Source organism: Allobosea sp. (assembly GCF_036675845.1).
Classification (GTDB): Bacteria; Pseudomonadota; Alphaproteobacteria; order Rhizobiales; family Beijerinckiaceae; genus Allobosea.
Genome location: NZ_JAKFED010000088.1, coordinates 1 through 43,850, shown reverse-complemented (window position 1 = coordinate 43,850; position 43,850 = coordinate 1). Strand labels below are relative to the sequence as shown.

At 69.3% G+C, this 43,850-nt stretch carries 44 protein-coding genes; 19 read left to right on the top strand and 25 right to left on the bottom strand.

Annotated elements, in window-relative coordinates:
- Nucleotides 1–326 precede the first annotated feature (326 nt).
- Entirely contained in the window at nt 327–608 is a 282-nt protein-coding gene (locus tag V6M56_RS10295) for a hypothetical protein (protein ID WP_332683407.1), read from the top strand.
- Between the two features lie 122 nt (nt 609–730).
- On the opposite strand, the gene cueR is transcribed toward V6M56_RS10295, so the two are convergent.
- A complete protein-coding gene (gene cueR / locus V6M56_RS10290) occupies nt 731–1,117 on the bottom strand; it encodes a Cu(I)-responsive transcriptional regulator (RefSeq protein WP_332683405.1) in 387 nt (128 codons plus the stop codon).
- Between the two features lie 11 nt (nt 1,118–1,128).
- On the bottom strand, nt 1,129–3,654 hold the full coding sequence (locus tag V6M56_RS10285) for a heavy metal translocating P-type ATPase (RefSeq protein ID WP_442881126.1): 2,526 nt from the start codon (nt 3,652–3,654) through the stop codon (nt 1,129–1,131).
- A 181-nt stretch (nt 3,655–3,835) separates the two neighbouring features.
- On the opposite strand from V6M56_RS10285, the gene V6M56_RS10280 reads away from it, so the two are divergent.
- Nucleotides 3,836–4,582 (top strand): 2OG-Fe(II) oxygenase, encoded by a 747-nt coding sequence (locus V6M56_RS10280; protein ID WP_332683404.1) that lies wholly within the window; start codon nt 3,836–3,838, stop codon nt 4,580–4,582.
- A 26-nt stretch (nt 4,583–4,608) separates the two neighbouring features.
- On the opposite strand, the gene V6M56_RS10275 is transcribed toward V6M56_RS10280, so the two are convergent.
- The 5 genes from V6M56_RS10275 to V6M56_RS10255 all read right to left on the bottom strand — a co-directional run bounded on the left by V6M56_RS10275 (nt 4,609) and on the right by V6M56_RS10255 (nt 7,767).
- The gene (locus tag V6M56_RS10275; protein WP_332683403.1) at nt 4,609–5,055 is read right to left on the bottom strand and encodes an NUDIX hydrolase; all 447 of its coding nucleotides are present in this window, start codon (nt 5,053–5,055) and stop codon (nt 4,609–4,611) included.
- Between the two features lie 308 nt (nt 5,056–5,363).
- Complete coding sequence (locus tag V6M56_RS10270) at nt 5,364–5,759, bottom strand: c-type cytochrome (RefSeq protein ID WP_332683402.1); 396 nt, start codon at nt 5,757–5,759, stop codon at nt 5,364–5,366.
- A 431-nt stretch (nt 5,760–6,190) separates the two neighbouring features.
- Nucleotides 6,191–7,018, bottom strand: a complete 828-nt coding sequence (locus V6M56_RS10265; protein WP_332683401.1) for an alpha/beta fold hydrolase — start codon at nt 7,016–7,018, stop codon at nt 6,191–6,193.
- Between the two features lie 78 nt (nt 7,019–7,096).
- Nucleotides 7,097–7,603 (bottom strand): cupin domain-containing protein, encoded by a 507-nt coding sequence (locus V6M56_RS10260; RefSeq protein WP_332683399.1) that lies wholly within the window; start codon nt 7,601–7,603, stop codon nt 7,097–7,099.
- The gene (locus V6M56_RS10255) at nt 7,600–7,767 is read right to left on the bottom strand and encodes a hypothetical protein (protein WP_332683397.1); all 168 of its coding nucleotides are present in this window, start codon (nt 7,765–7,767) and stop codon (nt 7,600–7,602) included. The genes V6M56_RS10260 and V6M56_RS10255 overlap by 4 nt, the downstream gene beginning before the upstream one ends.
- 232 nt (nt 7,768–7,999) lie before the next feature.
- On the opposite strand from V6M56_RS10255, the gene V6M56_RS10250 reads away from it, so the two are divergent.
- From V6M56_RS10250 to V6M56_RS10205, 10 genes are all read left to right on the top strand, one after another.
- The gene (locus V6M56_RS10250; protein WP_332683395.1) at nt 8,000–9,523 is read left to right on the top strand and encodes a xylulokinase; all 1,524 of its coding nucleotides are present in this window, start codon (nt 8,000–8,002) and stop codon (nt 9,521–9,523) included.
- Nucleotides 9,524–9,639: 116 nt separating this feature from the next.
- Entirely contained in the window at nt 9,640–10,419 is a 780-nt protein-coding gene (locus tag V6M56_RS10245) for an SDR family NAD(P)-dependent oxidoreductase (RefSeq protein WP_332683394.1), read from the top strand.
- A complete protein-coding gene (locus tag V6M56_RS10240) occupies nt 10,416–11,375 on the top strand; it encodes an ABC transporter permease (RefSeq protein ID WP_332683393.1) in 960 nt (319 codons plus the stop codon). Before V6M56_RS10245 ends, V6M56_RS10240 begins: the two co-directional genes overlap by 4 nt.
- Nucleotides 11,376–11,558: 183 nt before the next feature.
- The gene (locus V6M56_RS10235; protein ID WP_332683392.1) at nt 11,559–12,500 is read left to right on the top strand and encodes a sugar ABC transporter substrate-binding protein; all 942 of its coding nucleotides are present in this window, start codon (nt 11,559–11,561) and stop codon (nt 12,498–12,500) included.
- A 165-nt stretch (nt 12,501–12,665) separates the two neighbouring features.
- Nucleotides 12,666–13,433, top strand: coding sequence for an ATP-binding cassette domain-containing protein (locus tag V6M56_RS10230; protein ID WP_332683390.1), 768 nt, complete (start codon nt 12,666–12,668; stop codon nt 13,431–13,433).
- Nucleotides 13,433–14,362 carry a nucleoside hydrolase gene (locus V6M56_RS10225; RefSeq protein ID WP_332683388.1) on the top strand — a complete coding sequence of 310 codons (930 nt, stop codon included), beginning with the start codon at nt 13,433–13,435 and terminating at the stop codon, nt 14,360–14,362. The genes V6M56_RS10230 and V6M56_RS10225 overlap by 1 nt, the downstream gene beginning before the upstream one ends.
- 12 nt (nt 14,363–14,374) lie before the next feature.
- The gene (locus tag V6M56_RS10220) at nt 14,375–14,896 is read left to right on the top strand and encodes a hypothetical protein (RefSeq protein WP_332683387.1); all 522 of its coding nucleotides are present in this window, start codon (nt 14,375–14,377) and stop codon (nt 14,894–14,896) included.
- Nucleotides 14,896–15,750 carry a GNAT family N-acetyltransferase gene (locus tag V6M56_RS10215; protein ID WP_332683385.1) on the top strand — a complete coding sequence of 285 codons (855 nt, stop codon included), beginning with the start codon at nt 14,896–14,898 and terminating at the stop codon, nt 15,748–15,750. The genes V6M56_RS10220 and V6M56_RS10215 overlap by 1 nt, the downstream gene beginning before the upstream one ends.
- A gap of 140 nt (nt 15,751–15,890) precedes the next feature.
- Entirely contained in the window at nt 15,891–16,655 is a 765-nt protein-coding gene (locus V6M56_RS10210; RefSeq protein WP_332683383.1) for an SDR family NAD(P)-dependent oxidoreductase, read from the top strand.
- An 80-nt stretch (nt 16,656–16,735) separates the two neighbouring features.
- Nucleotides 16,736–18,040 carry an alpha/beta hydrolase gene (locus V6M56_RS10205; RefSeq protein WP_332683382.1) on the top strand — a complete coding sequence of 435 codons (1,305 nt, stop codon included), beginning with the start codon at nt 16,736–16,738 and terminating at the stop codon, nt 18,038–18,040.
- A gap of 75 nt (nt 18,041–18,115) precedes the next feature.
- Here the strand turns inward: V6M56_RS10205 and V6M56_RS10200 are convergent, their stop codons facing one another.
- From V6M56_RS10200 to V6M56_RS10165, 8 genes are all read right to left on the bottom strand, one after another.
- Complete coding sequence (locus V6M56_RS10200) at nt 18,116–18,967, bottom strand: energy transducer TonB family protein (protein WP_332683381.1); 852 nt, start codon at nt 18,965–18,967, stop codon at nt 18,116–18,118.
- A complete protein-coding gene (exbD, locus tag V6M56_RS10195) occupies nt 18,964–19,407 on the bottom strand; it encodes a TonB system transport protein ExbD (protein ID WP_332683380.1) in 444 nt (147 codons plus the stop codon). The genes V6M56_RS10200 and exbD overlap by 4 nt, the downstream gene beginning before the upstream one ends.
- A 6-nt stretch (nt 19,408–19,413) precedes the next feature.
- On the bottom strand, nt 19,414–20,457 hold the full coding sequence (gene exbB / locus V6M56_RS10190; RefSeq protein WP_332683378.1) for a tonB-system energizer ExbB: 1,044 nt from the start codon (nt 20,455–20,457) through the stop codon (nt 19,414–19,416).
- A gap of 261 nt (nt 20,458–20,718) precedes the next feature.
- A complete protein-coding gene (locus tag V6M56_RS10185) occupies nt 20,719–21,480 on the bottom strand; it encodes an SDR family NAD(P)-dependent oxidoreductase (protein WP_332683377.1) in 762 nt (253 codons plus the stop codon).
- Nucleotides 21,481–21,633: 153 nt separating this feature from the next.
- Nucleotides 21,634–22,113, bottom strand: coding sequence for a copper chaperone PCu(A)C (locus V6M56_RS10180; protein WP_332683375.1), 480 nt, complete (start codon nt 22,111–22,113; stop codon nt 21,634–21,636).
- Nucleotides 22,114–22,157: 44 nt separating this feature from the next.
- The gene (locus V6M56_RS10175) at nt 22,158–23,759 is read right to left on the bottom strand and encodes a copper resistance CopC/CopD family protein (RefSeq protein ID WP_332683373.1); all 1,602 of its coding nucleotides are present in this window, start codon (nt 23,757–23,759) and stop codon (nt 22,158–22,160) included.
- 44 nt (nt 23,760–23,803) lie between these two features.
- A complete protein-coding gene (locus tag V6M56_RS10170) occupies nt 23,804–24,325 on the bottom strand; it encodes a YcnI family copper-binding membrane protein (RefSeq protein ID WP_332683371.1) in 522 nt (173 codons plus the stop codon).
- A gap of 231 nt (nt 24,326–24,556) precedes the next feature.
- A complete protein-coding gene (locus V6M56_RS10165; RefSeq protein ID WP_332683369.1) occupies nt 24,557–24,910 on the bottom strand; it encodes a DUF2946 family protein in 354 nt (117 codons plus the stop codon).
- A gap of 299 nt (nt 24,911–25,209) precedes the next feature.
- Here V6M56_RS10165 and V6M56_RS10160 point away from each other — a divergent pair, with 299 nt between their 5' ends.
- The 5 genes from V6M56_RS10160 to V6M56_RS10140 all read left to right on the top strand — a co-directional run bounded on the left by V6M56_RS10160 (nt 25,210) and on the right by V6M56_RS10140 (nt 30,831).
- Nucleotides 25,210–25,524 carry an NIPSNAP family protein gene (locus tag V6M56_RS10160; protein WP_332683367.1) on the top strand — a complete coding sequence of 105 codons (315 nt, stop codon included), beginning with the start codon at nt 25,210–25,212 and terminating at the stop codon, nt 25,522–25,524.
- A 4-nt stretch (nt 25,525–25,528) separates the two neighbouring features.
- The gene (locus tag V6M56_RS10155) at nt 25,529–27,394 is read left to right on the top strand and encodes a TRAP transporter large permease (protein WP_332683366.1); all 1,866 of its coding nucleotides are present in this window, start codon (nt 25,529–25,531) and stop codon (nt 27,392–27,394) included.
- Nucleotides 27,391–28,380: a TRAP transporter substrate-binding protein gene (locus V6M56_RS10150; RefSeq protein WP_442881127.1), complete on the top strand. Its 990-nt coding sequence runs from the start codon at nt 27,391–27,393 to the stop codon at nt 28,378–28,380. The genes V6M56_RS10155 and V6M56_RS10150 overlap by 4 nt, the downstream gene beginning before the upstream one ends.
- Nucleotides 28,381–28,619: 239 nt before the next feature.
- Nucleotides 28,620–30,509 carry a mechanosensitive ion channel domain-containing protein gene (locus V6M56_RS10145; RefSeq protein WP_332683363.1) on the top strand — a complete coding sequence of 630 codons (1,890 nt, stop codon included), beginning with the start codon at nt 28,620–28,622 and terminating at the stop codon, nt 30,507–30,509.
- A 94-nt stretch (nt 30,510–30,603) separates the two neighbouring features.
- Complete coding sequence (locus tag V6M56_RS10140) at nt 30,604–30,831, top strand: hypothetical protein (RefSeq protein ID WP_332683362.1); 228 nt, start codon at nt 30,604–30,606, stop codon at nt 30,829–30,831.
- A gap of 44 nt (nt 30,832–30,875) precedes the next feature.
- Here V6M56_RS10140 and V6M56_RS10135 read toward each other — a convergent pair whose 3' ends face one another.
- On the bottom strand, nt 30,876–32,204 hold the full coding sequence (locus tag V6M56_RS10135; RefSeq protein WP_332683361.1) for an ATP-binding protein: 1,329 nt from the start codon (nt 32,202–32,204) through the stop codon (nt 30,876–30,878).
- Nucleotides 32,201–32,863, bottom strand: a complete 663-nt coding sequence (locus V6M56_RS10130) for a response regulator transcription factor (protein WP_332683360.1) — start codon at nt 32,861–32,863, stop codon at nt 32,201–32,203. Before V6M56_RS10130 ends, V6M56_RS10135 begins: the two co-directional genes overlap by 4 nt.
- 149 nt (nt 32,864–33,012) lie before the next feature.
- Between V6M56_RS10130 and V6M56_RS10125 the strand changes: the two genes are divergently transcribed.
- The gene (locus tag V6M56_RS10125; protein ID WP_332683359.1) at nt 33,013–33,648 is read left to right on the top strand and encodes a DsbA family protein; all 636 of its coding nucleotides are present in this window, start codon (nt 33,013–33,015) and stop codon (nt 33,646–33,648) included.
- Between the two features lie 48 nt (nt 33,649–33,696).
- The gene (locus V6M56_RS10120) at nt 33,697–34,356 is read left to right on the top strand and encodes a L,D-transpeptidase (protein WP_332683358.1); all 660 of its coding nucleotides are present in this window, start codon (nt 33,697–33,699) and stop codon (nt 34,354–34,356) included.
- Nucleotides 34,357–34,366: 10 nt separating this feature from the next.
- Here the strand turns inward: V6M56_RS10120 and V6M56_RS10115 are convergent, their stop codons facing one another.
- The 8 genes from V6M56_RS10115 to V6M56_RS10080 all read right to left on the bottom strand — a co-directional run.
- Complete coding sequence (locus V6M56_RS10115) at nt 34,367–36,223, bottom strand: ABC transporter ATP-binding protein (RefSeq protein ID WP_332683356.1); 1,857 nt, start codon at nt 36,221–36,223, stop codon at nt 34,367–34,369.
- A gap of 89 nt (nt 36,224–36,312) precedes the next feature.
- A complete protein-coding gene (gene purU / locus V6M56_RS10110; protein ID WP_332683354.1) occupies nt 36,313–37,173 on the bottom strand; it encodes a formyltetrahydrofolate deformylase in 861 nt (286 codons plus the stop codon).
- A gap of 91 nt (nt 37,174–37,264) precedes the next feature.
- Nucleotides 37,265–38,902 carry a peptide ABC transporter substrate-binding protein gene (locus tag V6M56_RS10105; RefSeq protein ID WP_332683353.1) on the bottom strand — a complete coding sequence of 546 codons (1,638 nt, stop codon included), beginning with the start codon at nt 38,900–38,902 and terminating at the stop codon, nt 37,265–37,267.
- A gap of 33 nt (nt 38,903–38,935) precedes the next feature.
- Entirely contained in the window at nt 38,936–39,829 is an 894-nt protein-coding gene (locus V6M56_RS10100; RefSeq protein WP_332683351.1) for an ABC transporter permease, read from the bottom strand.
- A 10-nt stretch (nt 39,830–39,839) separates the two neighbouring features.
- Nucleotides 39,840–40,805, bottom strand: a complete 966-nt coding sequence (locus V6M56_RS10095; RefSeq protein WP_332683349.1) for an ABC transporter permease — start codon at nt 40,803–40,805, stop codon at nt 39,840–39,842.
- A gap of 2 nt (nt 40,806–40,807) precedes the next feature.
- Entirely contained in the window at nt 40,808–42,013 is a 1,206-nt protein-coding gene (locus V6M56_RS10090; protein ID WP_332683347.1) for a trans-sulfuration enzyme family protein, read from the bottom strand.
- Nucleotides 42,014–42,047: 34 nt separating this feature from the next.
- Entirely contained in the window at nt 42,048–42,662 is a 615-nt protein-coding gene (locus tag V6M56_RS10085) for a sarcosine oxidase subunit gamma (protein WP_332683345.1), read from the bottom strand.
- Nucleotides 42,649–43,850 (bottom strand): glycine cleavage T C-terminal barrel domain-containing protein (locus V6M56_RS10080; protein ID WP_332683343.1); only part of this gene is annotated, 1,202 nt, incomplete at its 5' end. The genes V6M56_RS10080 and V6M56_RS10085, both read right to left, overlap by 14 nt.

Genomic DNA, 43,850 nt, shown 5'->3' with positions numbered 1-43,850 from the left:
GGCGGAACGCGGTCTTGCGGGCGTTCGGAAGGCTTGTGTTCGGAAGGCTTGCATCGCTCATCGGCAGCGTTCCTCGCATGGACGCCGGTGCAGCTTGTCGCGGCTTTCCGGCTGCAAGAAGGCGATGCAGCAAGAAGGCGATGTAGCAGGACGGCATGCAGCAGAAGGCCGCGGCAAGACGGTGCGATCGCGGGCAGGGGGCGGCTCTTCGCCGCCGTCATGCACTCCATGCAGGGCAGAATCGTTTGCTGCGCCGCAGCCAAACTCCGACATAATCTTGTGCGATGCACAATAAATGCTAATCTTCGCCCCTAAGGAGCGACCCTATGCCCGTCTACAAGAACCCCCCGCCGCGTGTCCTGCGGCCCCGCGTCGAGCTGCCGACCCTGGACGAGGCCGTCACGGCCGCGCAGGGCCTGAGCGATTCGCCCGAGGAGCAGGCCGAGATCGCCGCCAATCTGATGGGCGTGCCGGTCGCCGAAGTCGCGCCGCTGGTGCGCAAGGCGGCCAACCGCAGCATGGTGACGACGCCGAACCGCGCCGTCGTCGTCGTCCGCCGGCCTGTCCGCACCTTCTCGCCGCGCCTGGCGGAGGCGATGCGGCGCTGAGGCTTAAGAGCCTCTAACAAGATTTGAGGGGGGCTCGACGCCGGCAATTCGGCTGCGCGCTTCTCCTGGCATTCGACTCCTCCAAAGCCCATCGAGACCCCCTCAGGTCTTGTTAGAGGCTCTTAGGCGCCGATCTCGTCCAGGATCGGGCAGTCCGGCCGGGCGTCGCCATGACAATGGCTGGCGAGGTGGCGCAAGGTCTTCGCCATCGCCTTGAGCGCCGCAGCCTTCTCCTCCAGCTCCGCTACATGCTTCAGCGCCATCGCCTTGACGTCGGCGCTCGCCCGCGAGCGATCGCGCCAGAGCGCCAGCAGCGCCCCGGTCTCCTCGATCGAGAAGCCGAGGCTGCGGGCGCGGCGAACGAAGTGCAGCGTGTGCACGTCCTCGGCGCCGTAGACGCGGTAGCCCGATTGCGACCGCGCTGGCGGCTTGATCAGCGCGATCTCCTCGTAATAGCGGATCATCTTGGCGCTGACGCCCGAGGCTTCGGCTGCTTGTCCGATATTCATCCCGTCCTCCTTCAGGCCGCTGCCGGAACGGTTGTGGGCTCGGGCGCCTCCGCCCGCCGATGCGGGGCGAAGCGCTTGAGCCGCAAGGCGTTGGCAAGCACGCTGACGCTGGAAAAGGCCATCGCGAAGCTGGCGAAGACCGGCGACATCAGGACGCCCCAGAGCGGATAGAGAACGCCGGCGGCCACCGGAATCAGCAGCACATTATAGCCGAACGCCCAGCCGAGATTCTGCCGGATATTGGCCATCGTCGCCTTCGACAGCGTGATCGCTTCGGGAACATGGCGCAGATCGCCCGAGATCAGCACGACATCGGCGCTCTCGATGGCGATGTCGGTGCCGGCGCCCATGGCGATGCCGATATCGGCCTGGGCCAGCGCGGGGGCGTCGTTGATGCCGTCGCCGACGAAGGCGACGCTGCCGCCGCCATCCTGCAGCTCGGCGACGATCTTCGCCTTGTCGGTCGGCAGCACCTCGGCCCGGACCTCGTCGATGCCGAGCCGGCGGCCGATGGCTTCGGCTGTGCCGCGATTGTCGCCGGTGACCATGACGATGCGCAGACCCAGCCGGCGCAGGCTCTCGATCGCCGCCGGCGTGCCGGGCTTGATCTGGTCGGCGACAGCGATCAGGGCGGCGAGCCTGCCGTCGAGCGCGGCATAGAGCGGCGTCTGGCCTTCGCGCGCCAGGGCATCGGCCCGCTCGGCGAAAACGGCGGGATCGAGCCCGAGCCGCCGCATCAGCCGCTGCGAGCCGACCGCGACGCGCCGGCCCTCGACCTCGGCCTCGATGCCCATGCCGGGCTCGGCCTGGAACTCGCCGGCCGTGGCAAGCGCGAGACCCCGGCGGCGCGCTTCCGCGACGATCGCCTCGGCCGAGGGGTGTTCGGAAGCGCTTTCGGCCGAGGCGGCCAGGCGCAGCGCTTCGGCTTCGTCGAAGCCTTCGGCGGCGATGACCCGCGTCACCTCGGGCGTGCCCTTGGTCAGCGTGCCGGTCTTGTCGAAGGCGACGGTCGCAACGCCGCTCAGGCTCTGCAGCGCCGCGCCCTGGCGGAACAGGATGCCGAGCTCGGCCGCCTTGCCGGTGCCGACCATGATCGAGGTCGGCGTCGCCAGCCCCATGGCGCAGGGGCAGGCGACGATCAGCACCGCGACCGCATTGACCAGCGCATAGGTCAGGGCCGGCGACGGGCCGAAGGCCAGCCAGGCCGCGAAGGTCAGCACGGAAACGGCGATCACCGCCGGCACGAACCAGTTGGTGACGCGGTCGACCAGCGCCTGGATCGGCAGCTTGGCGCCTTGCGCCGCCTCGACCATGCGCAGGATCTGGGCCAGCAGCGTATCGGCGCCGACCTTTTCGGCCCGGAAGCGCAGCGCGCCATTGCGGTTGATCGTGCCGCCGATCACGCTGGCCCCGACACCCTTATGAGCGGGCGCCGGTTCGCCGGTGACCATCGCTTCGTCGACATAGGACGAGCCCTCGACGACCTCGCCGTCGACCGGGATCTTCTCCCCCGGCCTGACCAGCACGAGATCGCCGACGCGCACCTCCTCGACCGGAAGCTCGCGCTCGACGCCGTCGCGCAACACGCGGGCGGTGCGGGCCTGCAGGGTCACGAGCCGGCTGATGGCGGCGCTGGTGCGGCCCTTGGCGCGCGCCTCGAACCAGCGCCCGAGCAGGATCAGCGTCACGATGACGGCGCCGGTCTCGAAATAGGTATGCGCCGTACCCTCCGGCAGCCAGCCGGGCCGGAAGGTCGCGACCACAGAGTAGAGATAGGCCGCACCGGCGCCGAGCATGACGAGGGCGTTCATGTCGGGTGCGCCGCGCCATAGCGCCGGCCAGCCCTTCTGGAAGAAGCGCCGCCCCGGCCCGAGCAGGACGAGGCTCGCCAGCGCGAAGGCGGCGAGCTTCAGGGAGAAGGCGTCGAAGCGACCGAGCAGCCAGTGATGGAAGGCCTCGCTCAGATGCGGGCCCATCTCGATGACCATCAGCGGCAGCGTCGCCAGCGCCGCGACGACGACCGCGCTGCCGAGCTCGCTCTGCTCGGCCTCGCGGCGCTGCTGCATTCCTCCATCCGGATCGGAACCCGAATCCAGGCGCTCCGCCTGGTAGCCGGCCGCGGCGACGGCGGCGATCAGGGCGGGGACCGCATTCGGATCGACCAGGCGGATCGTGGCGCGCTCGGTCGCGAGATTGACATCCGCCTTGAGCACGCCGGGCACGCCACGCAGCGCCTTCTCGACCTTGCCGACGCAGGAGGCGCAGCTCATGCCCGAGATCGCCAGCTCGACGCTGGTTTCGGCCGGCTCGTAGCCGGCGGCGCGAATGGCTGCAGTCACGGCGCTGGCCTCGCCGCCGGCGAGCGCGACATGGGCCCGCCCGGTGGCGAGGTTGACGCTGGCGCTGGTGACGCCGGGCACGGCCGAGATCGCCTTCTCCACCCGGCCGACGCAGGAGGCGCAGTTCATGCCGTCGACGGGGATGTCGAGCACGGAGGTTTCGGTTCCGCGCGGTTGGAGTGTTGTTTGCATTACCATGAAGACCGCTTCCTTCTCTTGATGCAGAGATGGCTACACCTTCCCATCATGGGAAGGTCAAGCGGCTTTTTTTTGCCTGCCGCGATGCCGCGGCCCGGCGGCGAAAGGCAGAAACCGGGTGGCGCGCGGGCCGGTCCGCCGGCGGAATCCGGTATCAGTCCGAGATCGGAAGGAAGCAGCCATGCCCGCAGCGAAGCGCCAGACCGTTCCCTCCGTCGGGCAGGCTCTGGAGACGAGCGTCGCAGAGCTTGACTGGGCGAGGATCGAGGCCGAGCTCGACGCTCATGGCGTCGGCCTGACCGGCCGGCTCCTCGACGGCGAAACCTGCGCCGCCTTGCGCGGGCTCTATGGCGAGCCGAAACGCTTCCGCAGCCGGATCGTCATGGCGCGGCACGGTTTCGGGCGCGGCGAGTACCAGTATTTCGCCCATCCGCTGCCGGAGCCGGTCGCCGTCCTGCGCCCGCTGGTCTATTCCCGGCTGGCGCCGATCGCCAATCGCTGGAACGAGGCGCTCGGCATCGCCCAGCGCTATCCTGCAAGCCTCGACGACTTCCTGGCGCTTTGCCATGCCGCCGGCCAGCAGCGCCCGACGCCGCTGCTGCTGAAATACGGGGCCGGCGACTATAACTGCCTGCATCAGGACCTCTATGGCGACCTGTTCTTCCCCTTCCAGATGGTGGTCCTGCTCTCGCAGCCCGGCCGCGACTTCACCGGCGGCGAGTTCACCTTGGTCGAGCAGCGCCCGCGCATGCAGTCGCGGCCGGAGGTCGTGCCGCTGGCGCAAGGGGAGGCGGCGATCTTCGCCGTGCAGCACCGGCCGGTGCAAGGCACGCGCGGCCCCTACCGGGTCAATCTGCGCCATGGCGTCAGCCGGGTCCGCTCCGGCGAGCGCTATACCACGGGGCTGATCTTCCACGATGCGCGCTGAGCGGCGACGCGGCGGCGGCCGGGGGCTCAGCTGCCCTTGATATCGAGCGCCGCGACGATGGCGCCGAGGGCCGGCTCGTCGATCAGGTCGGCGGCATCGGCCTGCGTGAACCACAGGCAGCGGCGCTGCGTCTGTTCCGGCCAGGTCGGCAATTGCTGTTTGACCTCGAGCAGATAGAGCCGGACCTTGCACAGGACGAAATGGTCGACCTTGCGCTTCCAGTAGGTATAGCGGCCGACCGGCTTCTTGCCGATCTCGCCGATCAGGCCGGCTTCCTCCAAGGCTTCGCGCGCCGCCGCCTCATGACTCTTCAGCCCGCGGATCGGCCAGCCCTTGGGCACGATCCAGCGCTGGGTTTCGCGCGTCGTCACCAGCATGATCTCGACCGCGCCGTCGGCACGCCGCCGGAACGGGATGGCGCCGACCTGGATTTTCGGCTCCACCGACCGCTTGCCGGCTGTCGTCTTCGCCACCCTTGTCGACCTTCGCGATGGATTCCCCCGCGCATCATAGGATGATTCGCGGCGTTTCGAGAAATTTGTAGCCGGCAAGCTTTTTACGCGGCGGATGTCGCCTCGCATGGTTGGCGTCGGGCGCCATAGGAGCCAGGGACGCCGGAGGCAGGCGCAAGCCAGGCGCCGGTATCCAGAGCGAGCGTCGAGGCTTTTCCGCGGCGGCCGAGGAGCCGTTTGAGAATGGAATCCCTCATCCTGAGGAGCTGCGCAGCAGCGTCTCGAAGGATGAGGGCTGGGTGAAATCCCGAACAGGCTATGAGGCCGGCTCAGATCTTCTTGCCGTCCTTGTCGAACTGCTTGAGGAAGGCGGTCAGGTCGGCGATCTCCTTCTCGTTCTTGATGCCGGCGAAGATCATCTTGGTGCCCGGGATCTTGCCGCGCGGGTTCTTGATGTACTCGGCGAAAACGGCCTCGTCCCAGGTGATGTCGGCGCCCTTGTTGGCGGCCGAGTAGCTGTACCCCTCCACCGCGCCGGTATGCCGGCCGAACAGGCCGTTCAGATGCGGGCCGACCAGGTTCTTCGCGCCCTCGCCGATCTGGTGGCAGGCGCGGCACTTGTTCCAGGAGCGCTCGCCGGCGGCGATGTCCTGGGCCGATGCCGGGCTCGCCGCAAGGGTGGCGAGGCCGAGGGCGAGGAGGGTGGCGCTGGCAATGGCTTTCATGATCGATCCTTCTTCAGGCATAGGGCCGCGGCGCGTGGCCGGGCAGGGGAGTTTCCGGAGAATGCGTATGGTTCTGCCTGGCTGACGATGTCGCGGCGAAGCCGGCACGCCAGCCCATGCTTTTTCGCCTGCGCCTCCTTTCGCGACGCGTCGCTCTCGCCGGACTGCGAGATGACAGTCCAGGTTGCTGCGATCCGGCCGTGCTTCGGCTCGCAGCGCCCGGCGACCTCGTCGGTGTCGACCAGGCTCCGGCAGGTCTTGAGATAGCGTGCTGGGAGAATTCTGGAACTGGTCAGTTCGCCGCGGGCCGCCAGGGCTGCGATCCCGGCTTGGCGTGGCGGGAAGGATCGATCTCGGTATGGCGCCGGCAGACGTGACGCCGGTGCCGGCGTCACGTCACGATTCCGTTGGCGCGGGCTCGTCGGCGCCCGTCAGCGCAGCGCGCTCATCCATTCAGCGACATTGGCGGTGAAGGCGTCCGGCCGCGAGACCGGGAAGAAATGCCCGCCGGTGTCGAGCATGGTCTTGCGCGCATCTGGCATGCCGGCGGCGAGATCGTCCTGCAGGAAGGCGGGCACGATCATGTCGTCGCGGGCGCCGAGGATCAGGATCGGCAGGGTCAGGCTCGCGCTCCAGGCCGAGCCGTCGAAGGAACGCAGCGCGTCGATGCGCTCGCGCACCACCCGTCTCGCTTCAGGCGTGGCTGGCGCAGTCGCCACTGCAGCCTCGTAGACGTTCCAGTGCGCTTCCAGCCAGGCCGGCGGATAGGCCATCAGCGTCGCCGTCGCGGCATAGGCGCGCGGATGCTGGTCGAGGATGGCGAGGCGGGTCTCGAACAGGGCCGCCATGTAGCGGTTCTGCTTCAGCCAGCTTCCGCTCAGGATCAGCCCGTCGAGCCGTTCGGGCGCCTGCCGCGCCAGCGACTGGCCGATGCAGCCGCCGGTCGAATGCCCGACCAGCACGGCGCGCTCGGCTCCGGCGGCGTCGAGCACGGCGCGGCAGTCCTGCGCCAGCTGGTCGATCGTCGCGGGAGCCGTCCCGCGCGTGCTCGCGCCGATGCCGCGCTGGTCGAAGCGCAGCACGCGGAAGGAGCGGGCGAAGGTCGCGGCATTGTCGTCCCAGAAGGCGGCGGTGCCGCTGAGGCCGCTGACCAGCAGCAGCGCCGGCCCCTCGCCTTGCGAACAGGCGCGCAGCACGGCGCCATCGGCGGTGACGGCCTCGAATTCGCCGCTCGCGGCGCGCTGGGCGGCGATGCTCATCGTGCCTCGCCGGTGAAGGGGCGGCCATCTGGTCTGATATCTGTCATTGCTGCGTCTCCTTCGGCGCGCCCGCGCCTGTCACTGGTTGAAGCTCGGATCGGTCCAGCCGAAGACCGTGCGCGCCTCGATCTCGGCGACGTTCTCCGGCCGCGGGAACGGCTCCGGTGTCGGCTCGCCCGGGCGGCGCGGCCGGCCGATCTGCGCGAAGAACGCGTCGAGCCCGCCCGGCATGAACAGCCAGAGGAAGGTCAGCGGCTCGTCATGCGGGTTGAGGAAATGGTGCTTGCGGTCATGGCCGACGAAGACGCAGGAGCCCTCTTCGAGCGGATGGTCGACGCCGTCCATCCGGGCGATGCCGCGGCCCTTGACCACGAAGATGATCTCCTCGTTGCGGTCATGGGTGTGCTCGCGGATGAAGGAGCGCGGCGCCACGGTCTGGGTACCCATGGCGAAGCGGTTGACGCTGGCGACGCTCTTGTCGCTGAACAGGTTGCGCACGAAGCCGTTGGCCGGCACCGGCTGCCAGAAGCTCTCGCCTTCCTGCGGGCCAAGCACTTTGATCTCGCCGGCAGGTCGCGCTGTCATTCCGATTTCCTCTCGCGCCGCTCGGCCGCTGCAGCAATCGTGCCGCCGGCCGCGATATTGTTGTAGCCGCGTTTGGTCATGGCCGGGTGCGCTGCGACGCAGACCAGACCTTGCGGAAGGCCGCAGCTTTTCGCCCTCTCGGCGCGCGCTTCGCCGAGGCGCAATGACGGATCCGACCTGGCGGATGATCATGCTGCGGTGAGGTCCTCGGCGGCGGCGCGAGCATTTCGGTAGCGGCACGCCCTGGCAGGCGCTAAGCCGGCGACGTCCGGTTCTGGTTCTGGACCGCACGGGCTTGGTCTGCATGGGCTCACATTATTCACGCGCGCCGGATACCACCCGCCCCGGCCTGACGCCAGGCTTGGTCGTCCGCCGCTGGGTCGCGGGGGGCGAAGCGTGAGCATCGTCCTCGCCTGCGATCTCGGCGGCACCTCCTTCCGCGCCGCGCTCGTCGATGCGCGGGGGGGCATCCTCGTCCAGAAGGCGATCGCCGGGCCAGCCAGCATCGACGCGGCGGGCGCGTCGGAGATCGACGCCGGCGCATGGTGGCGCATCATGATCGAGGCCTGTGCCGGCCTCGCCGCCGAGGCGCCGGAGCTTTTCGCCGCCGTCGAGGCGGTGGCGATCTGCGGCGTCACCCGGACCCAGGTCTTCATCGGCCGGGACGGCCGGCAGCTGCGCCCGGCCATGACCTGGAAGGATACCCGCTCGGAGGCCGCGGCAGCCCGCCTGCGCGAACGGCTCGATCCGGCCCATCCGGAAGCCGCGGCGATCAATGCCTTCCACCCGCTGGCGCGGCTCGCCTGGCTGCGCGAGCAAGAGCAGGCGAATTTCCACAGCCTCGCCTGCGTGCTGGAGCCGAAGGACTATCTCAATTTCCGCCTGACCGGCCGCCAGGCCGGCGACCCGGTCTCGCTGGCGCGCCTGCTCGCTGCAGCGGCGCCGGCGGCGAGCGGCGATCTTTTGAGCGCGATCGGGCTTTCGCCTTCGATCCTGCCGCCGCTGCTGGAACCCTGGCAGCAGGTCGGGCCGGTGCTGACCGGCCTGCCGGCGCCGCTCGATCGCCTCGTCGGCAGGCCCGTCTTCTGCGCCTCGAACGATACCTGGGCGGGAGTGGTCGGTCTCGGCGCGATGCGGGACGGCTTCGCCTACAACATCTCCGGCACCACCGAGGTGCTGGGTGTCATGGGCCATGAACCGGTTCGCGCCGACGGGCTGATGACCGTCGACTGGCGCGGCCTGTTCCAGCTCGGCGGACCGAGCCAGAACGGTGCCGATACTGTTTCCTGGCTGCTTTCGCTGCTCGGCCGGGGCGAAGAGGGAGGTATCGGGCGCGAGATCGACGCCTTGCTTGCCGGCCCTCGCCAGCCGCAGCCGGTGCTGTTCCTGCCCTATCTCCAGGGCGAGCGCGTGCCCTATTGGAACCCGTCGCTGCGCGGCGCCTTCATCGGCCTCAACCGCCGGCATGGCGCGACCGATCTCGCTTTTGCGGTGCTCGAAGGCGTCGCCTTCCTCAACCGGATCGTATTGTCGCGGGCAGAAGCGGCATTGGCCGGACCGGTGGCGGAGATCCGCTTCGGCGGCGGGGCTGCCGCCAACCCGGTCTGGAGCCAGATCAAGGCCGATATCTGCGGCCGGCCGGTCGTCGTCGGCGCCTCGAAGGAACCCGGCCTGCTCGGCGCCGCGATCATCGCCTTCACCGGGCTCGGGCGCTTCGCCTCGCTCGCGCAGGCGCAGGCGGCGCTCGTCGCCGTCGCTTCCCGCTTCGAGCCCGATCTCTCCCGAAAGGCCGGCTATGACGCGCTTTTCGCGCTCTATCGCCGCAGCGAGCAGGCGCTCGCGCCGATCTCGCAGGATCTCTCCGCCTGGCCCGCCGATGGCGCCGGGCTTGTCGCAGGCGCAGCCGCTGCGCGCGATTGAGGTTGCCGCATTCGGTTTTGCGCCTTACCGACGGGCAATCGCACTTCCGAGATCCTCATGCTGTTCCTCGATCCCGTAAAGCCCGTTCGGTCTCGCTTGGCAGGCAGGGCCGCCTGATGCCAAAGCCCGTCACCCTGGTCACCGGGGCCTCCGGCGGCATCGGCAGCGCGCTCGCCGCGACGCTCGCGCCCGGCCACCGGCTCGTGCTGTCGGGCCTCGAGGCCGCTCCGCTTGCGGAGCTGGCGCAACGGCTCCAGGCCGATGGCGCCGAGGTGGCGGCCCTCACCGGCGACGTTCGCGACTCCGGGCTCGGCCAGGCCCTGGTCGAGCTTGCCGTCGAGCGCTTCGGCCGGCTCGACAATCTCGTCACCGGGGCAGGAGCCTCGCGCCCGGTGCCGATGGTCGAGATGGAGGACGAGGAATGGGAGAAGTTCGTCGACATCAACCTCTCCGCCGTCTTCCGCATCTCCAAGGTCGCCTCGAATCAGCTGATCGCGCAGGGCGAGGGCGGCGCCATCGTCCACATCTCCTCGATCGCCCATAGCAATGGCGGCGCCAATCTCGCCTATGGCGCGGCCAAGGGCGGGGTCGCGACGCTGACCTATGGCATGGCCCAGCAGCTCGGCCGCCACGCCATCCGCGTCAATGCGGTGGCGCCCGGCATCATCGACACGCCGATGGTGCGCGGCGGCTTCGCCAAAGAGTTCAACGCATTGGTCGAAGGCGCGGCCCAGCGCACCCCGCTCGGCCGCCTCGGCCGGCCCGAGGACGTCGCCAGCGTCATCGCCTTCCTGCTCTCGCCGGGCGCCGCCTTCGTCACCGGCGCGCTGATCCCGATCACCGGCGGCATCGAGATCCTCTCGCCGATCTCGACCATTGCCAGAGGGACGGCATGATGGCCGGCATGACGCTGCGCGACTTCATCGGCCGCTACGGCACGGCGCTGGCCGGGCTCCTGCTCATCGCCTTCTTCGTCGTCTTCGCGCCGAATTTCGCGACGTCGATGAACATCGTCAACGTGCTGAAGGATACGAGCTTCCTCGCCATCCTGGCGCTCGGTTTCGCGCTCGCCTTCACCGTCGCCGAGCTCGATCTCTCGATCTCGGAGATGGCGAGCCTCTCGGCCGTGGTTTGCGGCTGGCTGGTGCAGCTGCAATATCCGCCGCTGGTCGCGGTCGCGGCGGCGCTGGCGGTCGGCATCGTGCTCGGCTCGGTCAACGGCTACGGCGTCACCGTGCTGCGCATCCCCTCGCTGATCATGACGCTCGGCACGGCGGCGATCGCCAAGGGCTTCGCCTTCATGATCACCCAGGGCGTCGCCTTCGTCGGGCGCTGGCCGGTCAGCTTCACCGGGCTGGCGCGCGGCTACACCTTCGGCATTCCCAATCTCGTGCTCTGGCTCGCCGGCGTCACGCTCTTCGCCTATGGGCTGGTCAAGTGGACCCGCACCGGCGCCCATATGGTCGCGACCGGCGAGGCCGACGAGGCGGCGCGCCTCGCCGGCATCGCCACCGCGCGGATGAAGCGCATCGGCCTCCTGCTGGCCGGCGTCTTTGCCAGCATCACCGCCGTCCTGCTCGCCGCCAACCTGTCCTCGGCCGCGCCCAACATGGCCGGCGACTATCTGCTCTATGCCATTGCCGCCGTGCTGCTCGGCATGACCATGTTCGAGCCGGGCAAGCCGAACGTGCCGGGCACGGTCTTCGCGGCGCTGGTGCTGAAGGTGCTCGGAAACGGCTTGGTCCTGCTCGGCGCCGCCTATTACGTTCAGGACATCGTTCTCGGCGCCATCATCATCGGCTCGGTCGCCTTCTCGGCCAGCGCGATGAAGAAGGCGGCGTTCAAGGTGTAGGTAGTGAAGCAGCCATTTTCCTCAGCCCTCATCCTGAGGAGCCGCGTAGCGGCGTCTCGAAGGATGGTTCAGGAGGCTCCGGAGATGGCTGGAGCATCCTTCGAGACGCAGCCTTCGGCTGCTCCTCAGGATGAGGGCTTTGAAACGACTGCCGTTCGACAGACGATCAAGAGGGGAAAGAAGATGAAGGGTCTGAAATCGCTTATCGTGGCGGCGGTTGCCGTGGTCGGGTTCGGGCAGGGCGCGCAGGCCTTCGAGCTCGGCGTCATTGGCTTCCAGTTCACCTCGGAGACGCATGCCCGCGTCGCCAATGCCGCCGCGGCGGCCGCCAAGGCCAAGGGCTGGAACGTCACGCTGCTGAACTCGGAGGGCGCGCTGCCCAGGCATGCCGAGCAGTTCGACGCGCTGATCGCCAAGAAGGTCGACGCCATCATCGTCGCCATGGGCAAGCCGGTCGAGGCCGACGCGCAGTTCAAGGCGGCCAAGGACGCCAAGATCCCGGTCATCACCGTGCAGTCGGGCTCGAGCCCGCATGCGCTCTTCGACATCCAGACCAACGAATACAAGGTCGGCGCCGAGGCCGCGCTCTATTTGCTCGGCCAACTCGGCTATCAGGGCAACATCGTCACGGCGCGCTACGAGCTGAACGTCGCCTCGCGCATTCGCGGCAAGATCCTCGACGTCGTCCTCTCCGAGAACCAGGGCGTGAAGGAGCTCGGCAAGTTCTCGATGGCCCGCACCCAGAGCTGGCGCGACGATGTCCGCGCCGGCATGCAGGCGCTGCTGCTGCAGAACCAGGGCAAGATCAACGGCATCTGGGCCTCCTTCGACGGCCAGGCCTACATCATCGACGACCTGCTGCAGGCGCAGGGCGTGAAGAAGGGCCAGATCCCGCTGGTCTCGGTCGATGGCGGCAAGGAGACCTATGCCCGCATCGCCGATCCGAACTCGACCTTCATGGCCACCGTCTCGATCCCGTTCGAGGAGATGGGCAAGCAGGCGGTGGACGCGATCCAGACCATCGTCGTCGACAAGAAGCCGAAGGAGACCGTGGCGAGCGGTCCCTACCTTTTCACCGAGGCGGTGCTCGTCGACAAGACCAATGTCGAGCAGTTCCTGAAGTGAAACCGTCGCCCCAACTGCACCGTCATCCCGGACAAGCGGCGAAGCCGCGCAGCTCCGGGATCCATCGTAAGGCACTGCACTTTACGATGGATCCCGGAGTTCCGCTTCGCTCCATCCGGGATGACGGGGCGTGTGTGGGCAGCTGCGAGCCATGACGAGCCGGCCATGAAGGACGAAGCCACCCCCATCCTGTCGCTCCGCGGCATCGGCAAGAACTACGGCCCGGTCGTCGCGGTGCGTGTGGTCGATCTCGACATCTATCCCGGCGAGGTCGTCGCCATTTGCGGCGACAACGGCGCCGGCAAGTCGAGCCTGATCAAGGTGATCTCCGGCGCCGAGGAGCCGAGCGGCGGCGAGATCAGCATCCGCGGCAAGAAGGTGGACTTCGCTTCGCCGCATGATGCGCTGAGCCATGGCGTCGCGACGATCTACCAGGACCTGGCACTGGCGCCGCGCCTCTCCATCGCCCAGAACGTCTTCATGGGCTCGGAGCTGACCAAGCCCTTCCTGCTGCCCTTCCTGCGCGTGCTCGACAAGAAGCGGATGGCGCAGGAAGCGCGCGGCTATCTCGCGCAGCTCTCGGTTTCGGTCGAGGACATGACGCGCCCGGTCGAGCGGCTCTCCGGCGGCCAGCGCCAGGCGGTGGCGATTTCGCGGGCGCTGCGCTGGAAGGCCGAGATCATCATCATGGACGAGCCGACCGCGGCGCTCGGCGTCAAGGAGACCGCGCTCGTTCTCGACCTGATCCGCAAGCTCAAGGCCGATGGCCGCACCGTCCTGCTTGTCAGCCACAACATGCGTGACGTGGTGGCTCTCGCCGACCGCGTCGTGATCATGGGCGCGGGGCGGAAATACGTCGACCAACCCCTGGGCAAGCTCACGGCCGACGATCTCAGCCACATGATCATGGCCGGCAACGCCCGGGCCGCGTGATGCGCGAAACCATCGTCATCGACACCGATCCGGGGCAGGACGATGCCGTCGCCCTGCTGCTCGCCTTCGCCAGCGCCGCCGAGCTCGATCTGGCGGCGATCACCACTGTCGCCGGCAACGTCCCGGTGGCGCAGACCACGGCGAACGCATTACGCATCCGCGAGCTCGGGGGCCGCGAGGACATCCCCGTCCATCGCGGCGCGGAAGGCCCGCTGCTCTTCCCGCTCTCGACCGCCGAATTCGTCTGCGGGCCGGACGGGCTCGCCGGCGCCGATTTGCCGCCGCCGCGCGGCGAGGCCAATCCAACCCATGCCGTCGAGGCCCTGATCGCGATCCTGCGGGCCGCGCCGGAGGACGGCGTCACCCTCTGCCCGCTCGGGCCGCTGACCAATCTCGCGCTCGCCTTCCGGCTGGTGCCGGACGTGCTGCCGAAGGTCAGGCGCATCGTGCTGATGGGCGGGGCGCTGGCGCTCGGCAACGTCACCCCGGCGGCGGAATTCAACATCCATGTCGATCCGCATGCGGCGGCGATCGTCTTCGGGGCCGGCCGGCCGATCGTGATGATGGGGCTCGGCGTCACCCTTCAGGCCATCGCCTCGCACGAGCAGGTCGCGGGCCTGCTGGCCGTCGGCAATGCCACCGGCCGCGCCGTGCACGGCATGCTGACGAGGCCGCGCCCCGGCGGGCTCGGCACGGTCGGCCACCCGATGCACGACCCCTGCGTCATCGCCTATCTGCTCTGGCCGGAGCTGTTCGCGGGCCGCGACTGCTTCGTCGAGGTCGAGACCGGCGACGGCCCGCTGCGCGGCCGCACCACCATCGACTGGAACGGCCGGCTGAAGCGCGAGGCCAACGCCCATGTTGTAGCGAGCGTCGAGGCGCAGGCGCTGTTCGAGCGCCTGTTCGCCCGGCTCGCGACGCTACCTTGAAGGAAGACTGTCATGCCGCATTTCGTCGAGGAACTGCAGCAGGAGGCGCAGCGCGCCGTCACGGCGATGCGGACGGCCGCACTCGCCGCCCGCCATCTCCATGCCCGTGCCGAATTGATGCGTCACATGCTGACCACCGCCCGCAAGGTCGCCGGCAAGCCGAAGGCCGAGGCCGTCGAGACGGTCGTGCGCGAATGGATGGACGCTTGGAATCTCGGGCGCGCCGAATGGCCCCACATCGCCCGCGAGATGGAGGCCTTCACCGAGGCCTTCCACGATTATGCCAACGCCTCGACCGACGCCCATGACGCGGCGCTGCGGCGCAGCTGCGATGCGCTCGACGCCGCGCTGGCGCGCGAAGGCACCTCGATCAGCGACCAGATGGCGTTCCGCTCGCAATGCGCCCATCGCTGGTGGGAGCTGGTGACGCCGGTCCCGGCCGATCTGCCTGGTGCCAAGCCGCGCCCGTCGGTGCCGCCTTTGGCCGAGAACGCGCCGTTCTGGCAGGCCGGCTGCGCCGATTTCTGCCGGTGATGGCGCGCGCTGACCGTGCGGTGACGCTGCGCCCCGTCGCAGCCGGCGACCTCGACGCCTGCCACCGCCTGTCGATGCAGGTCTCCTGGCCGCATCGACGCGAGGACTGGGAGTTCGTGCTCGATCTCGGCCAGGGCTTCGTCGCGGTCGTCGCGGAAGAGGTGGTCGGCACCGCGCTGTGGTGGCCCTTCGGCGCCGGCCATGCCTCCCTCGGTAGCATTATCGTCGCGCCCGACCGACAGGGCGCCGGCATCGGCAGGTTGCTGATGAGCGGTCTGCTCGACGCGACGGAAGGGCGCTCGCTGGCTCTGGTGGCGACGCAGCAGGGCCAGCCGCTCTATGCGAGATACGGCTTTGCCCCGGGCGGCACGGTGCTGCAGCACCAGGACACGGGCCCGGATGTCGCGGCGCCGATCCTGGCCCGAGGCGAAAGCCTGCGCCCGGCGATCGCGGGCGATCTGCCCTTGCTGGCCAGCCTCGACAGCGCCGCGACCGGGCTGCCGCGCCAGGCTGTCCTCGCGGCGCTGCTGGCCCGCGCCGAGGCGGTGGTGCTCGAGCGCGGCGGCGTGGCCGCCGGTTTCGGCTTCCTGCGCCGCCATGGCCGCGGCTGGCTGCTCGGCCCGGTCGCGGCCGCCGATGCGCAGGCGGCCCGCACCGTCATTGCCCATTGGCTTTCGGCAAAGCGTGGCGAGTTCGTCCGCATCGACGTGCACGCGCATACCGGGCTCGGCGCCTGGCTCACCGGGATCGGCCTGCCGCAGGTGGCCTCGGGTTTGGTGATGCTGCGCGGCGTCGTTCAGGCTGCGCCCGGGCCAACCCGGCAATTCGCGCTGGCCAGCCAGGCGCTGGGCTGAGGATCGCGGCGGTCGCTCGCGCCGGGGCGAGGCGCCTCCGGGGCTTTCCGGGAATGCCGGGGTTGCCGGATTGTCGGTAGCGGCGCCAGGCCGGCTCGCGCAGTATCCGGACTGAAACGATTTAGTTCCGAGGGGAAGAAATGCTTGAAGATCTCAAGGGCCTGCGCGCCCTCGTCACCGGCTCCAGCACCGGAATCGGCGCCGCTGTCGCCAAGGCCTATGCGGCGCAGGGCATGCGCGTCATCGTCCACTACAATTCCAGCGAGGCGCAGGCCAATGCGGTCGTCGCCGAGATCAGGGCGGCGGGCGGCGAGGCCCATGCGCTGAAGGCCGATGTCTCCTCCGGCGCCCAGACGGAGGATCTCGTCGGCAAGGCGGCGGACAAGCTCGGCGGCCTCGATGTGCTGGTCAACAATGCCGGCGCGCTGGTCAAGCGCACGCCGATCGCCGAGGTCGACGATGCCTTCTTCGACAGCGTCGTCGATCTCAATGTCCGCTCGGTCGTGATGGCGGCCAAGGCGGCGCTGCCGCATCTGAAGCAGTCGGGCCGTTCCAGCGTCATCAATCTGAGCTCGGTCGCGGCGCGCAATGGCGGTGGCCCGGGCTCTTCGCTCTATGCCAGCTCCAAGGCCTTCGTGCTCAACCTGACCCGCGGCATGGCCAAGGAGTTCGTGCCCTTCGGCATCCGCGTCAACGCCGTCTCGCCCGGCGTGATCATGACGCCGTTCCATGAGCGTTACTCCACGCCCGAGCAGATCGAGGCGATGCGCAAGACCATTCCGATGGAGCGCGTCGGCACGCCGCAGGACAATGTCGGCGTCTTCCTCTTCCTCGCCAGCCCGGCGATGAGCGGCTACATCACCGGCCAGACCATCGAGGTCAATGGCGGCCAGTACATGGTGTGATCGTCTCCGCGCCGCCGCCGCGCTTGACGCGCAAGCCGGCGCCGCCGATGTTCTGCGCGTTCGAGCTGTCGGGGTGGCGCGTGGCATCGTTTAGCAACAATCCGGCTTCGGCCCGGCATCGGCGGTATTCCGTTCCCGCGGCGCTCCTGCTGGCCGGGTTGCTTGCCGGCTGTGCCGGCGACGTCAAGGGCGTGCTCGGCCCCGTCGCGGCCGGTACGCCCGGCACCGGCAAAGTCACCATGCTGGTCGCGACGACGCGCTCGCCGGACCCGGACGAGGGCGTCCTGTTCTCCGGCGAACGCGGCAAGAACGCCTTTGCCGAGATCACTGTCTCGCTGCCGCCCGCAGGGCGCCGGACGGTAGGCGAGGTGCAGTGGCCGAGCCGGCTGCCCGGCAATCCGGCCACCGACTTTGTCACGTTGAAGGTCGACAAGCTTGATAAGTCTGCAGCCCTGGCGCGCCTGCACGCGGCGGTGTCGCGGGTGCCGAAGCGCCGCGTCATGGTCTTCATCCACGGCTTCAACAATCGCTTCGAGGATGCGGTCTACCGCTTTGCCCAGATCGTCCATGATTCGGGTGCCGAGGTTGTGCCTGTGCTGTTCACCTGGCCTTCGCGCGGCTCGCTCTTCGCCTATGGCTATGACCGCGAGAGCGCCAATTATTCCCGTCACTCCCTGGAGAACCTGCTGCAGGCTCTGGCCCGTGACCCGGCCGTCGGCGAGGTTTCGATCCTGGCCCACTCGATGGGCAACTGGGTCACGCTCGAGGCGCTGACGCTGATGGCGGTGCGCAATCGCGGCATCCCGCCGAAGATCGCCAATGTCATGCTGGCTTCGCCCGATGTCGACGTCGACGTCTTCCGGACGCAGGTCAAGGAGATGGAAGGGCGCCGCCCGAAGTTCACTCTGTTCGTCTCGCAGGACGACCGGGCGCTGGCCGTGTCGCGCCGGGTCTGGGGATCGACGGCACGCCTGGGGGCGATCGATCCCGAGGCCGAGCCCTACAAGAGCGAGTTGGAAGCCGACAAGATCACCGTTCTCAACCTGACCAAGCTCAAGAGCGGCGACAGCTTGAACCACGGCAAGTTCGCGGAGAGCCCCGAGGTGGTCAAGCTGATCGGCACGCGCCTGGTCTCCGGCCAGCCGATCACCGATTCGCGCGTCGGCCTGGGCGACCGTCTCATCCAGGCGACCGGTACCGCCGCCGCCGCCGTGGGTACGGCCGCCGGCCTCGTCGTCTCGGCGCCGATCGCGGTGATCGATCCGCATTCACGCGACAATTTCGGTGACAGGGTCGAGGAACTGGGACGCAGCGTCCGGCATGCCGGCGAGGCGACCGGGGCGGCCGTTACCGCGCCCCTCGAGCAGGTCGGCAAGACGCGCTGAGGCGAGGCCGGGCGTATCGTCCCCCGGCGGAGCGGGCGCGACAGGCTGCGCCCGGCCCTTGCGTCCTCGCGCCGCTCAGCGGTTGAAGCGCACCGGCACCGAAAGCGAGATCGCACCACCGCCGCCGACTCCGTCCGGCGGCGCCGGGACGGGGCTGGCGCGCCGGATCATCGAGGTCGCCTCGCTGTCCAGCGCCGGGTCGCCCGAGGAGGAGGTGACGCGGGCCGAGAGCACGCGCCCGCCGCGGTCGATAGCGAAGGCGACCTGCACCGTGCCGGGGCGCGCGCCGGGCGGGAAGCGCTTGTGGCGGTTGAGATGGGCGATCAGCATGCCGCGCCAGGCGGCGGTCGAGACGCTCGGCCGCGCCGCGGCGCCCTGCGTCGCGGCGGGCGCGGCGGCACGAGGGGTCGAGGCCTCCGGCGCGGCCGCCTCGCGCGCCTTCGGGCGCTCGCGCTCGACGACTTTCCGCTTCGGCCGCTGCTTCTTCTCGACGACCTTCGGCTTCGGCGGCGGCTTCTTCTCGACTTCCTTGGGTTTGGGCGGCGGCAGCAGCACGGCGTCGAGCTGGGGAATCGGCGGCAAGGGCGGCAATTCGATCTCGGGCTGCTCGATCGGGGTCGGCTCGGGCTCCGGCTCGGGCGGAGGCGGCTCCGGTTCGGGCGGCGTTTCCTTGACCGGCTCGGGTTCGACCTCCGGCTCGACCTTCTCGGGCGCGACCGGAAGCTCTTCCGGCGGCGCCTCGGGCGCGATCGAGACGGCGGCCAGCTCGATCATCACGGCCGGTTCCGGCGCGCCGGCTGCCGCTTCCGCCGGGCGCCAGTGCAGCGCGACCCAGGCCAGCCCGCCATGGACCGAGGCGACGGCCAGCGCCGCCGTCGCCCAGCGCAGGGCGGCGAGCCCGCGCCGCTGCGGAGCGATGGCGATCATGGCTTGGCCGCTCCGGCCTGGCCGGTATCCTCGATTCCGACCAGCGCGATCTTGAGATAGCCGGCCTCGCGCAGCCGGTTCATCACCTCCATCAGCTCGCGATAGGCCACCGCCCCGTCGGCGCGCAGGAAGACGCGCTGCTCGCGATCATTGCCGGTCTGGTGGTCGAGCACGGCCTGCAGCTGCTCGCGCGGCACGGCGTCGTTGCCGAGTGCCAGCGAGAGGTCCTGCTTCACGGTCAGGAAGACCGGCTTGTCGGGCCTGGCCTGGGGTTGCGCGTTCGAGACCGGCAGGTCGACGGCGACGTCGACGGTCGAGAGCGGCGCCGCCACCATGAAGATGATCAGCAGCACCAGGATGACGTCGATGAACGGCGTGACGTTGATCTCGCTGACTTCGCCGAGATCGCCGTCCTGGGGCTCCTTGAGCGAGACCGCCATCGCCGCTTACTCGGCCCGGGCACGCGGCGGCATCGCGGCGCTCGCCTGGGCCGGCACCGCATGCAGGCTGGCGCGGGCCGTGGCGCGGCGTGCCCGTTCCAGGTCGCGCGAGAGATGGCGCAGCACCTCGCCGGAGGCGTCGGAAAGCGTGGCGCGATAACCGGCGATGGCGCGGGCGAAGACATTGTAGATGATCACTGCGGGGATCGCCGCGACGAGGCCGAGCGCAGTGGCGAGCAGCGCCTCGGCGATGCCGGGGGCGACCACGGCGAGATTGGTCGTCTTCGACTGGCTGATGCCGATGAACGAGTTCATGATGCCCCAGACCGTGCCGAACAGGCCGACGAAGGGCGCGGTCGAGCCGATGGTGGCGAGCAGGCCGGTGCCGCGTGACATGGCGCGCCCGGCGCGCGCCTCGATCCGCGACAGGGCGATGGCGACGCGTTCCTTGACGCCCTCCTCGCCGAGATCGCCCGAGCGCTCGCGCTCGCCCTGCGCCGCGGCGACGAGGATGGCGACGGCGCCTTGCGCCCGGCCCCTGCGGCCGGCGACGGCCTGGGCGGCCTCGTCCAGGTTGGCCGCCTGCTCCAGCCGGCGGGTTGCGCCCTGCGCCCGCGCCTTGGCCGCGGCCAGTTCAGCCGCCTTGGCGAGCCAGATCGTCCAGGTCACCAGCGAGGCGAAGGCGAGGCCGACCATCACCGCCTTCACGACGATGTCGGCCGCCATGAACATGCCCCAGGGCGAGAGGTCGTGCGGCAGCGTCGCCTGCGCGACCGGGGAGGCAGGGGGAGCGGGGGCCGGCGAAAGGGGCGTCATCGTCGAGGGGACGGACGGGCCGATCGCGCCGTGTGGCACTCCCGCGGGCATCGCCGGAACCGGGGCGCCCGGCGCCGCCGGCACCGGCTGGACCTGCGCGTCGGCCGGAAGGGTGGGAGCGGCGTCGGGCGGGACGGTCTGGGACGGGGCGGTCTGCGCGAGGCCGGTCGAGCCCGTTCCGGGAAGGACGGCGAGGCTCATCGCGAGCAGGACAAGGCCGATCAAACGCTGCATCGAATGCTTCCGTAACCTGGGCCGCGCGCCTCCTGGCAAGAGCGCGGGATGTTCGAGCGACGGCTGCGCGAAGCGCCCTGCCGTGGTGTGGCCGCAGGGCGTGCATCGGGCAGGGTGCTGCCGGCGCGACCGTCAGCAGCAGTTAACCCAAGCGAGATAAGTTAGCAAATACAATAGTTTACATGTATTCTAAAGTGGTGGGAAGGGGCCTCGCGGGGCCGGTCGGGCCCACGCGCAGCGGGGCCGGAAAGGCCTGCGGTCTCAGACCGTTCCGGCATCGACGATGAAATTCTGGCCGGCGCACATGCGCGAGACGTCGGAGCAGAGGAACAGCACCATGGCGGCGATGTCCCGCGGCAGGATCTCGCCCTTGAGCGACTGCCCCTGCTGGGCCGCCTGCCATTTCTCCGGTGTCACCCAGAGGCTGCGCTGCCGCTCGGTCATCACCCAGCCGGGCGTGACGCAGTTGACGCGAATGCCGTCGGGACCGAGCCCGCGCGCCAGCGAGCGGGTGAAGCCGAGCACCGCCGCCTTGGCGGTGGTGTAGGCGATCATGTGCGGCGAGCCCTTCATCCACGAGGTCGATGACAGGTTGACCAGCGCGCCGCCGCCGAGCGCCCGCATGTCCGGCGCCAGCGCCTGCGCCACGAACATCATCGGCCGCAGGTTCACGGCGAAACGGTCGTCCCAGTAGTCCGGCGTCACCGCCTCGAAATCATGCCGCTCGTCATGGCCGGCATTGTTGACGCCGATGGCGAACGGCCCGTGCAGCGCCCGCGCCGAGGCGATGGCGGCCTGCGTCGCCGGGACGTCGCGCAGGTCGACGGCATGGAACGAGACGGCGCGGCCGGCCTCCGCCAACTCGGCCGCGAGGCCTTCGCCGCGTGCGATGTCGCGGTCGAGAAAGGCGACCTTGCAGCCTTGCGCCGCCAGCGCCTCGACGATGGCCCGGCCGATGCCGTCGGCGCCGCCGGTGACCAGGGCGGCGCGGCCGGCGAGGTCGGGGTAGAGCGCTGGCGGCATGCTGCTTCTTCCTGGCTCGTTTCGTGACGCATTTGGCCCGGTTTATGGACCAGAATCGGCGCGCCGGCGACCGTCAGGAAGACATGGGCGGCCGGCAGGCGCCGCGCCCGCCTGTGGCCTGCCGCCCGGCGCCGGAAATCGAAGCGCCCGTGGTCAGTGCTTATGCGCCGCGGCGGGCGCGCGTGCGCCGATCGACTGGACCGAGAACGCGACCGCGACCGGGCCGGCCTTCTCGAAGACGAGCGTCGCCTTGATGCTTTCGCCTTCCTTGAGCTGCCGCTTCAGGCCCATCAGCATCAGATGATAGCCGCCCGGCTTGAACTCGGCCTTCCCGCCCGGCTTGATCTCCAGCCCCTCGGGCAGCCCGCGCATCGTCATGACGCCGTTGTTCAGCGCCATTTCGTGGATCTCGATCTTGCCGGCGACCTCGCTCGAGCCGCCGACCAGGCGATCCGGCGCGCTGCCGGCATTGGTCACCGTAAGATAGCCGCCGGCCACCTTGGCGCCGGCCGGCGTCGCCCGCGTCCAGGGCTGCTCGAGCTTCAGCGGCCCGACGGCATAGTCCTCGGCGAGAGCCGCGAAGCCGGCGAGCGCGAAGGCGAGGGCGGCGGGATAGCGGATGAGAGCGTTCATGTTGCGGCTCCTTCGGCCTGGGTCGGGTGCGTGAAAAATAGTGATCATGGCTTGATCTCGATGGTCTCGCTCAGTCTCAGCATTTCGAAATCCGAAACCAGGATCTCGAGTTCGACGCTCCAGCGGCCGGCGGCGGGGACGCTCAGCCCGCTCACCAGCCAGTTGCCATCCTCCTGGCGGCTGGCCTGCCGTTCGATCGGCTCGATCCCGGCGGCAGGGTTGGCGAGGGAAAGGCGGACCTCCTTAACGGCTAGCGGGCCGAACGCGCCGTCGAGCAGCGAGATTGCGATGCTGACCGGGCCGGCGCGCCCGGGCGTGACGCTGATCTCGGCCATCGCCTTTTCGCCGTGGATATGGACCGAGGCCGGTGGTGCCGCGGCAAGCGCCAGTGCGAGTGCCCGGGGCGGCGGGGTGAAGCGCCAGAGCGCGGCGGTGGCGAGGATCGCCAGCACCACGGCGATCTCGATGGCGATCACGCGCCGCAGCAGCCGGGTCGCCGGCTCGCGGCCGCTGCCGGCAGGCGCCGTCAGCCTGTAACGGTTGAAGGCCGCAAAACCGAGCAGCACTGCGACAAGGGCGAGCTTGCCGAGCAGGACGAGCCCATAGGCGGTGGTCAGCAGCGCGCCCGGGCTTTCGACCTGGACGATGGCGAGGGCGAGCCCGCTGGCCAGGATCGCGGCGAGGAAGAACGGCACGCGCCGCGAGAAGCGCGCCAGTGCGGCGGCGCCACCGGCCTCGCGCAGCGCCAATGCGAGCGGCAGCAGGGCGCCGGCCCAGGCCGCCATGCCGACCCCATGCAGGAAGACCGCCGGGCGCATCAGCATCTGCGGCGCCGCCGCGCTGGCATGGCCGCTCGCCGCCAGCGCCAGCCCGCTGCCGAGCAAAGCGGCGATGGCGAGGGCCGGCCCGGTCTTGCCCGCCTGCGCGAGCGAGGCCAGCCCGGCGAGCAGGGCGAGCGCCGCGATCGCGACGGTACGGCCGAAGCTGCTATCGGCGCCGGCCCGCCAGATCTCGGGGCGCAGCAGGTCGGAAAGCGGCGCCGCCAGCGCATCGAGACCCTGCGCCGCCAGGGCGAGCGGCAAGGCCGCGAGCCCGAGCAGCAACAAGGCGCGCAGCGGCCCGCGGGCGGCGACCGGCAGCGGCCCGACCCAGATGGCGAAGGCCGCGCCACCGATGCCGAGGCCGAGGCCGAGATAAACTCCGATCCGCCCGAGCCAGAGCGCGAGGTCCACAGTGAGATCGCGCTGCGGTGCCGCTCCCTGCGGCCGGGCTCCGGGCGCACCGACCGAGAACAGCACCGAGCCGCCGACCGGGTGTCCGTCCTCGGAGGTCACGCGCCAGCTCAGGACATGGCCGCCCGCCGCCAGATCGGCCGGCGCCTCGATCGCCAGCGTCCTGTCCCGGAGGGTGAAGCGCTCGAGCGTTCGCGCCGTGCCGTCGGGGCCGATCAGCAGCAGCACCAGCGGCGAGACCGGCTCGCTGAAGCTCAGCCTGAATTCCGCCGGCGCGCGCGCGATCACGGCGCCGTCGGCCGGGGCGGACGAGATCAGCGTCGCATGGGCGAGCGCCGGCCCGGGCCGCAGCGTCGCGGCGGCGCAGGCGCAAGCGCAGAGCAGGGCGAGAAGGAGGAGGAGGCGCTTGGTCATGGCCGGGAACCGGCGGCCGGGCGCGTTGCCCGGCCGCCTTCGCCTCACTTCTTCGGGACGAGCTTGAGGCCGGGCGCCGGGAACTTGGTGTCGTCCGCCGTCTTGCCCGCCGCCGGAATCTCGACCCAGCGCTCGATGCCGCCGCCCTCGCATTCCTGCACCACTGGCACATGCAGCGTGGTCTCGGGCTTGAGGTCGCCCGTGAGATAGCCGCGCAGGACGAACTCGTCATAGTGCTCGTCGAGCAGCTTGCCGCCGCTCCAGATCACCTCGGTGACGCCCTCGGCGGTCGGGGTGCCGTAATAATCATAGGTCTTGCCGTAGCTGCCCTTCACCGTCTCCAGCGTCCAGCCCGGCTTGGGCATCGGCTTGATCGCGATCATGCCGTCCGGCACGCGGACGCGGACCTTGATCGTGGCGGCGCCCTTGCAGCCATGCGGCACGCGCAGCACGGCCTTGTAGGTCGAGCCGATGGCGGCCTGCTGGGTCTCCAGCGTGACATGGGCAAGGGCGGGGGAGGAGCCGAGGGCGGCAAACGCCACGGCCAGGAACGCGAATTTCGACATCGGGTGAATCCTTGGATTGGTATGGCCCCAAGGGCCTGAAAGGAGGTGCCGTCGGTGCGGCGCATCGGCTTGAGCCTTCGCCTGGCCCCAAGATTTCGGGCGGCAGAGGCGACGGCGCGATTTGCGGGAAAGCTGCCCGCCGCAAGCCATCTGGTCGCCGGCCCGGTTGGGGCGGCGTGCTCGGCTTGTCGGAAGGCGAAGGAGCGGCCGGCGCGCGGGGCGCGGGCGGGCTCAGATGGCGGCGGGAGGTGCGCGTGGATTGGCCGGGGAGCGCCCGGCGGCAAAACCGTGCGGCAGATCGAGCCGGTGCTGGAAGGCGATCAGGTCGACCGGGCGATGGACGACCGGGACGAAGCTGGCCGGAACGGCAGGCGTTCCGCCGCCGGAAAGGGAGCAGCCGAGCGTGCAGCAGCTCGGCATCTGGTGGGCCGCGGCGCTGTCATCGGCCGGCGGCATCTGGCCGGGCGCGCAAAGCGTCATCCCGAGCGAGCGGTCGAGGCTGGCACCGGCGGCGTTCGCGCCGGAAGCCAGGCCCGCGAAGACCGCCTGCAGCACGAGCAGATAGGCGGCGGCGATCGCGGCCAACCGGCTCCATCCTGATCTGCGGCGCGATGCGGACAAGGTCTGCTCTCCTGACGCATCGATAGCATGGCGTTGTGCAGGGCAGCAATTTCCCGGCGCTGGCCGCGTTGTCGCAGGCCGCCCCGGAGAATTTCCTTCCGGGACGGCGGTCCTTTTCGGCAGCCGGTCCTATTGACCGGCTTCGGTCCGGCCGCGATTCTCCGCGCCGCCATTCCGGCAGGCTGCTGCTGGCCGTTTTCTCGTCCGCTCGGCGTCCGCGCTGTCGCTTCGGTGCCGGGCGCAGCCCAGGAGCTAGCTGAAACATGATCCTCGACGAACGCACCTATGCCATCAAGCCCGCCCATGTCCGGGACTATCTCGATCTCTATGTGAAGGAGGGCATGGAGCTGCAGGTCTCGCATCTCGGCCATCTGATCGGCTGGTTCACCACCGATACCGGCGTGGTCAACGAGGTCGTCCATATGTGGCGCTTCGAGGACGCGGGCGACCGCGAGCGCCGGCGCGCGGCGATGGAGGCCGATCCGCGCTGGCAGGAGTTCCGCGTCAAGGCGGCGCCCTATGTGCTGGAGATGCGCAGCCGCATCCTGCGGCCGACCGCCTTCTCACCCTTGCGCTGACGCGATGAACCTCGCCGCCGCGCCGACACCCGCAGCGCCCGCGCTCCGCCGTCCGGGCGCGCGCGGGCTCGCGGGCGTCGCGGTGGTGCTGGAATGGCTGGGCGCCGCCGTGCTCGGCCTGCTCTTCGCCATCGTCATGCTGGCCGTGCTGCGGCGCTATCTGTTCGGCGCCGGACTCATCTGGTCGGACGAGCTGGCGATCTGGCTCAATGTCGCGCTGGTCGCGCTCGGCATGCCGCTGGCGGCGACGAGCGCGCTGTCGATGCGGCTCGACGTTCTGGTCCGGCTGCTGCCGAAGGCCGGGCAGCGCCTGGCGGCGGTCGTCGCCGATGCGGTCGCGGTCCATGGTGCGCTGGTCGTCGCCATCGGCGGCGCCAGCGTCGCCGCCCTGGTCGGCGGCACCTCGACCGTGCTCGGCCTGCCCGAGAGCCTGCGCTTCGCCGCCTTCGCCACCGGCGGCGGGCTGACGGTGCTCCTCCTGCTCTGGCGCGCCGCGCTCGACCGTTCGCTTGCCGCCGCGCTGGCCTCGCTGCTGCTCGGCGGCGGCCTCTATCTCTTCGCCCAGAGCACGACCGGCCTCGTGCTCGCCACACCGAGCCTGGTGGCGGCGCTGGCCGCCGGCCTCGGCCTGCTGATCGGGGCGCCGCTGCCCTTCGCCTTGCTCGCCGGGGTCTCGCTCTCCGGGGCCTTCGGCGGCCTGCTGCCGGAGCCTGCCATCGTCCAGAACACGGTTTCCGGCGTCTCGAAATTCCTGCTGCTGGCGATCCCCTTCTTCCTGCTCGCCGGGGAATTGCTCACCGCTGGTGGCCTCGCCGAGCGGCTGGTCCGTTTCGCCGCCGCCCTCGTCGGGCACTGGCGCGCCGGGCTGGCGCAGACGGCGCTGGTCGCCAGCACGCTGTTCTCCGGCGCGTCGGGCTCCTCGGTGGCGAATGCCGCCTTCGGCGCCAAGGTGATGGCGCCGGCCCTGGTGGCGCGTGGCTATCCACCGGCCAATGCGGCCGCGATCGTCGCGGGCGTCTCGATGATCGACAACATCATCCCGCCCTCGATCGCCTTCCTGATCCTGGCGACGGCGACCAATCTCTCGGTCGGCTCGCTGCTGGTCGGCGGCTTCGTCGCCGGCGCGGTGCTGGTGCCGGCGCTGGCCATCGGTATCCATCTCAGCGTTCGCGACGTGGTCGACGCGGCGCCGAAGGCGAGCGGGGCCGAGCGGGCAAAGAGCTTCATCGGCGCCCTGCCAGCGATCGGGCTCGGCGTCGTCGTCGTGGTCGGCATCCGCTTCGGCGTGGTCACGGTGACGGAAGCCTCTGCGCTCGCCGTCGCCTATGCCCTCGTCGTCTGCCTCGCTTTGCGCAGCCTCGACCTTGCCGGCGTCGGGCGCGCTTTGCGCAGTTCGGCAGGAGAGGCGGCTGCCGTCGGCCTGCTGATCGGCGCCTCGGCGCCCTTCGCCTTCCTGCTCGCGGTCGACCGCGTCTCCGACCAGATGGCCGCCCTCGTCACGGCGCTGGGCGGCGGGCCTTATGCGGTGATGCTGCTGGCCAATCTCGTCCTGCTGGTCGCCGGGCTCTTCCTCGATATCGGCGCCGCGATCCTGCTGCTGGCGCCGTTGCTGCTGCCGGTGGCGATCGCGGCCGGGCTCGATCCGATCCAGTTCGGCGTCGTGCTCGTCGTCAACCTGATGATCCATGGATTGACGCCGCCGCTCGGCATCCTGGTCTATGTCGTCAGCGGCATCACCCGCGTGCCTGCCGCCTCGGTGTTCCGGGCGGTGCTGCCCCTGCTGGCCAGCCTGCTCGCGGCGCTCGCCGTGCTCTGCCTCGGCGCGGCCGCCTGGCCCTCGCTTCCGTCTTCGTTCAAGGAGCTGTTCTGATGTCCTTCACCCGCCGCCAGATTGCCGCCGGTCTCCTCGCCGCGCCTGCGATCCTCCCCGCCCGTACAGGCTTTGCCGCCGGGCGGCCGGTCACGGTCGCCTCGCTCCTCGGCGAGGACAAGCCGGAGACGAAGATCTGGCGGAAGATCGCCGAGACGCTGGCGAGGACGGCGCCGGGCCGCTTCGATCTGCGCATCGTCGCCAATGCCGCGCTCGGCGGCGAGAAGGAGGTGGCCGAGGGGATCAGGCTCGGCTCGGTCCAGGCCTCGCTCTCGACCATCTCGGCCCTGTCGAGCTGGGTGCCGGAGGGCCAGATTCTCGATCTGCCCTTCCTGTTCCGCGATCGCGGGCACCTGAAGCGCGTGCTCGCCGGCCCGCTCGGGGACGAGCTCAAGGGCAAATACGAGGCTCAAGGCTTCGTCGTGCTCGGCTTCATCAACTACGGCGCGCGCCATCTCCTGGCCAAGGAACCGATCACCACGCCTGCCGGCATCAGAGGCAAGCGCATCCGGGTGATCCAGAGCCCGCTGCACACCGAGCTCTGGTCCGGCTTCGGCGCGCATCCGACGCCGATCCCGATCCCCGAGACCTATAACGCGCTGAAGACCGGCGTGGTCGACGCGATGGACCTGACCAAATCGGCCTATGTCGGCTTCAAGCTGCACGAGGTCGTGCCCTGGCTGATCGAGACCGGCCATATCTGGGCGACCGGCGTGGTCTACGTCTCGGCCGCCTTCTGGAAGGGGCTGTCGGGCGAGGACAAGGCGGCGTTCTCGGCAGCCGCCGCCGAGGGGGCTTCCTATTTCGACGAGCTCATCATCGCCGACGAGGACGCCTCGATGGCCAAGGCCAAGGCGGAGGGCGGCAAGGTCGCCCAGCCCGAGGATCGCGCCGGCTGGGAAGCGGGCGCTCGCAAGGTCTGGGCCTCGTTTGCGCCGAAGCTCGGCGGCATCGCCAGGATCGAGGCGATCGCCGGGAGCGCCTGACCGGCCTGGTCCAGCGCTGGCGCCTTCAGCCGCCCTGGATGAAGGCGCTCGAGGAACGGGAGGCCGGGTGCTGCGGGGGTGCGGGGAGACTGGATGACGGCGCATGATTCTGGATCGGCGCTGCATCTTGGAATATCCCACGGGGGATGGGGTGGCCGCGCATCGGCCTAGCCGGCATTCATGACGACCAAAAGCAGCCGAAAGAGCTGCGTCGATGCGCAAGAAGGAGGGAGCGCCGCATGCAGAGCGGCCCGTCTGTGCCGGCAACGCCACCGGTTTCGGGCGCGGCGATGGTCTCGCCGCTGGACGGCCTGGCCTCGCTGCTCGTCCGCGTGGAGGCCGAGGTGCTCGTGGCGCTTGGCGCGGCGCCCGGGCTTCCCGGCGAGCTCGGCCGCCTCCTGTCGGGGACGGTACCGGCCCTCCCGGTTTTCGCCGAGGCCCTGAGCGTCGGCGCCGCGGTCCTTGCGGTCTATCTTCTGGTCCGGCATCTGCTTCGGCACCGGCGGCAGCGTGCCGGCGCGGCGCGTTCCGCCTTCGCCGGGATCGTCACGCTGGCGGCGTTCGACCTGCTGGCGCTGCTGGCCGCGGCCGTGACCGGCAGGCTGCTGCTGGTGCGCTGGCTCGGCATCGCCCCCGGCACGCAAGGCTTCCCCAGCGAGTTGACGATCGGCCTGATCCGCTGGCTGATGCTGCTGACGCTGCTGCTCGTCCTGTTCCAGCCGAGGATTCGGCGCCTGCGCCTTTCGGCGGTCGACGATGCCGGGGCCCGCAAGGCGGTCCGGCATTTCGCGGCCATCTTCGCGGTCGGCCACCTGCATGTCGTGCTGCTGAATGCAGCGCAGCGCGCGGGGCTCGGACTGCCCTCGCTTCGCCTCTTGTCCTGGCTGGTCGCGCTCGGCATGGCCGTGGCCGCGCTGCGGCTGCTGCGCGACCTCAAGCGCCATGACCTGCCGCGGGCCACGCGCCTTCTCGCCTCCGGCATCGTGCTGGTCCTGCTCGCCTTCTGGGTCTGGGGCTGGGTCGAACTCGATTTCAACCTCTATCGCGGCGCCGTCGGCATGATCGTGATCCTGCTGCTGGCGGTCGCGCTCGACCGGGCGCTGGGAATCAGCATCCGCGATTCGCGAAGCCCGGCCGCCATGCGCCGGCTCTTCGTCGTGCGTGTCGTCGTCGATGCGCTGGCGCTGGCGCTCATGGTCAGGATCGTCATCCAGTTCTGGTGGCGGGACGTGTTCGGCGGCTTCGGCCCGCAGCAATGGCTCGGTTTCACCCACCGGCTGACCTTCGCCTCCTTCGTGCTCGTGCTCGCCGTCGCTTTGTCCGCGGCGATCCATGCCTGGACCGAGGCGAAGCTTACGCCGGGCGAGAACGGCCCCGAGCCGCAACTGCGCGAGGACCGGCTCGCACGCCTGTCGACCGTGCTGCCGCTCGTTCGCTTCATGGCGATCGCGCTGATCGGGGTGGCATTCTCTCTCGTCGCGCTCTCGACCCTGGGTATCGACACCACGCCCCTGCTGGCCGGCGCCAGCATTGTCGGCCTCGCCATCAGTTTCGGCTCGCAGACGCTGGTCAAGGACATCGTCTCCGGCATCTTCTACATGCTGGACGACGTCTTCCGGCTCGGCGAGACCATCGAGGCCGGCGGCCGCACCGGCCAGCTCGAGCAGATCAACCTGCGCAGCGTCCGTCTGCGCGACGAGGCCGGCCGTGTCCATACCATTCCGCTCGGCGATCTCGGTGCCGTCACCAACCATAGCCGCCGGCTGATGCGCGTCACCGCCAAGGTGCCGTTCGCGACGCCGCCGGGCCAGGCGGCGGCGACCCGCTTCCGGCGCAATGCCGTCGCCGCCCTGCGCAGCGAGCCGATGATCCATGCCGCCATTGTCGGCGAGATCGCGGCGACGCGAACCGAGGCGCAGGACACGGGCGGCGGCGCGATCGTCTTCTCCTTCAACATGGTGGCGGGCGCGGCGGAGCGTGCCAGGGCGCTGGTCCAGCGTCGGATCGAGGAGACGCTGGCGGAGGCCCGCATGACCGGCGCGCCGGGCGCAGTCGACGTCGCGGTCGCGGATCTGCCGGGCGCGCCGCCCGCAGCGCCGCCTCCGGCGACCCCGGAACCGACGCCATGAATGGCATAGCCGGCATCGGCGTCCTCGCCATGCTCCATTGGTCCCGAGCTGTCGGGTCGCCGGGGCCGAAAGCCCCTTCGTGAAAGGACAATCGATGAACCGGCTTCTTCCTCCGGCGCTCGCATTTCTCGCGCTGAGCGGTTCTGTCGCCCTGGCTCAGCCCGCGCCGAGCGCCCAGGAGCGCATGGCCTGCCGCTCCGATGCGACCAGGCTCTGCGCCTCCTTCATCGGCAAGCCCGAGCAGATGAATGCCTGCCTGCGCGACAACAAGGCCAAGCTCTCGGAGAGCTGCCGCAAGGTCGTCGAGGCGCGCGGCGGCTGAGCGAGTGCTGGCGTAGGCGGGCGCCTGAGCCGGATTCGGAAGGCTCAGGCCCCGGTTTCGATCTCGACCCGCAATCCCGGGCGATCCTCGCGATTGGTCAGGATCAGCCGGGCGCCCATCCGCCGTGCGGCGGCATCGGCAATGGCGAGGCCGAGGCCGGTGCCGATCGCGCTCTTGTGCCGGCCGCGGAAAAAGCGCTGCGTGACGAGCGCCAGCTCGTCCTCCGGAATCCCCGGCCCTTCGTCCTCGATGGCGATTCCGCGCCCGCTCGCCGTCATGCGCCAGGTGATCTGCCCGCCCGGCGGCATGTGCTGCACGGCGTTCTCATGCAGATTGCGCAAGGCCAGGGTCAGCAGCTCCCGGCTGGCCTGGACCGTCAGTTCCCGCAGCACCGGCTCGATCGCAACCGTTACATGCAGCGCTGCGCCGAACGCGGAATCGGTGATCTCTTCGAAGACGGCGCCGACCGACACCGCTTCGCGGGCCTGCGGCTCTCCGCTCGCATCGAGCTTGGCGAGCGCCAGCAATTGCCGCACGAGCCGCGTGGTCCGGTCGACCGAGAGCACGATCTGCTGCAACGCCCCTTGCCTGACAGCGGGGTCCTCCGCCGCCATTGCGATCTGCGCCTGCGTCTTCAGGCCCGCCAGCGGCGTCCGCAGCTCATGGGCGGCGAAGGCGGTAACCTCGCGCTCGTGCCGGCGGGCCGTCTCGACCTTGGCGAACAGCCCGTTCAGGGCTTGCGTCAGCGGCTTGACCTCGGCGGGCGCATGGGTGCTGTCGATCGGGCTCATGTCGTCCGCATCGCGGGTTCGCACGTCATTTGCCATCGCCCGGAGCGGTCGCAGGCCCTGGCCGAGGCTGATCCAGATCAGCAGGCCGAGCAGCGGCGCGATCAGCAGGGCAGGGGCGAGCAGGCCCTTGATCAGGTCGGAGACGAGGCGGTCGCGCAGGCCGAGCCTGTCGCCGACCATGATGTGCAGGCCGGCTGCCTCGTTGGCGACGGTGTAGATGCGCCAGGGCTCGCCATCGACGATGCGGTCGGAAAAACCCGATGCGGCCTCGGTCAGGCGCCCATCCGGCGTGCCGCTCGAGCGGGCCATCAGGCGGCCGTCGAACGACCAGATCTGGCAGGAGAGCTGGCGTTCATAGCCCGCGGCCTCGGGCGGCGGGCCGGGGAGGGCGGCGATGGCGGTCGTCATGCCGGTGCTCGCCACCAGCGAGTTGACCATCCGCGCCGCTTCCTGAAGGCGGGTATCGAGCACGTGCTCGAGCTCCCGATGCGTTCCGGAATAGATCCAGACCACGGCCGAGAGCCAGATCAGGCCGGTCGCGGTCAGCAGGATCGCGAAGAGCCGCCCGCGCAGCGAGGTCATGATGCCGTCCTGATCCGGTAGCCGAGGCCGCGCACGGTCTCGATCGCGCCGCGGCCGATCTTGGCGCGCAGATGGTGAATGTGGACCTCGACGGCGTTGCTTTCGATCTCTTCCTGCCAGCCATAGAGTCGGTCCTCGATCTCCGACTTGGAAAGCACCGTCCCGGGCCGCTCCATCAGCGCCGACAGCACCGCGAACTCGCGCCGCGACAGGGCAAGCGCCATGCCGTCCAGTGTCGCCGACAGGCTCGCCGGGTCGAGCGTGAGGCCACCGGCGACGAGACAGGGCGCCGCCCGCCCCGCGCCGCGCCGGGCGATGGCGCGGACGCGCGCGCTCAGTTCATCGAGGTCGAACGGCTTGCCGAGATAATCGTCGGCACCACTGTCGAGGCCGCGGATGCGATCGGGCGTTTCGTCCATGGCGGTGAGGAGCAGCACCGGCGTCCGGTCGCCGGCGCGGCGCATGTCCCGCAGCACGTCGAGGCCCGATCCATCGGGCAGCATCAGGTCGAGCACCATGGCGTCGAACACTGATGTCGCCAGCGCGGCGCGCGCATCCGCACAGCTCTCCACCCGGTCCACGGTCATGCCCGCGAGGTTGAGGCCGACCTGGAGACCGTCGGCGAGGATAGGGTCGTCCTCGACCACGAGAATGCGCATGCGCTGGCTCCTTCGCTCGCGACCAGCCAGCCCAGCCTTAAGGCTGGCTTAAGCTGGGCTGTCGAGATGGCGGACTTAAATCATCGGTGGTGCCGTCGAAAGCCGGCGCCCGCCGTCGCTTTCCACGGTCCCGCTTGCTGGAGAACCTCATGAACCGCCGTACCGTGCTCGTCCGATTGGCTGCATCGGGCTTTGCCCTTGCAAGCGTCCAGGGATTGATCGGCTTCGGTTCGGCACGGGCCGTGGAGACCGATAGCAATACCGTCCTCAACGACCCCGAGGCACCGACGGCCGGCAATCCCAAGGGCGACGTCACCATCGCCGCCTTCCTCGATTACAACTGCCCCTTCTGCAAGAAGGCGGCGCCCGATCTGCGCCGCATCGTCAAGACGGATGGCAGGATCCGGCTCGTCTACAAGGACTGGCCGATCCTCGGCGATGCCTCGGTCTATGGCGCGCAGCTCGCATTGGGCGCGCATTATCAGGGCAAGTACGAGGCGGTGCACCATGCCCTGATGGGGCTTCCGAGCCTGCGCATTCCCAAGGACAAGGTCCTCCAGGCCGTGCAGGCGGCCGGCGTCGACATGGCGCGGCTGCAGGCGGACTTGGACGCCAGGGCCGACGCCATCACCGCGCTGCTCCGCCGCAATCTCGCCCAGGCCGATGCGATCGGACTCGAAGGCACGCCGGCCTATCTCGTCGGTCCGTTCCGGACCTCGGCGCTCAACTATGCCGGCTTCAAGCAGGTCGTCGCCGATGCGCGCGCGCGGCAAGCCGCGAAATAGCGCTTCTGCCGCCACGCACCCGTTTCCCTGCTCTGCCGAAAGCCTCGAATGACCCGCGCCTTCCTGCCGACGAGATTCCTCGCCGCCATTCTCCTTGGCCTGCTGGCGGCGGCCTGCACCACGGTCCAGCCGCGCCCGCCAGTGGCCACCGCCCCGGTCATCGACCCGCAGCTGGCGCAGCGCTACGCCGCGATCGAGACCGAGAAATTCAAGGTACCTGCGGTCGATCTCGCAGATCTACAGCCGCGCTATGCTCGCAAGCTCGTCGACTATCCGTCCAGGCATCCTCCCGGAACGCTTGTCGTCGATCCCCATAACCGCTTCCTCTATCTGGTGCAGGAGCATGGCAAGGCGCTGCGCTATGGCGTCGGCGTCGGCAAGGCCGGCCTCGAATTTTCCGGCACGGCGATCGTCGAGCGCAAGGCGCAATGGCCGCGCTGGACGCCGACGCGGGACATGATCCGGCGCGAGCCGCAGCGCTATGCCAAATGGGCCGGCGGCATGGCCGGGGGCGCGACCAACCCGCTCGGCGCCCGCGCGCTCTATCTGTTCAAGAACGGCAGGGACACGCTCTACCGCATCCACGGCACCAACGAGCCGGAGACGATCGGCGAGGCGGTCTCCTCCGGCTGCATCCGCATGATGAACCAGGACGTCATCGACCTCTACAACCGCATCCCGAGCGGCTCGAAGGTGGTAGTCCTGTAGGCAGGAATGCTCAGCCTGCCGTCCGGGCCTCGGCACGCGCGCCCCAATAGCGGTCCTCGTCCCAGATCATGACGGCATGGCCGGGCGAGACCTCGCGATACTGGCGCGGCGGCGGGACATAGCTCGCCGGCCGGATCGGGCTTTCGATCTCGTCGTTCGAGACCGGGCGCTTCTGCAGGCGCCGGGCGGGATCGGGCACCGGGACGGCGGCGAGCAGCCGCTTGGTATAGGGGTGCTGCGGATTGCCGAAGATCGCGGCGCGCGGGCCGATCTCGACGATCTCGCCGAGATACATCACCGCGACGCGATGACTGACGCGCTCGACCACCGCCATGTCATGCGAGATGAAGAGATAGGCGAGCCGCATGCGCTCCTGCAGCTCCAGCATCAGGTTGATCACCTGCGCCTTGACCGAGACGTCGAGCGCCGAGACCGATTCATCGGCGACGATCAGCCGGGGTTCGACGGCGAGCGCCCGCGCGATGCAGATGCGCTGACGCTGCCCGCCGGAGAATTCATGCGGGAAGCGGCTCGCCATCTCCGGCAAGAGCCCGACCTGGCGCAGCAGGACGCCGGCGCGCTCGCGCGCCTCCGCCTTGTTCGCGAGGCCGTTGATCAGCAGCGGCTGCGCGATCGCCGCGCCGATGTTCATGCGCGGATTGAGACTGGCGAACGGGTCCTGGAAGATCATCTGCATGTGCCGGCGCTGCCGGCGCAGCTCGGCCATGTCGAGCCCGACGAGGTCGACCCCGTCGAGCAGCACCGAGCCCGACAAGGGCTCGGTGAGGCGCAGCACCGAGCGCCCGGTCGTCGACTTTCCGCAACCGGATTCCCCGACCAGCGCCAGGGTCTCGCCGGCCCGGAGGCTGAAGGAGACGTTCTCGACCGCGTGCACGCGGCCGCCGACCCGGCCGAACAGGCCGGAGCGCATCTCGAAGCGGGTGGTCAGGCCGGAGACTTCCAGCACCGGCCGTTCGGCATGCGCCACGGTGTCGGAGGTCTCGGTCGGCACGTCGGAGGTTCCCGTCGAGCGGTCGACCACCGGGAAGCGCATCGGCCGCTGCTTCCCCGACATCGAGCCCAGCCTGGGCACGGCGGAGAGCAGCGAGCGGGTATAGGGTTGCCGGGCGCCGGCGAAGATCTCCTCGGTGGTGCCGACCTCGACCGCCTGGCCGTCATACATCACGACCGTGCGTTCGGCGATTTCGGCGACCACGCCCATGTCGTGGGTGATGAACAGGACGGACATGTCCTGCTCTTCCTGGAGCGATTTGATCAGCTCGAGGATCTGCGCCTGGATGGTGACGTCGAGCGCCGTCGTCGGCTCGTCGGCGATCAGCAGCTTCGGCTTGCAGGCCAGCGCGATGGCGATCATCACGCGCTGGCGCATGCCGCCGGAGAAGCGGTGCGGATACTCGTTGAAGCGCGATTTCGCCGCCGGGATGCGGACCTTGTCGAGCAGGCGCAGCGCCTCGGCCTCGGCCTCGCTCCGCGACAGGCCGCGATGCAGCATCAGCGCCTCGGCGACCTGGAAGCCGATGGTGAGCACCGGGTTGAGGCTCGTCATCGGCTCCTGGAAGATCATCGCGATCTCGTTGCCGCGGACCTGGCGCATCTGCGCTTCCGGCAGGCTCAGCAATTCCTTGCCGCCGAGCCTGACGCTGCCTTCGACGCGGCTCGACCCCGGCGGCGTCAGCCCCATGATCGAAAGGGCCGTCACGCTCTTGCCGGAACCGGATTCGCCGACCACGGCGACCGTCTCCTTCGGGCCGATCTGGAAGGAGACATCGCGCACCACCGGGCGCCACTGCCCCTCGCCGCGAAAGGCGACCGAGAGCCTGGATACGGAGAGGATCGGGTCGGTCATGCTGCCTTCTCCCGGCGCGCGCGTGGATCGCGGGTCGCCGGCCTGCTCCAGAATCCCGGTGCTTTGCGCATGCATGCCGGTCTGCCCCCTCAATCCCGGAAGACGACGGTCTTGCCGCCATTGCCGAGCACGCGCCCGTCGAGATGCCAGGCCACGGCCCGCGCCAGCACGCGCCGCTCGACGTCGCGCCCCTTGCGCACGAGGTCCTCGGGCGTGTCGTGATGGCTGATGCGCTCGATGTCCTGCTCGATGATCGGCCCTTCGTCGAGGTCGCCGGTCACGTAATGGGCGGTGGCGCCGATCAGCTTCACGCCGCGCGAATGCGCCTGGTGGTAGGGCTTGGCGCCCTTGAAGCCGGGCAGGAAGGAATGGTGGATGTTGATGCAGCGCCCGCTGAGCTTTCCGGCGAGATCGTCGGACAGCACCTGCATGTAGCGGGCGAGGATGACGAGATCGACCCGCTGCTCGCTGGCCAGCGCCCAGATCTGCGCCTCCTGCTGCCGTTTGGTCTCCTTGGTGATCGGCAGATGGTGGAAGGGGATGCCGTCGAAATCGAGGTGTTCGTAGATATCGCGCGGGTAGTTGGAGACGATGCCGGCGATCTCCATGCCGAGCTCGCCGGTGCGCCAGCGATAGAGCAGGTCGGCCAGGCAATGGTCGAATTTCGAGACGAGAAGCAGCACGCGCTGGCGCTCGCGGCGCGGCCGAGCGTGCCAGCTCATGCCGTGCCGCTCGGCGATCGCCGCGAAGCCGGTGCGGAAGCTCTCGAGCGAGCCGCCTTCCGGGAAGTTGAAGACGACGCGCATGAAGAAATTGCCCGTCTCGACATCGTCGAACTGGTTGGCCTCCTGGATGTTTCCGCCGCTCTCGAAGAGATGGCGCGACACCGCCGCGACGATTCCCGGGCGGTTCGGGCAGGACAGGGTCAGGAGATACTGCTCACTCGGCATGAAGGCACTCTCATGGTCGAAACCCCGGCCGCAGGGCCGGGGATCGGGGGGCGGAGCGCCCGCAGGCGCCCCGACCGGTATCAGATGCGGGTCAGCCCCACGACCATTCGTGGACGTTCCAGGCGGCATCGACCACGTACTGGTTCGGCTTGATGCCCTGCAGGGATTTGTGGGTGATCTGCCCCTGGAAGACGCCGCCCTGCGGCCCGAACGGCACCTCTTCCAGGAGGATCTCCTGGATACGGGCATAGGTCTTCTTGCGCTCGGCGACATCGGTCTGCCTGACGCCGGCCTCGAGCAGCCGGTCGACCTCGGCGTTCTCGTACTGGGTGTAGTTCGAGCCGCTGCCGGTCTTCACCGGGATCATCTTGGAATGGGCGCGGGCGGTGTAGTCGGGGTCCATGCCGACCGTCGGCTCCCACGACACCAGCAGCGTGTCGAATTGCGACTTGGTGGTGTACTCGCCCCAGACCACCGAGGCGGGCATGTTCTTGATCTCCATCTCGACGCCGATCGCCTTCCAGTTCTGCTGGAAGATCGCCTGCGTCGCCTGGCGCGCCGGGAAGCCCGCCGTCGTCGACATGGTGAACTTCATCTTGACGCCGTCCTTCTCGCGGATGCCGTCGTCGCCGACCTTCCAGCCGGCCTCGTCGAGCATCTTGGCGGCGAGCTGCGGATTGGGCCCGGCGTCCTTGAGGTCGTGGTTATAGGCCCAGTGGCTGGTGTGCAGGTAGGACAGGGTCCGCTTGTAGGCGCCGAAGAAGACGTCATCGATCGTCTTCTGCATCTCGAGCGCGAGATAGAGCGCGCGCCGCACCTTCGGGTCCTTGAACTGCGGCTTGCCGCAGTTGAAGTAGACGAACTGCACCCAGGGCTGGGCCAGCGGGAAGAAGTTGCGGTCCGGCAGCTTGGAAGCCTCGCCCCAACGGTCGAAGGGCACGCCGGAGACGCCGAGATAGTCGATCTCGCCCGTCCTCGCCTGGCCATAGGCGACGAGCTGGTCGGGCACGAACTTATGGATGAACTGTTTGATCTTGGCCTGGCCGCGATGATAGTTCGGATTGGCCTCGTAGACCATGTGGCTGCCGGCGGTGCGCGACTTCAACAGATAGGGGCCGGTGCCAACCGGCTTGGCGTTGAAGCCGGACGTGTTGATGTTCTCTTCCTTCGAGAGCAGGTGGTGCGGAACGATATGCATGTTCTGCCAGGCCCACATGAACGGCACGAACGGCCGGTCCAGCTCGATCTCGATGGTGTGGGCGTCGGCCACCTTGAAATTCTTGATCAGGTCGAAGCCGCTGCGCGAGCGCACGGCAACCTTGGGGTTGACGATCGTCTGGTAGGTGAATTCCACGTCCTTGGCGGTGAAGGGCTGGCCGTCGCTCCATTTGACGTCGCGCTTCAGGTTGATCCGCCAGATCCGGCCCTCGCCCGAAATGTCGCCGTTCTCGACCGTCGGGATGCGGGCCGCGAGATTGGCCACGAACTCGCCCTTCTCGTTGACGTCCCAGAGCGCGTCGAACAGGCAGGCTTCCGGAATGTTCTCGGCGCCGGCGTTGACATAGAGCAGCGGGTTGAACTGCACCGGCTCCTGGGTCGTGCCGAGGATGATGCGGTCGCGCCGCTGCGCCAGCGCCGGGCTGTAGATGCCGCTCGCCGGCACGATCAGGCCGGAGGCGGCGGCCGCCTTGATCAGCGAGCGCCGGGTCAGTGATGACTTCGTGGACATGGTGGTCTCCCCTCTATCTCTTTCGAAGTTGCGTCACGGGTCGATCTTGAGCCTGGCGTCGAAGGCGTCCCGCAGGCCGTCGCCCAGGAAGTTGAAGCCCATCACGGTGAAGGTGATCAGGACGCCCGGCAGGATCGCGAGGAAGGGCACGGTGTCGAAATAGCCCTGGGCGTTGGTCAGCATGTTGCCCCAGCTCGCCATCGGCGGCTGCACGCCATAGCCGAGGAAGCTGATATAGGATTCCATCAGCACGGCGGTCGCGACCTTGAGCGTCGCGGCGACCAGCACCGGCGCCATGATGTTGGGCAGCAGTTCGACGATCATGATGCGCCAGTTCGAGGCGCCGAAGCCACGCGAAGCCTGGACGAAATCCGCTTCCTTCAGCGTCGAGACCTGCGCCCGCACGATGCGCGACACCTCCATCCACGAGGTCAGGCCGATGATCAGCGAGATCGACAGGATGGTCGGCGGCACGAAGGCGGCGACGACCAGCAGCAGGAAGACCTGCGGGAAGCACAGCAGCGTGTCGACGAAGCGCATCAGCAGATTGTCGATGACGCCGCCATAATAGCCGGCGGCCAGCCCGACGAGCGTGCCCGTCAGCATCGTCGTGATCATCGCGACGATGCCGACCGTCAGCGAGACCTGGCCGCCATAGAGCAGCCGGCTCAGCGTATCGCGGCCGAGATCGTCGGTGCCGAGCGGATTGGTCCAGGAGGCGAAGGGGGCCAGGAAGCGCCGCGTCGTATCGATCGCCATCGGGTCGTGTGGTGCCACGAACTGCGCGAACAGCGCCGAGGCGCAGAGCAGCAGCACCGCGACGGCGCCGATCACGGCCATCCGATGGGTGACGAAGCGCTGGACGATCATCTGCGCGTAGGAGCGGCTGGGTGCGGCGGTGGTGGCTGGAGCCGGAACGTCCGTCATGCCGTTGCCCTCAAACCAGTTTCACGCGCGGATCGATCAGCGCGATCGCGATGTCCGCAAGCAGGTTTCCGACGATGACGAAGAGCGCCGTGAACATGATCATGCCCATCAGGATCGGGTATTCCTTCATGTTGAGCGCATCGACGAAGAGCCGGCCCATGCCGGGCCAGCTGAAGATCGTCTCGGCGACCAGCGCGCCCGAGAACAGCGACGGCAACTGCACGCCGAGCAGTGCCACCAGCGGGATCACGGCGTTGCGGAAGGCGTGGCGCGCCATGATCTGGCGCGTGCCGAGGCCCTTCGACCTGGCGGTGCGGATATAGTCCTGCTGGATCACCTCGAGGAAGCTCGAGCGGGCATAGCGGCTCCAGGTCGCGACCAGCACGAGCGTCAGCACCATCACCGGCAGGACGAGATGGCGCAGCAGATCCCAGGGATTGCCCTCCTCGCCGAGCTCGTACATGCCGCCGGAGGGCAGCCAGCCGAGATTGATGGCGAAGATGTAGATCGCCATCAGGCCGAACCAGAAGGTCGGGAACGACAGCGCCAGCATCGCGCCCGTCGTCGCCAGATAGTCGAAGATCGAGTTGCGCCTGACCGCGCCGAGCATGCCGATCAGCGTGCCGATCAGGATGGCGAGCGCCATCGAGGTGCCCATCAGGATCAGCGTCGCCGGCAGGCGCTCGACGATGACCTCCAGCACCGGCCGGCCACCGAAGAAGGTGAAGCCCCAGGAGCCGGTCAGCATCGACTTGGCCCAGGTCAGGTACTGGATGTGGACCGGCTGATCGAGGCCGAGTGCGATGCGGATGCGCTCGATATCGGTGACGGTGATGGTCGGGTTGAGCGTGTAGACCGCCAGCGGGCCGCCCGGCGCCAGATGCATGATGCCGAAGCCGATGATGGAGACGCCGATGACGAGCGGGATCGAGTGGAGGATTCGCCGCACGACATAACCCAGGACGTCTCCGCGCATGGTCAGTCTCCGCCGAGTGCCTGTTTGAGGTCGTCGATCAGGTCCTCGGCGTCCTCGAGGCCGACCGAGAGGCGCATCAGGTCCATGGTCACGCCGGTGCCGAGCTTGGCCTCCGGGAAGACCTTGCGCCTGGCCTGCAGCAGGCCGCCCGGATGCATGATCAGCGACTCGACGTCGCCGAGGCTGACCGCGCGGGCAATCAGCTTCAGCCGGTCCATCATCCGGACGGCGCCGTCATAGCCGTCATGCAGCTCGAACGACATCATGCCGCTGCCGTTGACCATCTGCCGGCGGGCGATGGCATGGCGCGGATAGCTTTCGAGGAAGGGGTAGCGCACGATCCGAACCGCGGGATGGGCCGCCAGCATCTGCGCCACCGCAAGCCCGTTCTCGCCATGCTGGCGCATGCGGACCTTGAGCGTCTTGAGCCCGCGCAGGACCAGGAAGCAGGCCATCGGCGACAGGGTCGCGCCGGTCAGGTAGCGCAGGCCGAGACCACGGACCTTGTGCATCGTCTCGGCGTCGCCAAGCACGATCCCGCCGAGCAGGTCGCCATGGCCGTTGATGTATTTGGTCAGCGAGTGCACGACGATGTCGGCGCCGTGCTCCAGCGGCCGCTGCACGGCCGGCGAGGCGAAGGTCGAGTCGACCACGACGCGCAGGCCAGCCTGGTGCGCCAGCGCCGAGATCGCCGCGATGTCGAGCACCTCGCCGGTCGGGTTGATCGGCGTCTCGAAATAGACGAGCCGGGACTTGTCGGTGATCGCGGCCGTCAGGTTGGCCGGCTCCGAGAGGTCGACCTTGACGACCCTGATGCCGAAGCGCGGCAGGCCTTCGCCGGTCAGCGCCGTGGTGTTCGAATAGAGCGTCTCGTGGACGATCACCTCGTCGCCCGGCGAGAGCAGCGACAGGAACAGCGACGAGATCGCCGCCATGCCCGAGGCGGCGGCGACGCCGGCCTCGGCGCCTTCCAGCGAGGCGACGCGCTGTTCGAGCAGCGCCTGCGTCGGATTGTGCTCGCGTCCGTAGAGGTAGCCGTCGCTCTCGCCGGCCACGACGGCGTCGGCATCGGCCACATTGGCGAAGGCGAAGGTCGAGGTCATGTAGATCGGCGGCGAGACCGCGCCGCGCTCGAGCAGCGGGTCGTAGCCCTCATGGATCGAGCGCGTCTGGAAGCCGAGCTGGCGGTTGGGCCGGTGAATGTTCATGGCGCGGCGGTCCCGGTCCTGTCTGGAAAAGCCGTCATGCGGCGACCTCGTCGGCCGGGGTGAAGCGCCAGCCATGGGCCGCAGCCGCATTGGCCAGCTCGTCGAGCAGCCATTCGGCGAAGGTCGAGCCGACGATCAGGCCAAAGCCCGGTGCTGCGCCCTCGATGCGATAGACCAGGCAGGATACATGCCCGACCAGCGTGACCGCGCTGGCACCGGCCGGGAACGCCCGTTCGTGCAGGTCGAGCCGGCAGAGCTTGGCAAGCACGGCACGCGCCTGGGTTCCGGAGACTTCAAGGACGCAGCGGCCATGGCTCTGGTCGACCACCGCCGCGATCCCGCTGAGCGGCTGCGCCAGGGTGGCGGACAGGACGCTGCGCTCCTCGGCCGGCGCCATCACCAGCCAGCTTCCGGGTTGCAGCCACAGCGCTGTCTTTCCGGCGGAGGCCGCGGCCCGGCCCGACTCCGGCAACGTGAGCGAGAGCAGCTTTTCGGCGGCGGCGGTGAGCTCGGCCTGGCGGCCCTTGCGGGCGGTCACTTGCACCAGCGTGGCCGGCCGCTCGACGATGGCGAGCGTCTCGCCGCCGCTGCGCCCGCCCTGGCGGGGCCGGGAGGCCGGGAAGCGTGAGCGGCGGTCAGGCGCGGACACGGGCGTTCTCCGGATCGACATGATGGGGGCTGGTGACGGTCACCTCGACGCTCTCATCGTGCAGCGGCGAGACGGCAAAGAGGCGCTGCCCCTTCAGGCTCTCGCCATTCTCCAGCATGGCGAGGCCGATCCAGCATTGGTGCTCGATCGATTGCGTGACGCTGCTGATCCAGCCGAGGCTCGCTCCCGAGCCCGCGTCGCGCACGAGATGGGCGCCGCCCCTGAGGCGCTGCGCGGCATCGACCGGGCGGATGCCGACCATTCTCGGCCGGCCGGGATCGGCAAGTCCGGGACGGGCGGCGAGCACCCGGCCGATGACATCGCCCGCCTTCTTCATCATCCGGCCCATGCCGAGATCGGCGGCCGTGGTCTGGCCGTTCAGCTCCGGGCCGGCGGCGTGGCCCTTCTCGACCCGCATCAGGCTCATCGCTTCGAGGCCATAGGGCACGATGCCGTGAGGCTTGCCGGCCGCCAGGATCGCCTCCCAGACCGCCTCGCCATGGCCCGACGGCGTCGCGACCTCATAGGCGAGCTCGCCCGAGAAGCTGATCCGGAAGACGCGGACCGGATGCCCGGCGATCCGGCCTTCACCCACCCCCATGAACGGAAAGGCCTCGTTCGAGAGATCGAGCCCTTCGACCGCCGCGGCGAGCGTCTCGCGCGAGCGCGGGCCGGCGACCGCCATCTGCGCCCATTGGTCGGAGATCGAGCAGAACTGGACGTCGAGTTCGGGCCAGACCGTCTGGGCGTGGAATTCCATGTGCTCCAGCACCGGCGCGGCATTGCCGGTGGTCGTCGTCACCACGAAATGGTCTTCGGCGAGCCGCGAGGTCGTGCCGTCGTCGAAGACGATGCCGTCCTCGCGCAGCATCACGCCATAGCGGCACTTGCCGACCGCGAGCGTCGAGAAGCTGTTGATGTAGAGCCGGTCGAGGAAGGTCGCGGCGTCCGGCCCCTGCACGTCGATCTTGCCGAGCGTCGAGACGTCGCAGATCCCGACCGCGGAGCGGACGGCCCGCGCCTCGCGGAAGATCGGGTCCCAGCCGGTCTCGCCGGGCTTCGGATAGAAGAACGGTCGCAGCCAGGCGCCGGTCGGCTGCATGACGGCGCCGTTCCTGAGATGCCAGTCATGCAGCGCGGTGCGCCGGATCGGCTGGAAGAACGCGCCCGAGCCATGGCCGGCGAGCG

Excerpts from the sequence above, each read along its gene's own strand:
- V6M56_RS10295 (WP_332683407.1), top strand. The coding sequence starts at position 327 with ATGCCCGTCTACAAGAACCCCCCGCCGCGTGTCCTGCGGCCCCGCGTC.
- cueR (WP_332683405.1), bottom strand. The coding sequence starts at position 1,117 with ATGAATATCGGACAAGCAGCCGAAGCCTCGGGCGTCAGCGCCAAGATG.
- V6M56_RS10285 (WP_442881126.1), bottom strand. The coding sequence starts at position 3,654 with ATGGTAATGCAAACAACACTCCAACCGCGCGGAACCGAAACCTCCGTG.
- V6M56_RS10280 (WP_332683404.1), top strand. The coding sequence starts at position 3,836 with ATGCCCGCAGCGAAGCGCCAGACCGTTCCCTCCGTCGGGCAGGCTCTG.
- V6M56_RS10270 (WP_332683402.1), bottom strand. The coding sequence starts at position 5,759 with ATGAAAGCCATTGCCAGCGCCACCCTCCTCGCCCTCGGCCTCGCCACC.
- V6M56_RS10265 (WP_332683401.1), bottom strand. The coding sequence starts at position 7,018 with ATGAGCATCGCCGCCCAGCGCGCCGCGAGCGGCGAATTCGAGGCCGTC.
- V6M56_RS10260 (WP_332683399.1), bottom strand. The coding sequence starts at position 7,603 with ATGACAGCGCGACCTGCCGGCGAGATCAAAGTGCTTGGCCCGCAGGAA.
- V6M56_RS10245 (WP_332683394.1), top strand. The coding sequence starts at position 9,640 with ATGCCAAAGCCCGTCACCCTGGTCACCGGGGCCTCCGGCGGCATCGGC.
- V6M56_RS10240 (WP_332683393.1), top strand. The coding sequence starts at position 10,416 with ATGATGGCCGGCATGACGCTGCGCGACTTCATCGGCCGCTACGGCACG.
- V6M56_RS10235 (WP_332683392.1), top strand. The coding sequence starts at position 11,559 with ATGAAGGGTCTGAAATCGCTTATCGTGGCGGCGGTTGCCGTGGTCGGG.
- V6M56_RS10230 (WP_332683390.1), top strand. The coding sequence starts at position 12,666 with ATGAAGGACGAAGCCACCCCCATCCTGTCGCTCCGCGGCATCGGCAAG.
- V6M56_RS10225 (WP_332683388.1), top strand. The coding sequence starts at position 13,433 with ATGCGCGAAACCATCGTCATCGACACCGATCCGGGGCAGGACGATGCC.
- V6M56_RS10220 (WP_332683387.1), top strand. The coding sequence starts at position 14,375 with ATGCCGCATTTCGTCGAGGAACTGCAGCAGGAGGCGCAGCGCGCCGTC.
- V6M56_RS10215 (WP_332683385.1), top strand. The coding sequence starts at position 14,896 with ATGGCGCGCGCTGACCGTGCGGTGACGCTGCGCCCCGTCGCAGCCGGC.
- V6M56_RS10210 (WP_332683383.1), top strand. The coding sequence starts at position 15,891 with ATGCTTGAAGATCTCAAGGGCCTGCGCGCCCTCGTCACCGGCTCCAGC.
- V6M56_RS10200 (WP_332683381.1), bottom strand. The coding sequence starts at position 18,967 with ATGATCGCCATCGCTCCGCAGCGGCGCGGGCTCGCCGCCCTGCGCTGG.
- exbD (WP_332683380.1), bottom strand. The coding sequence starts at position 19,407 with ATGGCGGTCTCGCTCAAGGAGCCCCAGGACGGCGATCTCGGCGAAGTC.
- exbB (WP_332683378.1), bottom strand. The coding sequence starts at position 20,457 with ATGCAGCGTTTGATCGGCCTTGTCCTGCTCGCGATGAGCCTCGCCGTC.
- V6M56_RS10185 (WP_332683377.1), bottom strand. The coding sequence starts at position 21,480 with ATGCCGCCAGCGCTCTACCCCGACCTCGCCGGCCGCGCCGCCCTGGTC.
- V6M56_RS10180 (WP_332683375.1), bottom strand. The coding sequence starts at position 22,113 with ATGAACGCTCTCATCCGCTATCCCGCCGCCCTCGCCTTCGCGCTCGCC.
- V6M56_RS10175 (WP_332683373.1), bottom strand. The coding sequence starts at position 23,759 with ATGACCAAGCGCCTCCTCCTCCTTCTCGCCCTGCTCTGCGCTTGCGCC.
- V6M56_RS10170 (WP_332683371.1), bottom strand. The coding sequence starts at position 24,325 with ATGTCGAAATTCGCGTTCCTGGCCGTGGCGTTTGCCGCCCTCGGCTCC.
- V6M56_RS10160 (WP_332683367.1), top strand. The coding sequence starts at position 25,210 with ATGATCCTCGACGAACGCACCTATGCCATCAAGCCCGCCCATGTCCGG.
- V6M56_RS10155 (WP_332683366.1), top strand. The coding sequence starts at position 25,529 with ATGAACCTCGCCGCCGCGCCGACACCCGCAGCGCCCGCGCTCCGCCGT.
- V6M56_RS10145 (WP_332683363.1), top strand. The coding sequence starts at position 28,620 with ATGCAGAGCGGCCCGTCTGTGCCGGCAACGCCACCGGTTTCGGGCGCG.
- V6M56_RS10140 (WP_332683362.1), top strand. The coding sequence starts at position 30,604 with ATGAACCGGCTTCTTCCTCCGGCGCTCGCATTTCTCGCGCTGAGCGGT.
- V6M56_RS10135 (WP_332683361.1), bottom strand. The coding sequence starts at position 32,204 with ATGACCTCGCTGCGCGGGCGGCTCTTCGCGATCCTGCTGACCGCGACC.
- V6M56_RS10130 (WP_332683360.1), bottom strand. The coding sequence starts at position 32,863 with ATGCGCATTCTCGTGGTCGAGGACGACCCTATCCTCGCCGACGGTCTC.
- V6M56_RS10125 (WP_332683359.1), top strand. The coding sequence starts at position 33,013 with ATGAACCGCCGTACCGTGCTCGTCCGATTGGCTGCATCGGGCTTTGCC.
- V6M56_RS10120 (WP_332683358.1), top strand. The coding sequence starts at position 33,697 with ATGACCCGCGCCTTCCTGCCGACGAGATTCCTCGCCGCCATTCTCCTT.
- V6M56_RS10115 (WP_332683356.1), bottom strand. The coding sequence starts at position 36,223 with ATGACCGACCCGATCCTCTCCGTATCCAGGCTCTCGGTCGCCTTTCGC.
- purU (WP_332683354.1), bottom strand. The coding sequence starts at position 37,173 with ATGCCGAGTGAGCAGTATCTCCTGACCCTGTCCTGCCCGAACCGCCCG.
- V6M56_RS10105 (WP_332683353.1), bottom strand. The coding sequence starts at position 38,902 with ATGTCCACGAAGTCATCACTGACCCGGCGCTCGCTGATCAAGGCGGCC.
- V6M56_RS10100 (WP_332683351.1), bottom strand. The coding sequence starts at position 39,829 with ATGACGGACGTTCCGGCTCCAGCCACCACCGCCGCACCCAGCCGCTCC.
- V6M56_RS10095 (WP_332683349.1), bottom strand. The coding sequence starts at position 40,805 with ATGCGCGGAGACGTCCTGGGTTATGTCGTGCGGCGAATCCTCCACTCG.
- V6M56_RS10090 (WP_332683347.1), bottom strand. The coding sequence starts at position 42,013 with ATGAACATTCACCGGCCCAACCGCCAGCTCGGCTTCCAGACGCGCTCG.